Genomic DNA, 55030 nt, shown 5'->3' on the forward strand with positions numbered 1-55030 from the left:
TTCGGTTGCTCGGCTGCCGAGCAGGTACACCTACGAGCGATCGCACTTGTGCCCGGCCGCACGGACCTCTTGGTGCTGGAGGACCTGCGGACCATGCGGTTGATGACGCTGACAGTCGATGAACATCACCGGATACACCTGTTCCAGTCGCCGATTCTGCCAGGTGGTCATGTCCTCGACGGCGGCGGCGGCGTTGTCCCGAAGGCTTGGTCCCGAAGGGGTGACCACCACGACAGCGCCGCGGAGACCGCGACCGGGACGGCCATGAGCGCGCAGGCGGCGCGGGCCCCGGCCAGGTCAGCGAGCGCGCCGGCGGCCAGCGCTCCGAGTGGTGTGCCGCCCCAGGCGATCATGCGTGCCGTGGTGTTGACGCGGGCCTGCAGGTAGTCGGGGGTGGCTCGTTGCCGGGCGGTGATCCCGTTGAGGACGACGAGCGTGCTGGTCAGGCTCCACGCGAGCAGGGCTCCCGCGGCCCACCGCGCGTCCGGGGCGAAGGCGAGCAGGGCGACGGCCGGCGGGCTGGCGCTGAGGGCGCCGATGCTGACCCACCCGATGGGGAGATGGCGTACGAGGCGGGGGAGCACCACGGCCGCGAGCAGCGCACCCGCCGCGGCGGCGACGAGTAGCAGGCCGACTCCGTCCTCGCGCACGCCGAGGTCACGGATGGCGAGCACGACGAGCAGGCCGGTGACGGCGCCGGCGGTGACGGAGTTGCCGAGCCCGAGCAGGGTCAACGATCGCACGACGGTGTTGTCGCGCACGAACGCGAGCCCTTCGCGGATGTCAGCGAGCAGCTGGGACCGCCTTCTGTCGCGGATCGGCCGGGTGGGACCGAACACGCGTCCGACAACGGCCAGTGCGCCACCGGCGATGACGTATGACGCCGCGTCGAGCGCGAGGGCCCCCGGCGCGTCCAGTGCCGCCACGGCGGCGCCTCCGAGGGCGGGCGCGGCCACCCCGACGAGGGTCGTGGTCGACCACACCGCGCTGTTGGCCGCGAGGAGCCGGTCCTTGCCCACGAGCGTGGGCAGCGCGCCGAACGCGGCCGCGTCGAACCACACGAACGCGGTCGCGAGCAGCGCTGCGACGGTGAGCAGGTGGGTGACGGTGAGGCGCGCGGTGTGCTCGACGAGTGGCACCGAGATGAGCGCCGCCGCCGACGCGGCCTGGCAGCACAGCATCAGTGGCCGCCGCGGCAGCCGGTCGGCCATGGCGCCGGCGATCAGCCCGAAGAGCAGGTAGGGCAGGACCTGCAACGCAGCCACGGCGGAGGTGAGCAGTGCGGACCGGGACAGGTCGTAGACCAGCAAGGGCAGCGCGACCGCCGTGACCGCGGACCCCACGGTTGCGACGGTGCGTGCGATGAGGAACAGGAGGAAGTCCCGGTCCCCCCACACGGCCGGAGAGGTAGCTTCCTTCGGGGTCGTCACGGGTCAGCGCTCCGGGTGGAGCCCTGCGGCGATCGTGCGCACGCCCTCGATCGCCGCCAGGCTGCCCGGGGCCATCGTCGTGTTGCGCACCCCGACGAGGCGGTTCTCACGCACGGCAGCGGTCCCGGGGAACGTGCGCCTCAGGAAGTCCGTCGTCTGGCGGGCATGGTCCGCGTTCTGTACGGCGAAAACGAAGGCGTCCGGGTTCCGCGACAGGATGACCTCGGGGTTCACCTCGGCGGCGTAGAAGTCGGAGAACCGCTCCTCGGTCGCCGCGAAGACGTTGCTGCCTCCCCCAAGGCGCAGCATGTCGGTCTCGATGGACGCGCCGATCGCATAGAGCTTGCCGCCCTCGAAGTAGACCTGGGCGGTACGTACAGGCGTGCGGTCGCCGACCCGGTTTGCCACGCTCTTGAGCTCCGCGCGAGCCTCGCGCTCGAGGGCCGCCGCTTGGCTCTTCCTGCCGAGGACGGCGCCGAGGATGCGCAGGTCGGCGAACGTGTCCTCGACGGTGCCTGAGGAGCGGCGCTTCAGGCAGCCCGCCGTGGCGACGTAGGGGGTGGCACCTGCCTTGACCAGTTCGTCCTTGCCGGCGAAGCCCTGTTCGGCGTTGAACTCGAACTCCGAACCGGAGTAGACGAAGTCCGGTGACGTCGCGATGAGTGCCTCCCGGGTGGGCGGGGTCTTGGCGCTGAGAGACGGGATGGCTCGGAGTTGCTCCGCGAGGTCGGGGACGGGCTCCGACACCGCCTCCTGGGCCTGGGCGACGATGCGCTCGCCGACCCCGAGGCGCAGGAGGATCTCCGTCTGGCCCGGATAGAGGCTCGCGATGCGTTGCGGTGGTGCCGCCACGGTGTATGTGCGGCCGCAGTTCCTGATGGTCATGGGGTATGTGCCGCCCGCAGCCGCGCTCGTCGAGGCGGGCGCCGACGATGTGGCAGGGGCTTGCTGCGTCACGGTGCCGCAGGCGGCGACGAGCGGAAGCAGAGCTGCGGCGGCAGCTCGGCGGACGTTGGGGCTCATGGCGTTTCAGCTCCTTGTGGTGGGAGGTCGAGAGCCAGCAGGGCCCGGCCGGTGCGGGGATGGGTGAGTACGTCGCAGGTGACGTCGTAGACGTCTCGTACGCGGGTTTCGGTGAGCACGTCTCGCGGGGACCCGTGGGCCACCACCTGCCCGTGCTGGAGCAGCGCGATCCGGTCGCAGTAGGTCGCGGCCAGGGTGAGGTCGTGCAGCGCCACCACGGCCGTGGTGCCGAGTTCGCGCACGAGGTGCAGCAGGTGCAGCTGGTGGGCGATGTCGAGGTGGTTGGTCGGCTCGTCGAGCAGCAGGACGTGCGGCTGCTGGGCCAGGGCGCGCGCGAGAAGCACGCGCTGGCGCTCACCGCCGCTGAGGGTCGGCACCGGGCGGTGCGCCAGGTGGCTCGCGTCCACGCGGGCCAGGCTCTGTCGGGCCAGTGCGAGGTCGTCGCGGCGAGCCGTGCCCCCGAGTCGTCGGTGCGGGATCCTGCCCAACAGGACGAGATCCAGGGCGTCGAGTTCCACGTCGACGGAGTGGTCCTGGGTCAGCACCGCCACGTGCCTCGCGACCTCGCGCACTCCCGATCGCCAGACGTCCAACTCGCCCACCCGCACCGTGCCGCGGTGGGGCCGCACCGTGCGGTAGACGGTTCGTAGCAGGGTCGACTTGCCGGATCCGTTGGGTCCGAGAAGCCCGAGTACCTCGCCCGGGGCGACGTGCAGGCTGACCTGGTCGAGGACGGTTCGGTCCCCGAGTCGGACGGTCACGTCGGTGAACTCGAGCCTCATCGTCGCCTCCGGTGGCCACGCAGGAGCCAGAGAAAGAAGGGCGCTCCGAGCGCCGAGGTCACAATGCCGATCGGCAGCTCCTGAGGTGCTGCGGCGGTCCGCGCGATCATGTCGACGACGACGAGGAACACCGCACCGCCCAGCACCGTCGCCGGGACCAACCGCCGGTGGTCGGCGCCAACGACGAGCCGGCAGACGTGGGGGACGACCATCCCCACGAACCCGATGCCGCCGCTCACCGCCACGACCGCCCCCGTGAGCAGCGACGTGGCCACCAGCGCCTCGATGCGGAACCGCGACACGTCGACCCCGAGCGACGTGGCGGACTCGTCCCCGGTCATCACCGCGTTGAGGTGGTCGACCCGAAGCGCCGCGTGCGTAAGCGCCGCGAGGAGCACGACGAGCGGGATGGCGAGCATCGCCCACGTCGCCGACGACACGCTGCCCAGCAGGAAGAACACGAGTCCGGGGAGCTTGCCGTGGTCTGCCGTGACCGTGATCCAGCTCGTCGCCGCGCTGAACAGATAGGAGAGGGCCACCCCCACGAGCACGAGCCGCAGGGGAGCGACCTGGCCCGCGCGTTGGGCGAGGACGAAGACCAGCGCGGCGGCTGCCGCTGCTCCACCGAACGCCGACCCCGACACCAGCAGGCTGGGCACGGTCGCGCCTGCGACGAGCGCCCCGACCGCGCCCATGGACGCGCCCGATGAAGCCCCCAGGACGTACGGGTCGGCGAGAGGGTTGCGGATCACCGCTTGGAGCACCATGCCGGCGAGGGCGAGCGAGGCCCCGACGAGCGCGGCGAGCAGTGTCCGCGGCATACGGAAGGCCCACACGATCTGGTCCTGCGCCGCCGTCCAGTCGGCCACGTGCTCACCCGGCAGCAGGTGCGCCCACAAGATGCGGGCCGTCGTCCCGACCGGCACGCCGACCGGCCCGACGGCGGAGCTGACGAGCAGCACGACCGGCAGCGCCACGCCCAGGCCGGCCACGAGCAGGCGCCCACGGGAGGGACGCTCAGTCGTCGAGTCCGGGCGAGAGGCGTCGGACAGCTCGGAGGATGTCGCGGTCATGAAACGGAATGATAATCATTTCTATCTAGATGGTGCGACCGGGCCCGTCCAACCTCGGAAGCGCCGGCGCACTCGTTCCCGTCACGGCGCAGCATCGGCGGCACCCCTTCCCTGGGTATGAGCAAAGCTGATCTCCCGGCACCCGCGGACGGCGCACGGGGGAAGGGCGGGGTATTCGATCAGGTGCGGGTCGCGTACCGGCAACGCTGGGTGGATTGCTGGCGTCGGGGGACGCAGTCCTCGACGACATCGCTTTGTATGCGGGGATTCCCGAGCCGTTTCCGTCGTTCATCCGAGGGTCGGCGGATCCAACATCCCTGAACCCGCCCAATTTCATCGGCCTGCATACGGGCTCGGTGTGCGGCACGTGTTCTCACCGAGCACGCACGCTACTTATCCCAGGGTCCGCCCCCGCGCATCAGGCGTTACGGCTTGATTCCGATCGGTTGGCCGTTCTGGTGGGCTACGGCGAAAACCCTCTGGTGGAGGCGTTTGGACCAACTGCCATGCCCTGATTGGGCAGCTCGCGTCCGGCACCGAATGGCTGGACGAACTCCATGTAGCCAAGCTCGCCGATGTGCTCCGGCTGCCGCGGGTCGGCGATCCTCGCAGGCTTCTGGTGCGACCACTCTTCATCGCGCGGCGTTGAGCGGTGAGTCTCAGCGCTTGATGTGGCGGGATTCGTTCATGGTTTCTCGAGTGGGCGGGCGACGAGGAGATTGGCGTCGGCGAGCGTGGTACGCATTCCGGCGGCTGCGAGTTCGCGGGCGAGGTCGGTTTCGCTGACGGCCTACACCGGGTCGGTACCCACCACCCGCGCTTCAGGCAAGAGCCGAGCCGTGTTCAACCGGCGGGTCAAGAACAAGCTGCCTCGATCGGCTACCAGTGGGCCTTCTGCGCCCTCACCGCATCCCCAGAAGCCCTGGCCCACTATCGTCGCCGCCGCGACCGAGGCGACCGGCATGCAGCTGCCCAACGCAACCTGTTCAACCGGATGCATGGCATGCTCCACCACTGCCTGGCCACCGGCCAGCTCTATGACGAACACCGCGCCTTCGCCAGCTAAGTCACGAACAAGCTCGCCAGGAGTTCACGGAGCTGCGGATGAATTCGAGGTCCCGCAGGTATCCGCTGCCGTGCTTCCAGGGTTCGGGCTGTTCCTACTGTGCCTTCCACCCAGGTCGGTCTTCGGCCGCCCACGTACGCATCGTCTCGTATGCGGCCTGGACCCTGGCGGGCACCGTGGTGAGTAACTCATCCCATTGGGACGGTGTGCAGCCGTAGGCCCAACGGACAGAGGCGAGCCGCTGTGAGACTGGCGTCGATGCCGGCCAACCCATCAGGGTGAGATTTTCCGGCGCGGCAAGCGGGACGAGGGTGTACGCGAGGTAGGCAAAGTCCCACATGCGCGGCCCCGGTGCGGCGGTGTCCCAGTCGACGAGGGCCACCGCTGTGTGACCCAGGCTGATCAGGTTCCACGGCGCGGCGTCGTTGTGACAGATGACCTCCGGTCGCCCGGTGGCGACGGGTGGCAGCTGCCACTCTGGGACGGTTGGAGTCCACCCGGCAACAGCATCGTGGTAGACCCGCAGAAGGACCGCTGAGCTCACCAGCAGCTCCGGATGGAACAGCGTCGGACGCGGCGGCCAAGGAGTTTCTCCAGGCACCAGCGACAAGACTTCTCGCCCTTGCTCGTCGATTCCGAGGAACCGGGGCGCTCCTCTGAACCCGACGGACTCCAGGTGCTGGAGGAGTTCATGCACCGCAGACGACCACGCGCCGACTGGACGCCGGATCGTAGTGCCAATCCGCACGATCGGGTTGATCCCACCGCGCAGGGACTCCTCGCCCTCCTCGATGCCAGCCACGTTCCGATGGTCGCACGGTCACGTCCTCGACGACGAAACGGCCTCCTACGAGACCAAGCCTGACAGGGCCCCGACCACCAGTTGGTTGTCTTCCTTGACGCATAGCCCCTGTGGGAGGTCTCCGAGAGTGGAGGCAGCGCCTTTCTCGCCGGTCGGCCACCGCGAGCGGTGTACCCGGAACCTGCACAGGACCCGGGTGCGGTCGAGCTGTCCGACCGACGGGAGTGGAGCCCTGGGGCTGGAGGTCTACGGGACGGACCGCCATCGGCGCTGAGCAGAATGGTGTGGCGGTACGTGGCCCAAGGGTGACAAGGTGACGCGTATGTCCGAAGTCGTGCTACCGCTGACGGTTAGAGATCTGACTGCCGAGGACCTGCATCTGGGCTTCTCCGGGTGGTCAGAGACATATCTTGAGGGCACATTCACGGCTCTCGACCGGGCGGAGCGCGGCGAGGTCGACTTCCTCGCAGTCTGTCCGCCGTCTGGCATTCCGGTGGCGACCGGCGGGGTCGACTACGCCAAGCCCTCGGGTATCGCACTCCTGTGGCAGCTTTCCGTTGATTCGCCGCTGCGTGGCTGTGGCATTGGCACGGTCCTCATCCAAGCCTTGGAGCAGCGGATCCGCGGACGCGGCCTCACCTTGGCCGAGCTGGGCTTCGACGAGAAGAAGTCACGGCCACGCACACTCTATGAACGCCTCGGCTACGTCGTCACCGGCCGCGAACCTGGAGCCTGGGACGAGGAAGCGCCGGACGGCACGGTCGCTCGCTACGAAACGATGATCACGGTCATGCACAAGGAACTTGCCTAGTCTTCCTGCCAGGAGCCGGACGAGTCTGCTAACGCGGTTCCTAACAGGACGCTGGACGGCCATGGACGGTGGCCGACGCTACTGGCCCATCGAACCCATCCGTCCTGCGTGAGCTGGACGGCCCTGGACGAGGCTGGTCGATCCCAATCGGCCTACGGATCAGCTGGTCCGGTCCATTTCCCGTCGGTTCGTGCCGCGTGTGCCAGCTCTACGTTGCTGATTCCGGCTCTCCAGGGTCAAGGCGCCGCTGACGCGGCGCACCGCCCGGCTACCGCCCTTGCGGGCGGGCTGGGGCGCCGTCCTCGGGCTCGCCGTGCGGAAGCCGGTGGTGACTCGCTCAAACGAGAACCTCGGGCTCTGCCCCGAACCCCGGTCCTCTCTCGGGGAAGGAGCGCCGGACTCCTCTCCCATCGGACGACCACCACGGGCGGGTTCGGGCAAGCTGTCCGATCGACGGGAGAGGAGCCTCAGATTGGGTTGCTATGCATGGGTTGGAGCTGGAAGCGCTCAAAGCGGGTGAGCTCGTTTTCGATCGGTACCTTGTGGCGACTGGCCGTGCCTTTGCCTACCCAGGTCCATTGCTGCATGAATAGCGCGGCCTCTTCGCGGTCGACTTTCAGGTCGATGACGGCGACGATCTCGTCACCTACGAGGACGGGCAGCGCGAAGTATCCGAGAACGCGTTTTTCCTGGGGTACGTAGGCCTCGAACCGGGTGGTTGTAGTCGAAGAACAGCGCGAGTCGCTTGCGTTGAATGATCAGGGGATCGAACGGAGACAGGATGTGGACTGGCCGATCATCTGGCGAGGAGATGGTGTCAAGGGTATGCGGCGTTGTCCAGTGCTCGACCTTGCCGGTGCCTTCGATCGTTACGGGTACGAGCTCCCTTCTTTGCACTCGTGCCTCGATCAGTGCTCGGATCGCAGGCTTTGACTTGGCCGAGAGGTGACAGGTGGAGTCGAGGCTTACCAAGCCTTGGGAGCGCAGGGCGCGATCGAGCCGGTAGGTGAGGACCTGCCTGTCCGTCGCGGGTCGGGGTGGCTTGTCCCATCCGAAATGGCGATCTATGAGCTCATACGTCTTGACCATTCCAGCGCGTTCGCTAATCGTGACGAGGCCCCAGTGGAATGCCATGTCCAGTGCCCGCTTCGAGGGCTTGCGGCTTGCCCATGCCCAGTCCTTCTCCACGAGCACATCGTCTTTGATGTCGCGAATTGTTAGAGCGCCGGTCTTCCGGATCAACGTGACCACGCGCCGAATGTCCTCGTCCTTGACTGTACGGTTCCACGGCATGCGTGGTTCCTTACGCGCTCGTCTCATGGCCGGCAGGAAGAACTTAAGATCTCTGGCTGGGACGTAGGACAGCGCGTGCGTCGACGCTTCAAAGACCGTCTTGTCGACGGTTTGGGCCTGGTGGAGATGCTCGCGGTCGTACCCGGGGATCCGCGTCCAGAGGATGCGGTGGTGAGCTCGCTCGATGACGTTGATCGTGTCTATCTGGACGTAGCCCAAGTGTTCTATTGCCGCGACCGTTGCCTGCGCACCGTCACCGAATGGCTCCTGGCTATCGAGCCGCTGGGCGTGCAGCCAGATGCGGCGTGCCTTGGCCTTGGGAAGCGTGATCGCATCAGCCTTCGGCCGGGGCGTGCGTCCCTTGGGTGCGCGGGCGGCCCTTGTCCTGCTTCGGCCGGGGCGTGCGTCCCTTGGGTGCGCGGGCGGCCCTTGTCCTGTCGATCGCCGGGGAGCTGCCAACAGACTCGTGCAGTCCGAAGCTGACCAGCAGTGAAGAGGGGCTCTAGCGTCGCGATCCCCGAGGGAATGAGCGATTGAGATGCTTCGCGGACGAGCTGACAAAGGGCACTGGTGGGGCGTCGTTCTGGATGCATCGGATCCTCAGGCGCTGGGCCTGTTCTACGCCGAGATGCTGGGCTGGAAGATCTACAAGAACAAGCCGAACGAGTTCGTACTGGAAGTGCCTGGCGGTTGCGAGGCGTACATGTCGTTCCAGCCCCAGAAGTCGGCCGAGTGGGTCCGGCCAGTCTGGCCAGCCAAGGATGGCCACCAACAGATGATGATCCATCTCGACGTCGGAGGTAGGCGAGCTGGAGACCGCCGTCGCACACGCCGTCGAGCTGGGCGCCACTGTCGCCGACTATCAGCCACAGGAGACCGTCCGCGTCCTCTACGACCCGGCCGGGCACCGTTCTGCCTATACGTCGGCGACTGAGGTAAGAAGCGCACGCCGACTTTCAGGCTGAGCGTGCTGTCACCGTGCAGGCCCAGAGCGGTCACCTGTCGAGAGAGCCTGTAATACCCCGGCGAGCAGGCCTGCGGGGTCGTGAAGCACTCGGCACGCATATCTCACCGACCTTCGGGTTGGTATGACCTTGACGAGGTTGGCCCGGTCGTCTACGTGACATGGCAGGACGCAACGGCCTATGCAGAGTGGGCGGGCAAGCAACTACCCACGAGTCAACAGTGGGAGAAGGCTGCCCGCGGCACGCGTGGCGCGGTCTATCCATGGGGAGATCAACCGACGCCCGCAAAGTGCAACGTGCGGGAGAACGGGATCGGTGAAACGACCCCTGGGGACTGCTACCGAAGCGGCGTCAGCCCATACGGCGTCTACGACATGTGCGGAAACGTCTGGGAATGGTGCTCCACCGAAACCAGTCCAGGCCGCCACGAGTTGAAGGGCGGCGCCTGGACCAGCCCGTTCGACCGAGCCACGCCAACGCTGGTCAACGACGCGGCCGCGACCATGTGCGATGACGACACAGGCTTCCGCTGCGTTGCATCAGCTGACGAGTTGGAGCGGCTACTGAACGACGCACCTCGGCGTCTCTAATTGCATCCTCTGGCCGTGGGAGTGCAGAGGTACAGTGACCGGCGTAGGCCATCGGCGGCGCCGAGCCAAGCGCTGACCGATGCCTCAGCGGCGAAGCCTGATTCCGTTTCGCCAGACGTCTTGGATCGACCTGGTTGCGTCGATATCTGTGGTCGGGTCGCCTTGAACTAATACCAGGTCGGCGCGCAGCCCTGGTACGATTCGGCCACGGTCACGGAGTCGGAAGTGTTTGGCCGGCGCCATGGTCGCTGCTGTGAGTGCCTCCGCGGTGGTGAGTCCGCCGCGGACCAGGAGTTCGAGCTCGTGGTGCATGCTCGCGCCATACGTTGTCCCGGGATTCGCCGCGTCGGAGCCTGCCAGAATCGGTATACCCGCATCTCGCAGGAGACGCACGGCCGCAAGAGCGTATTCCCGGAACTGCCCTTGACCATTAACGCTATCGCAAAGGATGTCTCGCCATCTGGCGTCGATCTTCGGATTCAGTCTTGGATCGTTGGCGAGTTTCGCGCCCTCGCGGCTGTGATACACGGCAAGTGTCATCACGACGAAGACGCCGGCAGACTTGAGGACCTGAGCAAATTCTGGGGTCAACGGCTGGTCTACGTACTGGTGAGCTAGACCGTCCACGCCCGACTCGATCGCTTGTTCCACGAAGCGGCGGGACTGGGCGTGGGCCACGACGAGTAGGCCGTGGGAGTGCGCCTGCGCGGCGACTGCAGTGGAGACCTCAGAGGAGATGAACGGAGTCGACTTTCCGATCACGGAACTGTCTTCGATGATGATCTTTAGGTAGTCTGAACCTTCCCTAACTCTGGCATCAATAAACGATTCGACCTCCCCTGCGCCATGCAGGGTCGGGTAATAGTCGAAGAACTGAGTCGGATGGCTGCCGTCGACTGATGCGACGATCCCGGCAGATCGAAGATCGCAAAGGTCTGGCTCTTTCAACGTCTTCAGTTGTGCAACGAATTCGGGGTAACGACATCCCATGCAAAGCATGGTAGTGACTCCGAATCTTAGAGCCTGTCGCAACGCGGCGGCCGCCTCGTTTAGGGTGCCTTGGTCGGGGGTGTGGACGTGGGCGTCGATAAAACCGGGAAGTAACGTGCCACCGCCGCCTTCGACTACCACGCATCCAGTCGGAGCCGAGAGATTCCGACTGACCATGACGATTTGGTCGCCCTGGATCAAGACGCAATCGGCGTCCACAACCTCAACGCCGTCAAAGACTCGGACATGCTTGATCAGTGTTGGCATCCTGGTGATCGTAGCCGCCAAGGGTGCTCCAAGCATGGGGCTATGCGCCTGCTATTCCGTCGACGACGGCCGGTGCTGGTGGATGCGGAAGGTAGCGACATCGAGACATATTCCGACTGCCACAGCTGTCACTCTGTCACTCGACCGTCTCCGACCTGCGGAGACGTGAGTGACAGGGGTGTGACAGGTAGGTGGAGGCTGTCTCTCCCACACTCTCTCTATGTCACTGCGTCACTCCGGTGGTGTAGGAGGCTGAAACACTTGAGTCCCCTTGCCCCCTGCTGTTTCAGCCCTGTCGCCCTAAGGCCTGCGGGGGGTATGAGGACACGGGACGGCTGGGGTGGTAGCCATCCGGCCGGCGCGATCAAGCGGTGGGTCGCAGGGGTGCGCGAAGCAGCCATGCGAGCAGCCAAGCGGGCAGACGATCAAGGACATTGGTGGGCGACGACGAACAGCTGGCGAGCGTCGGGGAGCGGGCTTCTCGGTGCCGCCACCGACTCGTAATGCGTAGGTCGTGGGTTCGATTCCCACAGGCGGGCCGTCGCGCTCTGCGTTCGATGCTTCGCGTCGAGGGCGCGGAACCATTCGGCGCCCTCGATCGAGAAGTTCGGCACCAGGGGTTTCAAGCAGCCGGGGGAACGACCCGTGCGGTCGACCCTCACCCGTTGAAGCCGGTCCGAACGAAGCCTACGACGTCGAGGACGTCCTGCTCTCCGGCCGCACGATCGTATCGAGCATCGTCTTCATCCGCTCCGTCGGCAGGGCCACGGCGCGTGCCCAGTAGTAGATGATCAGGCTGAATGCGGCGACCGCGGCCAGATCCCACCACAGTGGGAGGATCGGATGCTTGAGCGGTCCGAAATCGCTGAGGTAGACGATCACCCCGAGGCCGACCAGATAGACCGGTAGCCACTGGGCGGTACGCCAGTTCAGCTCGGGAGCAATCGGGTTCAATCGGAGGACCCGATTCGCAGCCAGGATGACGTAGCCGATCAAGATCGCAATTCCGAGCTTCCAGTCGGTGTCCCATCCGGACCACAAGATCAAGAAGTTGGCGACGATGAACGCGATCGGCGAGATCACCGCACCACCACTCAGTCGGTACGGGCGTTCGGCATCGGGCAGCCGCTTACGGAACACGGCGAAGGAAAGTGGCGCGCCGGCATACATCAACACACTGGCGCTGGTGATTAAACCGACCAGTGATCGCCAACTGGGGAACGGCAGGAAACAGACGCAGCCGATCACGAACGCGCTGATCAACCCCAGCCACGGCACCCCACGCCGATCGGTCGACTGATACCACCTCGGGATATATCCGTTACGGGCAAGACCGTATGAGATCCGTGAGCTCGATGCGGCGTACACCAGCGCGGTGCCGCCGGGAGAGATCACCGCGTCGATGTAGAGGATGGCAGCGAGCCAGCCGAGGCCGACCAGCGAGGCCAGCTGTGCGAACGGCCCGGTCAGCGCGGTGTACGCGCTCGTCGACCAGTTGGTACCGATCTGGCTGGCCGGCAGGCCACCGAGGAACACCAACTGAAGACCGATGTAGATGATCGCCCCGATCACGATCGATCCGATCACCGCCAGCGGAATGTCCCGCTTCGGATTCCCGCTTTCACCAGCCAGCTGATCGGCTTGTTCGAAGCCCAGGAAGGCGAACACGATGCCGCTGGTCGACACCGCGCCCAGTATCCCGCGCGCTCCGTACGGATTGAACCCGTCGGCCGCGGTGAAGTTCGCGGCGTGGAAGTTGGCGATGCCGATCACCATGATCGTGAACAACGGAGTGGCGACCTTCCACCAGGTGGCAGCACTGTTGGTGTTGGCAAGCTTGCGGACGCTGAGGAAGTTGATCGACGTGACGATCGCCATCAGGACGACCGCGACCACGATTCCGGACGGAGTGAGCACGCTCTCCCCAGCGCGTCGCGTCATGAAGCCCTTGGCGAACGTGTAGTGCTGGCCATAGCTGATCATGGCCAGGACCTCGATCGGCGCCACGGTCAACGCTTGCAACCAGGAGAACCAACCGAACGATGCTCCGACCGCACCACCGAAGGCGTAGTGCGGGAACCGAGCCGTGCCGCCGGCCACCGGATACATCGCCCCCAGCTCGGCGTGCACCAGCGCAAGAATGATGATGGCCACGGCACCGATGCCCCACGAGATGAGCGCCGCCGGGCCTGCGGCTTTCAGAGCCAATTGCGACCCGAACAGCCAGCCCGACCCGATGATCGAGCCGACCGACATCGCGGTCAGACCCACCAGCTTGATGTCCCGGCGAAGGCCGGCGCCGCCGCCCGATGAGGGTGCCCGCGCTACTTGTCCCGCCATAGCGACCACCTCTATGTGCGACCCGCAACACATTCAACGCCAAGATAGGACCGTACGGACGCCCACCGAATGCGCCCCCCTCTGCCGGATCAGCGCGGGACTTCGGGCAGGGGGTAAACGTAGGTTCCTGACGAGGCAGGGTGCCACCGCGTTAGGGCGTGTTTCCTGGATCTTGGGTTGAGTGTCCTGTGCGCGAGCACAAGGTGCAGGCCGTCATTCCGATCAAAAAGGACCAGAAGGCCAACCAGCTTAAGCGCGGCTCGGCCGGGGGCCGTCCGCCCACCTTCGACGCCGAACGCTACAAGGAACGTAACACCGTCGAGCGCTGTATCAACAAACTCCGGCAGTTCCGCGCAGTGGCCACACATTTCGACAAACGCGAAGTCAGCTACCAGGGAACCATCGACGTCGCATCCATCAAAATCTGGCTCCGCGACGCCGTTCCATGATCCAAGAAACACGGCCTAGCGGCGGAGTCGTCCGCCGCTGGAACTGGCGCCGGCCCACATCGCGTCGCGGGTCATTGCCTGGTTCCCCTGATCAGGGGAGTCGGTTTTGCGCGGCTCAACCGCCGCGTGAGGTGCTGAGCGTCCAGGTGATCGAGCAGCGTGCCGGTCGCGGTCCGGCACCATTCGTCGACCGTTGCACCACAGAAACCGCACGGCCGGGCGAGTACCCGGCGGAGGGTCTTCTGGTCAGCCTCGCTGAGCGGTTCCTCGGTCATCGTTCGCCGATCCTGGCCGCGCGTTCGAGGATGGCGAGGGCCCGGGCGGTCTGTCCGTCACGGACTGCCTGGATCGCCTCGCGGGCGACCTGCGCCAACTGCTCCGTCTGGCCAGTACTTCAGTGGGCCTGAGAATCGGGCTGCTCTGGAGCCAGAGTTGCAGGCGGAGGTCGAGTTCGGCTGGCGTCACTGCGACGCCGGAGGCGCCGGTGAACGCGACACCGCGGTGGGCGAGACGCCAACCTTGGTCGCAGAATCTGCGTCTGAGCTCACGCCGGCATATCCGGCCATGCTTGCGGTGTATCCAAGCGGCGACCCGCTGCCAGGCGTAGTAGTCCACGCTGTTGAAGGTCTTCTTGGACACCGCATGCCGGTAGTAGTTCGCCCACCCGCGCATAGCCTGGTTCAAGCCGGTCAGCAGCTCGTCCAGGCCCATGTGCAGGGTTGATCTGTGCGTCTTGGTTTTCACCTTGTCCTTGACGGAAGCGATCGCCTTCGTCGATGGCTTGGTATAGACGAAGCGTTTCGTGGTAACTGTCCGTGACTGTTTCGGATCTGCTGGCCTGCCAGGCCGGGGGTAGCCGAATCCTGGATCTTGCGCCTCGCACGCCGCTGCGCGCGGTGGGCGACGGCGGCCGTCACGGAATGTGGAGAAAACGACCGTGTCTCTTGCGTCGGACCGTCATGTTCTCCACATTTCGTAACCGAGCCCCGCGCCGATCCCTAATTCGCTGGCGACGCAGGCCCCATGGCGTGCTCGAGGTGAGGAGCGCTGCGCAACAGCGGTATCCACACCAAGGCCAGCACGCAGGCACCAACCCACAGGGCGACCCGGATCCCGAACAGCTCGGCCAGCACCCCGGCCAGCGCCGCCCCGATGGCCAGCGCCCCGGTCAGCAGAAAGCGCATGGTCGCGTTCTGCCGCCCGAGCAGCCGGTCCGGCGTGACCCGCTGGCGGAAGGTCACCAGGATGACGTTGTCGACGCCCACCTTGTACACGACGACGAACCAGGCAGCGGCGGCGAGCCAGAGCCAACCGCCGCGTGGATCTCGGTGCGCGGAGCGCCGCTGCCGGGTTACCTCGCGCCCACCCCCCATACGCCGACACCCGACCTCGCCGAAGAGGTGGAGCTGCTCCGGGCCACCGACCCGGCGACGGTGAATGGCGGCCAGTGCGGGCTCGATGAGCTGGCGACGACCGTCACGGCGTACTGGGAGGTGGCCCTGGCGTCGCACTGGCGCCGGCTGCGCGACCTGCTCGAGGTGACGTGCTGTACCGGGCCCGGCACCTCGCCGCCGGAGGCGCGCAGCGGCTCTTCGCGGATCTCCATCCCGCGGTCAGCTGGGCCGATGACACCCTGACCGTGCGGCATCCGCTGGTCACCGACACCCGGCGGCTGGACGGGCGTGGGTTGGTCCTGGTCCCGTCGGCGTTCGTCTGGCCACAGGTGGCGACGAAGACGGCCGAGCCGTGGCAGCCGGTGCTGCGCTACCCGGCGCGGGGCATTGCCACACTGTGGGAGCACGGCCGCCCGGCCGAACCCGGCTCACTCGCCGCCATCGTCGGCCGGTCCCGGGCGATACTCCTGGCCCACCTCGACGCGCCCGCATCGACGAGCGACCTGGCCCGGCGGACCGGGCTGACCGCCGGCGGCGTCTCCCAGCACCTGACGGCACTGCGCGGAGCCGGCCTGGTGACCTCGCATCGCACCGGCCGGGTGGTGCTCTACGCTCGTACCGCGCTGGGCGACGCGCTCCTCCCCAGCTGAAGCGGCGATGCGGGATGGCCCTGTCAGAATCGCCTTGCATCCGGTACCTAGGTACGGGCTTGCCGTGAGGTCATGACCGATCAGAGCCCTTCCGGCCTGGGCTGGGTACCGGACACGTGCACCCTCCCGACCACTGAGCGGCCGCTGCGCCTGGCGGAGTTCGACGCGCTCTTGACGGCGGCGTACGAGTGGAAGCGCCCGGACGCACGCCACCTTCGGGTAACGCTCGCCGGCGAACCTGCCCTGGTCGACTCGGTACGTGAGCTGGCTGACCGCGAAGCGCGGTGCTGCGCGTTCTTCACGTTCACCGTCACCGCGCCGGAACCCGGTCGTCCGGCCCCCTACTTGCGGGCGTTCGGCGAGGTCGCCTGGAACACCGGAATGAGCACTGCGGCGACCGCGACGTGTGCGAGCGCGAGCACGACCTTGGTCCCGCCCGACGCCTCGATGGTGAACAGCGGGAAGAAGAACGACATGGCCAGGAACATCAGCGCCACGACCGTCCAGATCAGGCGGGCGCGGGGGGTCACGCGCTCCAGCAGGGCCAGCAGCGCCCAGCCCAGCAGGGAGAAGAACAGCGAGAACATGATGATCGCGCTCGCCCCGAGGTCCTGCGGCTCCTGCCCGTCGGCCTTGATGATCATGTCGTTGCCGAGCAACGGCTCGCCCACCACCCAGACCAGGACGGCCGCCACGACGGCCCCCACCACCGCGAGAGCCCGATTGCGTCGGCGCGTTCCGGCACTGATCTCCCGTACATCACTCTGAATCGTCACGTCTACTCCTAAAGCAGATTCATAGTTCACGAACTGTGCTGGGTGCGCTCGCCGTCGCTGCGGTGACGCTCGCGGTCACGGCCTGACCGGCCGGTACCGCACACTCAGCTCGGCCGTGGGGTCGCCGGCGCCGACCCGGTGGAGGTAGTGCGGTCGGCCACCGGGGAGGTCCAGCAGCCGGATGCCCTCGCCGAGCAGCACGGGCGCGATGTGCAGGTCGATCTCGTCGAGCAGGCCGCGTTCGAGAAGCTGCCCACCGATCGTCGGCGACAGCACCTCGACGTTCCCGCCGCCGGCCGCGGCCAGCGCGATCCGTACCGCCTCGGCCACGTCACAGTCCAGGAATGTGACGCCGTCGGCGGGCTTGGCGTCCTCCGGGTGATGGGTGAGCACAAAGATGGGTCCGGTCCAGGCGCCGCCGTAGACGGAGCTCGGATCCGGGAAGTGGTCCCAGCCGCGCCGGCCGCCCAGGACCGCGCCTGTGGTCCCGACGTACTCCTCGATCAGGCCCGGCTGGGGCGAGATGCCGGTCATCATCCAGTCCATCTCGTGGTTCGGTCCGGCCACGTACCCGTCCAGGGACATGGTGAAGTGCCAGAGCACCTTGCCGTTCGCGGTCTGCGGTTCGATGTCGTTCACTGCTGTCTCCTCTGCCCGCTGATTGCCTCGTGCGGTGTTGAGACGGCATCCACCGCGGAACCTCATCGGTCCAGGGTGGGTGGGAGGTTGAACGACGGGAACAGGGCCGGCTCGTGGAACGCGACGATCTCGGTTATTCGGCCGTCGCGGACCTGCAGCACGCCGATGCCGAACGGCTCGTACGCGTGCCCGCCCGGCGGACACCGGTACGTCGCCGCGGCCAACTGGCCGTTGGCGCATGCTGCCGGCAGCATGCGCAGCGTTCCGATGTAGTCGGGTGAGCCGGCGTCCCAGCTCGCCGACAGCGCTGCCAGCACGCCGTCGCGGTCGGCGAACCACTCCGGGTACGGCGGCATCGTCGCCCGCACGTCCCGCGCCAGCAGCTCGGCGACCTCGGCCAGGTCGCCGCGTTCCACCGCGGACATGTAGCGGCGCAGGATCCTGCGGTCCTCGTCGGTGGGCGGGGCTGACGGGGCCCAGTCCGACCGGCTCGGCGGCAGGTGGGTGCGCAGGGTGGCTCTGGCCCGCTGCAGTGCGCTGTTGACCGAGGCGACACTGCCGTCCAGTGCCTCGGCCGTCTGGCGGACCGGCCAGCCCAGCACGTCGCACAGGATCGTCGCGGCGCGCTGCCTCGGCGGCAGGTGTTGGATGGCGGCCAGGAACGCCAGCTCCAGGGTCTCCTTCGCGATCACCGCGGCCTCCGGGTCGTCGGCGCTCGGCGCCGCCGGCTCCCACAGGTGGCCGGGGAACGGCTGCAACCACGGGCCGGCCGGCGAATCGGCCTGGTCGGGCAGCGTCCGGCGGCTCCGGCCGTCTAGGAAGTCCAGGCAGGCGTTGGTGGCGATCCGGTACAACCAGGCGCGCAGGGAGGAACGGCCCTCGAAGCCGTCCCGGCCGCGCCACGCCCGCAGGAACCCCTGGGCACCGGGCGCGGGCATGTGCTCCACTGCCTGACCTTGAACAGGGGAATCTCCATCAGGACGCCTTTCTGTGTGCGGCTGGCGGGTGCCGACCGGAGCGGGGCTCAGTCGGGCACAGGTACGACCGTGGCGCGTAGCGGCCGGTAGCCGTCGGCGTCGAACTGGGCGAGTTCGCCGTCGATGTCGACGGAGCGGGTGTCGTAGAAGTGCACGTTCTCATGGTGAGTCGGCCAGATGTGCGCCTGGCCCTCGTCGTCAACGTCGCGGCCCTCGCGGGCGCAGGGCGACGACGCCGAGGCCGTGGTAATCCGTCGACCAACAGACGATCGCGTTGGTGGCCAGGGTGAGGCACCACATCTGCGCGGACTGCTGCTCGTGGTGCCGGCGGCGCAGCGCTCCCTCGGCGGCGTAGGCGAGAGAGCGGCGTAGGGCGTGCAGGTTCTCGCCCTTGTTGAGCTGCCGGGCGATGCGCCGTCGGTAGGTCTCGTCGGCGAGGTAGCGGGTGGCGTACAGGGTGCGGCGCCACGCCCCGTACTCCTTGATCGCGCTTGTGAGCGCGTTCTGCTGCCGCTTGGACGAGCACAGCGTCCCGACGACCAGGGCGGCGGTGGCGTGCCCGCCCTTCACGGACGCGGCGACGCGCAGCAGGTCGTCCCACATGCTCGTGATCAGGTCGGCCCGCGGCGTGCACCAGGTGGTCGGTGAACCCGGTCCGGGCGTCGACCTCCACCAGCACCGAGACCAGCGGCAAGCGGGGCAGCATCGCGGCGTTCGGTGCGTGGCACGTCGTCGGCGGGGATGTCCTCGGCTGTCAACGGCGGGATGATCAGCGCACCGTCGTCGGTGAGCCGAATCTCCCCGGCTGCGCCCTTCGCCAGCAGCGCCTCCAGATCACCCAAGGCGGTGTGCAGCTCGTTGTCGGCCTTCGCGAGCGCGTCGACGCCATCGGCGGGCTTGCCGACCAGGGAGCAGAACTCGACGCGCTGCGGCGCCCACGCCTGCTCGATGAGCAGGAACGACGCCGGATCGGCGTACCGGCGCGAGCCGGGCACGAACACATCACCCGAGCGCAGCCCGTCACGCCGTCACGCAGCCCGACCAGTTCCCAGTAGTGCCGGTACGCGGTCACGTCCCCGGACTCCGCCGCGGCGCCCAGATAGCCGGCCCACTTCGTCGGCACGAACCCCACCGGCGCGCTCGCAGGCACCTTGCGGGTGCCCGTCGCGTACAGCCCGGTCAGCATGGACACCGCCTGCAGCAGCTGCTCCGCCCATTGACATGACCACCAAGGAAGGAGTACTGAGCGAGGTGATATGGCCTGGTCAGATGGGGTAGGGCGGGCGGGACTCGAACCCGCGACCCAGGGATTATGCGAGGGACGCCCGGTCGTGAGCGAGTGGTCTTACGCCTGCTGGCTCGACCATGCGCCTGTCAGAAGCGTCACGGATGCCTCCGAACTGCACCGTTTCATTGACAGAACCATTGACAAACCTGCTGCTCCACACTGGGCGCCTTCGCTTTGCTCGGTACGCCCTGGCCGAGCACTTTGGGATAACCGACGTCGGGCCGAAGCAATTCGGCGAGGGAAGTCTCGCGCGCCAACGAGCCGTCAACAGAGCGGCTGATGCGAACGACCGCTGTGCCCGGGTCGGCTCGCCCGCTCAGGCCTGGAGCCATACCTGGCCAGTAGCCGATATGCGAGTCCGTCAACTGGATCCGCCGTGGCTCCGTGACCGGTTAACGATGGCATGCCCCGCACCCTATGGCGTCGCTTGATGCGAAGCACGTCGATATAGGCGGCGAGCTGCCGAGGCTGACGTCGTGCTATCTGCGTGCTATGCGCGACGGCTCCACGAGGTTTACTCACGGCACCCACCGACCACCCTCCTGAGGTCGGACGGCTGGTCGAGCGTGATCCCGCCTTAGATTCCCACGCTGAGGTCTGACTGGGGCTGCCGTTGGGCCCTGTGAGGGCTCCGCCGCCCGAGCCTGCCGCTGGCGCTCGCGGCGCTCGGGGTCGTGACGGTGGGGGCGGTGCTCCTACCGTCCCGACGCCTGCGCCGACGCTGGGGTTCGCGCCGCTGCAGGGCGGCTTCTTCGTGACACTCGTCGTCAACGAGCGTCAGGTATCTCGTCCTCGGCGGAGCTCAGGTCGGGACGTCCGCGTGCTGCCCGGGGCCGGGGCGCGACCGGCGCAGGCCGGGCGTCAGTGTCACCGACACCGCGAGCGATGCGAGAGCCATGAGCGTCATGGCCGTGGCGGCGGGCTCGACACCGACGCCGAGGAGGCTCGCGACGGCGCCGCCCACGAGGGCGCCCATCGCCTGGCCGACCATGAGGCCGGTGCTGTTGAGGCCGAACACCTGACCGCGCGCCTCGCCCTCGGTGTGGGTGACGAGCCGCTCCTGCAGCGGCAGGCTCGCCGAGTAGCCGATCGAGGCGACGAAGACGAGCAGCGACGCCACGGGCAGCGAGGGCACGAGGACGAACGCGAGGTAGGGCAGCGCGAGGAGGATCCGCAGCGGGCCAATGAGCCGGTCGCGCACCGGCACGGGTAGGAAGCGTCCGACGACGACGTCGCCGAGGAGCATCCCTGCGGCGCCGACGGCGAACAGCCAGCCGGCACGGTCGCCCGCGAAGGGGACGTAGAGCGCCTCGCACCCGACGATGAGGCCGTTGGGCACCCAGAGCGTGAGGAACACCGGCCGCACGATCCGCGAGCCGAGGAGGCGGCGGTTGACCTCGTGCGAGCGACGCACGACCGACGCGGCGGTAGCCCGCGGCGGGTGGTCGGCGATGCCGAGTCGTACGAGGAGGACCGCGACGGCGAGGGCGGCGGCTGAGCCGAGGAACAGCTGAGTCGTCGTGAAGTGGAGGAGGAGCAGGCCGCCGAGGCCGAATCCGACGACCTGCATGAGGCCGACCGCGATGTTGATCGTCGCGCGGCCGAGGACGAACCCGTCGGGCGGCAGGACGTCGGCGACGAGCGCCATCATGCTGCCGCCGAAGGCCGAGTTGACGAGCGGCGGCAGCGCGAGGAGGACGAACCGCCAGCCCCAGTGGAGCCCGGGCAGCGCCTGGAGCAGGTCGGCGACGAGCGTCGACCCGATGACGACCGTGATGGCCGTGCGAGGCCGGACGAGGTCGGCGCCGGAGCCGAAGAGGGCCTGCCCGACGAGGCGCAGGAGGGGCGCGCCGAACATCGACAGGCCGGTGAGTACGGGTGATCCGGTCGCCTCGTACGTGATGGTGCCGAGGGCGAGGCTCGCGACGGCGTACGAGGCGATGTTGAGGCACTGGGTCAGGAAGAGAACGCGGAACTCGGGGACGGCGAACAGCTCTCGGTAGGTCCTCACGGGCCAAGACCCTGCCCCGCAGACCGGCGCCGGCGCTAATGTTTCGGGTGGAGGCGAAACGTTGGGGACCTGGCAGATCTCGGCCGACCTGCTCGCGCGCAGCCGCTTCGTCGTGTCGCCGCGCATCGAGACCGCCGGCGCGCTCAACCACCTCGTCCGCCCGTCCGACCCCGAGGGGCGGGCCCTCGCGGCCGCGCACAGCCAGGCGTTCCGCGTCATGCTGGACGCGCACCCGGTGCGCCGGGCCGTGCTCGACCACAGCTGGCGGCCGCGGTGGATATCCGACTGGCTGTGCCTGCCCCCGTTGCCCGGCGGGCGCAGCTTCGCCGAGGAACTCGACGACGTGCGTGCCCTCGGCGACGACTTCGTCCGGGAGTACCTCGCCGAGAGTTCACCGGACGGCGACCTGCCCGACGTCCTCCTGCGCGACGGCGTCACCGAGCACGCCGTCGAGCTGCTCCAGTGGGTGTGGACGCACGTCCTCGCGACCGACTGGGCCCGGCGCGAGCGCATCCTGCGGGCCGACGTCGTGTCGCGCACGTCGCGCCTTGCCACCCAGGGCTGGGCCGCCGTGCTGCGCGACCTCGGTCGCGACCGCGAGTGGGTCGGCGACGGCCACCTGCGCATCAACGACTACGACCTGCCCTCGCGAGTGCTGCCCGACGACGCCGACCTGTTCTTCGTCCCGGTCAACCACAAGGCGCACTGGGTTGGGTGGCTGCTGCCGCGCCGGTACGCCGTCTACTACCCCGTCACGGGCGCGTTGGCCCGGGTCGACGCGGGGGAGCCGGACGGCCTCGAACGCCTCGTCGGCCGGGCGCGCGCCACGCTGCTCGTCGCCCTCGAGTCGCCCTCGAGCACCACGGGACTCGCAGCCACGACCGGCCTGGCCCTCGGATCCGTGGGCGACCACCTCAAGGTGCTCCTCGCCGCGGGCGTCGTGCTCCGACGCCGGTCGGGCCGCGAGGTGCTCTACTGGCGCACCGCCCTCGGCGACGCCCTCGTCGCCTCCGGCTCCGGACCCGCCGCGGGTGCCCCGGGCGGGTAGCTTCCCATGTACGTGTGTCGGGTGCGCCCCTACGGTCGGGCTCGGGCAGGAGCACCTGCCTCACCAACCACCACACGGAACACGCGGCTCGGCTCCGGCCACGAGCACCGCGAGCGGGGCGGGGCGGCGTGACGCCGGGCGTGCCATGGCCAACCCGCTGAGGTACGCGCTTTCCTGAACGCTCGCCGTGACAAGATCACACAGGAGGCGGGTCTGCTTGTCTACCGCACCCGCCGGGTGAGCGGGTTGCGTAGGAGTGAGGTGGCGATGCTGGCAGGCGTCAGCGTCGAGTACTGCACCCGTTTGGAGCGCGGCGATTTCTGCTCAAAGGTCTCCGCGGCTGCGATCGCTGCCGCGGCACCCTTCTTGAACAGCTCCTGGTTGTTGAACGGCAAGCCGTGCCCCAAGTCGAACGCCCCAATTGGCGCTTGGAAGCGCGTCAATCCCCTGGAACTATCTACGCCGTGCCGCCCGAGGGACCACACGAGATTGCGCTCTTCTTCGTTAAGCAGCTGACGCCACATCCGTGAGGGCACGCGCTCGCTTACCTGCGCATGCGAAATCATCGACACAAGGCGTACAAGGTGTTACACACGGGCTATATGGATCGGGTGGCCACCATCCCGACTCACTGAACCGTAGGCGAGCGGCGATCTCACCGACATCAAGAAACTGGAGGATCTGCTCATGGGTCTGTTCGACATGCTCAAAGAGAAGGCGACCGAACTCCTCCAAGGAGCCAAGGACCAGGCGGACGAGGCGACCGCGAACATCGACCCGCCAGCCGAGGACCTGTTCGACCAGGCCGTGGAACCTGTCACTGATGCCGGCCGAACCGTCACGGAGACCGCCGAAGGTGCGATAGACGAGGCCCGGGCTCCGGTCGACGACATCAAGGACAAGCTCACCGGTCCTGAAGGCGCGACGCCGGTCTGACAGGCTCCGTCACCGCCGACCGGATCAAAGCCTCGTGGTCGCGCGGCAGCGGGGCCAAACCGACTTCAGCGCCGGGCAGCCCGGCCGCCATGCGGGCGGCGCTGATCACCCCACCCGGTGCATCCAGATCAAGCAGGCTCCAGACCGATAGACCGATAGACCGATAGACCGATAGACCGATAGACGAACGCGGTCACCATCAGCCCGAGGGTGACCATGGTCAGGACCATCGCCAGGTGGCGCCGCCAGGCCGGGCGGCGCTCGGGACCCGTAGCGCCCTGCCGGTGCGCAGGCAGGTGGTCAGCTCGCGGCGCAGTGCGCCACGGCCCTGGACAAACAGGGCCTGGTAGATCGCCTCGTGCGAGATACGCATCGATTCATCATCGGGGAACTCCACCCGCAGGCGTCCAGCGATCTGCTCCGGGCTCCACGCGGTGGCCCACCGCCGATCCTGCCGGCGGCCGTGCCGCCGCCCCTTCCACCGCTTCGCGTCCGGTGCGCGGCCGGGCGTCCGTCGGGTCGGGTGATCGTGCCGTCCAAGCCGGCGAGGTCAGCGTTGGCGGGCAACAGGGCCCAGCAGCGCGGAGGCCAGGACCGACTTCCCACAGCCACTCTCGCCTACCAGGGCCAGCAGTCGCCCGGTCGTAGGTGTAGAACGACGGTCGAACGACAGTCCTTGTGTGCAGGTGAAATCACAGACAGCGATCGGTAAACCGCTGCGCGCGATCTTCACCGTGAAACTGTCGATCGCGGTGAGGATCTTGCGTTCCGGGAGGTGGATGAACAGATTGCCGGCCTGATGCCAGTCGCCGGTGTGGTCGAAGACGAACCGCTCGCCGTCGATGGTCAGCGCGTTGCTGGGGCCGGCGAAGGTTTCGTTGGGCAGCGGCCGATTGGGTCCGGCGGGCGGTCCGTAGGGGGCACCGGCCCGCCGGACGGATTCCCTGCCGCGGGCCAACAAACTCATAACGCCTGCGGGATGCGAACCGTGACACGGGTGGGGATCGGCGGCCAGGCGCCCTGGATGCGGCGTTACCCGGTGCCGCCTGACCAGGCGGTCGGTACCAAACGGCGGATCGGCACCGGGCGAGGCCATTCCAAACCTCAGAAGGGAACCACCGTGTAGCCGGCTGACGTCACCACCGCTTCGACTACAACTCGCCCTACTCCGAAGCCAAGCGGCAGTCACACGAGCTTTGCGCGCGAGACATGGCGGGGTGTCTGGTGGTGGTTTGGGGGGTCGGTGGCGTGGACAGGAACCGTTCGGACGGCCCTCTGGCGGGTGCGTTTGCGCAGGTCAGCGATTTGTGTCCAAAAGCGTTTCCATTTGCGCCCACCGACCGTCGCAGGCTCCATATCGGGTACGGGACCGGGGTATCTCGTAGTGCCGCTAGGAGGGCCACCGGAATCCGCTTGGCCGACGGGTGCACAGGTGGCCCTGTTTCCGAGCGAGGCCAGGGTTCACACTGAGAGGGTGACCAGTTCGGGCTGGGAACCGATCGTTCGCCGGCAATCGAGGGAAGCGGCGGACCGCGTTGTGCTGCCAGAAGGCGGGCGGCGATACGAATGGATCGGGCTTTTGGTCGCCCCGGCCGACGACGATGCTGTGCCAGTTATCTCGTCGACGCAGGCGATCGTGGCATTCGAGGCGGCCTGGGGGCGCCGCTGGGGCGGCGACGACGTACCTGAGGCCGCGCTGATGGTGGCCACGAACGGTGAGTTCTGTTTTGACCCCGGGCCTGGTCTGCGCTTTGCCGCTACCGTCAAGGATCGGCTGGTCTGGGTACTCACTTGGAGTCAGGTCCACGCTCTCGTGCACGGCAGAGGGGGGCGTCCTGCGGCGTACGGGCGCGACCCAGCGAAAGGACGGCTCGTTGACGGCACGGCGATCATCGACGCCACTACGGCAGATGTCCTGGCCGTCCTGGAGGACGGCTCCGAAGTGCCACCCTCGGCCGCCTGCCTGTAGGCGCCCCGGCCACCGCAGGGGTGGACAGACGCTCTTCGGGCGGCCCATGGGAGGGTGCGTTTCCGCAGGTCAGCGATTTGCGTCCGTTTGTGTCCACAGCCCCCCGACACGGCCATCCCGAATAGGGGGTACGGGTATCCCGGGCCTGCCCTGATTTGTGTCATTTGTGTCCAATGTGTCCACGGATCCAGGAGGCGCTCTGCGACAGGGCCGTGATGAGCAAGTCCTCTGGCCGGTCCCCGTCGTAGCGCCCCAGTTCGCCAATCATGGCCGCGATCCTGACACAGCACGTACGCAGCCGGCTACGGTCACGTCAAAGGGAAGGCGCCCCAACCCGCGAAGAGTTGGGGCGCCCATCGTCGTGTGCACTTCAGCTGCGGCTGGCTTCTGGCTGGCCGAGATCGACTGTCCCGCCCTCTCAACCTGCTCGACGTCGATGAGGTGCGAGGAGCTTCCGTTGCCAGGGGTCATCTGGATCTACCCTTCCTGTCGGGCCCGGCTGCATCCGGGCCGTGTGTTGTTGCTGAGCCCCGACCCTTCGTCATTGAGGGTCGGGGCGGCTTTGTGTTGGCCGGGTAAGGAGTCAGAGTCGTCCGGCGATGGTCACGCCGACGAAGAGCACGACCAGGGCGAGCAGAGCCCACACCGCGTTGCGGCTCATCGGATCCGCCGTGCAACGTGCTGCTTGTCCAGGTGGGCGAGCAGCTCACCCGAGCCGGTGTTGACACACCACGCACCGGCAGGCGCTCGACAGTGCGGGCACGGCCGCGACAGCACCCGGGCTGTCGTGTTCAGATCGGCCTGCGTGTAGCCCTGGTCGGCCAGTTGGCCGGCGTACACCCAGTCGACGATGCCGGTGTCGATGGCGTCGGCGTCCATTCCGTCCCTCCCCGTTGAGGACGGGTGCGGCGAGACGCCTCCGCCCGCCGCACCCAAGATGTTGGGCGTGGCGGAGCGGCCAGGACAGTGCGGGGACCAGAGCAGAGAGTCGACCGGCCGCCGCGCCACGGCCAGACGCTAAGAGGAATAGCGTGCGGAAAACCCGATGATTTCTTGAGATTTCTCACGAGGCGTCTGGTGATGTTCGACCTTGCTGCCTAACGTCGATGGGACAGCGCCATCGACAGAAGGCAGGGACCATGAAGATCAGATTCCTTGGCAGCGACAGTCAGGGCGGGGGCTGCCCGACGCTCTACGAACTTGAGTCCGGCGAGATCGTGGTTCAGGGGCAAAAGCTCACCGACCCTGAAGCTCTGGCGGGCGTCCGCGACGTGCTCGACGGCGAGGAGTTCGTAGTCGTGCCTCGCGAACTGCTGGATCACCATTGGGCACCGAAGAGGTGATCGTGGACAACCTTGTCAGCGGCGAGGCATTCCTCGACCTGTTCCGCCGGTTCGAATTCACGGCCTACCGGCTCGAGGTTCGCACCGCCTATGCGGTCCCTGACGAGGATGAGGGATACGCCCGCTTCCTCGCCGGCCAAGACCCTGGTCTGGATTGGTTCGAGCCGTGGCTCAACCTCATGAGAGAGCAAACGGGCCTGGGGAAGCGGATTGAGCGGGTGCGGCTCATCGACGATCCGCCATCGGACTATCTGCGGTTCGAATTGTGGGGCACACCGCACAACCTTGCCGCGGGCGAGGACATCCGTTACCTCGACCGCGGCGGAGCTGACCAGTTAGGGCTGCCAGGCTACGACTACTGGCTCTTCGATTCACGGCTGCTGGCCCGCTTGCAGTTCGGAGAACGGAACAGGTTCCTCGGCGTGACGCTTGACGAGCGTCCCGCGGAGGTTGCCCAGCACGGATACTGGCGAGATGCCGCTTGGCACCATGCCGAGAGCTTCAGCCGCTATATCGAACGGACAGCAACGCACGCGTGAGCACGAAATTCCAGACGGCACGGACGGCCCTCGGCGCGCGTCTTCGAGAGATGCGCGCCGAGGCCGGCCTTTCTGGCCGCGGCGTCGCCGAAGCGCTCGGCTGGCCACCCTCGAAGGTATCGAAGCTCGAACATGGCCGGCAGACCCCGACCAATGAAGACCTTGCAGCATGGGCACGGATCGTGGGTCAGCCGTCGGTCGAGGCAGAGCTCACCGCGAGACTGCGCTCCCTCGAATCGCACTACGCATCGTGGAAGCGGCAACTAGCGGCAGGCACCCGGGCCCGCCAGGAGGCGTGGCATGCCGATGAGCAGCGAACACGGATGCTTCGTAACTTCGAGGCAGCGTGTATTCCCGGCTTGCTGCAGACCGCAGACTATGCGCGGCACATGTTCATCCGAACCACCGCCTTACACAAGACACCTGCTGACGTCGAGGAAGGTGTCCGCGCACGGATGCGTCGGCAGCAGGCACTCTACGAGTCGGGTCGCACGTTCCAGTTCCTGATCTGGGAATCGGCCCTTCGCGTCCTGATCAGTCCACCGGATGTCATGGCCGGGCAACTCGACCGGCTCGCCGGTCTGATCGGAATGGGCACCCTCACACTCGGCATCGTCCCCCTCGGCGCTTCCCTCACCGTCGTGCCCACCCATGGATTCTGGGTCTACGACGAGCGGCTCGTCCGAGTCGAAACGATAGGCGCCGAACTCAAGCTCGTCGACGCAACTGAGATCGCCCTCTACCTCGACGTATGGCGTCAACTCGATGAGGCGGCAGCATACGGCGCGAGAGCACATCGCATTATCGCTGCGGCCAGAACCGCGCTCGACCCCGAGATCGCTGCCACGCCTGCATGACTTTGTCTCGCCGTGGACAAATCCGACGGCGTGCACAGCCGGTGCGGCATGATCAACGGACGCCCGGGGCAAGCCACCCTCGCCACTGCCGGCCGCGCCCGCGATGGTGGTGGGGCGGAGACGACGGAAAGGCACCCCGGGCGTTCCACGCTCGGCTAAGTTAAGCGCTTCGGTCAGTCTGACGTGGGTTTGGTGGCGCGGATGATCGCGGAGTGCATGCCGTCGGCGACCTGGTGTGTGGGTTCGACGGTTACGTCGATGAATCCGGCGTTGCGGAGGCCGTCTGTGTATTCGCTGATGGAGAGTGCGCCGGCGATGCAGCCGACGTAGGCGCCACGCTCGGCTCGGTCGGCTGGGGTGAGGTGGTTGTCGGCTACGACATCGGTGACGCCGATCCTGCCGCCGGGTTTGAGTACGCGGTTGGCCTCGGCGAACACCGCGGGCTTGTCGGTGGACAGGTTGATGACGCAGTTGGAGATGATCACGTCAACGCCTGCGGCGGGTAGCGGGATCTGTTCGATGTTTCCTTTGAGGAACTCGACGTTGGTCGCGCCTGCCTTGGCCTTGTTGGATTCGGCGAGGGCGAGCATTTCGTCGGTCATGTCCAGGCCGTACGCCTTGCCGGTCGGTCCGACTCGGCGGGCGGACAGCAGTACGTCGATGCCGCCGCCGGAGCCGAGGTCGAGCACTGTTTCGCCCTCACCGAGATCGGCGACTGCGAGGGGGTTGCCGCACCCGAGGCTGGCCAGTACCGCTTCGGTGGGCAGCTGCTCGCGGTCCTCGTCGTCGTAGAGCGTGGCGCCGAAGCCTTCCTCGATCTCGACCCCGCCGCAGCAGCTGTTGATCGCCGGTGGCTCGCTGCCGCAGCAGCTGGTGGTTGTCGTACTGGTCTTGTTGGTGACGGCGAGTGCGGAGGCCGCGTACCGCTGCCGTACATGCTCACGCAAGGCGAGCTGATCATCGTCGCTCACGGATCTGGTCCTTTCGCCGGTACCGCCTGTTTCGATGTCGGTCTAGATAGACAGTTTGCACACTGCTTTGACGAGCGTCAAGATAGACGTATGTCGAGGAAAGCGTTGCCGATGGTGGGAACGGTCGGGTGCTGCACCCCGCTGGCCGCTGCCCCGCTGAGTGAGGACGAAGCGGTCGATCTCGCCCGTGGGTTCAAGGCGTTGGGTGAGCCGGTGCGGCTGCGGTTGTTGTCGTTGATCGCGTCATTCGCCGGTGGTGAGGCGTGTGTGTGCGACCTGACCGACGCGTTCGAGGTGACCGGCCCGACGATCTCCCACCACCTGCGGGTGCTGCGCGAGACCGGGCTGGTCGAGTCGGAGCGGCGCGGCACCTGGGTCTATTACAGGGTGGTCCCGGCGAAGCTGGCCGCTTTGTCGGCGCTGCTACAGGTCCCCGTGCCAGCCGACGAGACGCCCCGCGCTAACGCGGTCGCGCGGTGAGTCAACCGGTGGCGCCGCTGGGGCGGCGGGTGTTGGCGGAGTTTGTCGGCACCGGGCTGTTGACTGGGACGGTCGTCGGGTCGGGAGTGATGGCGACCCGGATGTCACCGGATGATGTCGGGTTGCAGCTGCTGGAGAACACGCTGGCCACCGTGTTCGCGCTCGGGGTTTTGATCGTTGTCCTCGGCCCGGTTTCTGGAGGCCATTTCAACCCGATCGTCAGCGTCGCCGACTGGTGGCTCGGCCGCAGGGGCAGGGGCGGCCTGCGGCCCTGGGAGGTCGCCGCCTACGCCGCGGGTCAGGTCGGCGGAGCGGCCGGCGGGACGATCCTGGCCAATCTGATGTACGCGCTTCCTGCCGTCGCCTGGTCGGCCACCTCCCGGTCAGCTCCGCAGCTGTGGCTGGGGGAGATTGTCGCGACCGGCGGCCTGGTGCTGGTCGTGTTCGCACTCGCTCGTACCGGGCGGCAGGCCGTGGCTCCGGTGGCGGTCGCCGCCTGGATCGGCGCGGCGTACTGGTTTACCTCCTCGACCTCGTTCGCCAATCCCGCGGTCACGATCGGCCGCGCGTTCTCTGACACGTTCGCCGGCATCGCGCCAGGCTCAGTGCCCGGCTTCATCGTCGCCCAGGTCCTGGGCGCGATCGCTGGTGCGGCTCTGCTCGCGATGCTTTACCCCCGCGCCGGGCGCGCGGCCTCCGATGCTGTCATCCCTCAGCCTGAAACCGCCGCCGACGAGGTGGCCGCCCCTGCCGGGAGGCCGACATGAGCCCAAGCCAGGAAGACCTTGCCCTGCTCGACGTGGACGCTGTGCTCGACCGTGCCGCCGCCACCCTCGCGGCGAAGTACGCCGGCGTCTTCAACACAGAAACGGTCGAACGGTGCGTGCGCGAGTCCTACGTCGCACTGTTTCGTACCGCAAGCATCCGCACGCACCTCCCGGCGTTGGCCGAGCACTTCGCCGGCGACCGGCTCCGTGCCCTCGCCCAGGCTGGCGGCGCGATCGACAAGGCTGTCCCCGAGGTCCTGTTCCTGTGCGTCGAAAACGCCGGCCGGTCCCAGATGGCCGCCGCGCTGCTCGAGCACCACGCCGGCGGCCGTGTCCACGTCCGCTCCGCCGGCTCCCACCCGACCGCGGACGTCGAAGGCCCCGTCGTCCAGGTCATGCACGAGATCGGCCTCGACCTCGCCGAGGCCTACCCCAAACCGCTCACCGACGACGTGCTGCGCGCCGCCGATGTCATCATCACCATGGGCTGCGGGGACGCCTGCCCGATCCTGCCCGGCAAACGCTACTTCGACTGGCAGATCGACGACCCCGCCCACCAAGCCGTCGAGGTCGTCCGCGGCATCCGCGGCATCCGCGACAGCATCGACACCCGCGTCCAGTCCCTCCTCGCCGAGATCCTCCCCGCACCCACCGGAGCCGCATCATCATGACCACCGAGAAGCCGATCGTGCTGTTCGTCTGCGTCCACAACGCCGGCCGCTCCCAGATGGCCGCCGGGTGGCTGCGTCACCTTGCTGGCGAGGCCATCGATGTCCGCTCCGCGGGCTCCGAACCCGCGGAAACGATCAACCCGGTCGCGGTCCAGGCGATGGCCGAGGTCGGTGTCGACATCACCGACAACACTCCGCATCTTCTTGACGTCGACGACGTACGGGCCGCCGATGCCGTCATCACGATGGGCTGCGGCGACGCGTGCCCCATCTTCCCCGGCAAACGCTACGAAGACTGGCAGCTGGCCGACCCCGCCGGCCAACCGATCGACGTCGTCCGCGGAGTCCGCGATGACATCCGCGAGCGAGTCGAAAACCTCATCAAGGAACTCACCCACACCTCCGCCTGACGCCACGAATCCGGTACCAGGGTGGTCGGTGAGGGGGTTGGCCGGTGAGGGGTCACAGGCCGACCGCGGCGGGTGCTCCGCGGACGTGGGCGGCCAGCGGCCCCAGCACGTACTCGGCGTCGCGGCTGACCCCGCGCAGGGTGTTGGACGAGAACGAACGCTGGAACTCCAACCCCGCATACACCAGTCCCGGATAGGTGAGGGAGACCCCACCCGCGTGGAGGGGCGTGCCCTCCTGGTCGAGAGCACCCAGAGCGCGCAGGTAGCCCAGGCTCGGCCGGTAACCGGTGGCGAACACCACCACGTCCACTTGTTCTCGGCCACCATCGGCCCACACCACATCGTCGCCTGCGAACGCGGTGAACATCGGCCGCCGGTCGAACCGTCCGGACTCCAACGCGTCCCGGTATCTGCCGGTGTCCAGCACCAGGGTGCCGCCGACGATCCGGGCCAGCCACGCAGGCGGCAGATCATCGAAACCCAGGCTCGTCAGCCAGTAGTGCAGATCCTTCCCGCCGTGACGCTGAGGTAGGAAGGTCAGCGGAGCACGTGTGGCCAGCGTGACCGTGGCAACCTCGGCCAGCTCGTAGCCGACCTGGACGGCGGAGTTACCGCCTCCCACGACGACGACCCGCCTCCCCACGTACGGCTTGGGGTTGCGGTAGTCCGCCACATGCAGCACCTCACCCGCGAAGCCTTCACGGCCAGGCAACGTGGGCAGATGAGGGTTGGAGAAGGAACCGGTGGCCGCGACCACACCCGCCGCGGCGATCCGCTCGCCGTCAACGGTCTGGACGAGGAAGCCGGGACCGTATGGTTCCACCGTCTCGACCCTGGTGTTGGTGCGGATCTCGACGTCGAGGCCGGTGGCGTACCGCTCCAGATACGCCACCACCTCATCGCGGCTGGGGTATCGATCCGGATCGCCGCCAAACGCCACGCCCGGATACGCGCTGTACGCGGCGGGTGAGAACAACGTGAGACTGTCGTAGTAGCTCGGCCACGAGCCGACCGGGCGAGGCCCGCTCTCCAACACGAGCGGACGCAGCCCCGCATCACCTACGGCGCGTGCTGCGGCAAGGCCCGACTGGCCACCACCGACGATGACAACTGGGTCTATGGAGGTGTTCATGGCCGCGAACATATCATCACATCGGGATATGACGAAATGATGATTCGAGCTAGGGTAGGGCCAGATGGGAAGGGGAAGGGCATGGCTAAGCCGTTGACAGCACCCGGCGACAAGACGTCTCGGCGCGGGCCCGGCTGCGGTGAGGGGCTGGTCGAGCTCAACCCCACCACGCATGAGTTCCTCAAAGCACTGGCCAGCCCGACGCGACAGCGCATCATGCTGCTGTTCGCCAAAGGGGCGGAACTCTCCGTCAACGAGGTCGCCGAACGCGTCGGCATCGGCCAGTCCACCGCCTCACAGCAACTCGCCCTGCTCCGCCGCGGAGGCATCGTCACCTCCCGCCGCGACGGCAAAACCGTGTTCTACAGCGCCGACCGCGACGGCACCACCGCAGCCCTCACCGACCTACAGACCTACCTCAAAAACTGCTGCTAACCCCTCTCCTCCCTCCAGGGGAACAACCTGTGCCACCAACCAGACAAACTGACCCAACAAGCCAGACCTTGACCAGGCCGATCGGACTGCGGCTGTCGGTGCCTACATCGGCGCGGCGTACTGGTTCACATCCTCGATCTCGTTCGCCAACCCCGCCGTCGCCCTCGGCCGCGCCGTCGCCGACACCTTCGCCGTCATCGTGCCCGCCTCGGCCCCAACGTTCATCGGCGCAGCAACTCGACGGCTGGCCGCGGTCGCGGCGATCGCCTGGTGGTACCCCTACGCTGGCCGCGCCGCCGACACCCTCGTGGGTTCGCATGCCGACCAGGAGACAGCCCCCGATGACAACAGCATCCGGCCCGCGAGCAGCGATAGTCGCGATGACCGACCACCACGCCAGGCAGGTCCTCGACATCTACCGGCTCGGTATCGCCACCGGCCACGCCACGTTCGAAACCGAACCCCCCAGCTGGGAAGAGTTCACTGCCACCCGCCTGCCCGAGCACCGCCTGGTCGCCATCGACCCAGCCGGCCGGGTACTCGGCTGGGTGGCCTGCGCCACGGTGTCGGACCGGTGCGTCTACGCGGGCGTGGTCGAACATTCGGTCTACGTCCACCCCGACGCCCGCGGCCGCGGCATCGGTCGTGCCCTCCTCGACACCCTGATCGACTCCACCGAGCGGGTCGGGATCTGGACCATCCAGTCCGGCGTGTTCCCCGAGAACACACCCAGCCTCACCCTGCACGCCTCCTGCGGCTTCCGCACAGTCGGCACCCGCCAACGCATCGGCCGCCACCACGGCATCTGGCGCGACGTCATCCTCATCGAACGCCGCAGCCCCACCATCACCTAACCAACGAAGCACGACCGTAGGTGACAACCCAGCGTCCTGCTCGTCTGCGTTCACAACGCCGGCCGGTCCCAGATGGCCGCCGGCTGGCTCCGAACCCTCCGATCAGATCAACCAGCCGCGGTCCAGGCCATGCGGGAAGTCGGTAACGACATCACCGCCGAGCAGCCCGAGAAACTCGACCACGCCCTGGGCAGCAAACGCAAGGATCCCCACGTGCCCCTTGACGAGACCGATTGAGGTGCACCCAGGGCACTCAAGGCAACCCGGCCCCGTTACGGGTGGTGGCTGCGGGTGTGCCCACTGATTGTCGGGGTTGGCTGGACCGGGCCGCCGCCGTGTGGCTCTGTGATGACCGCGCGCACCGCCGGGCCGATCACAAAGGTGGACATGGAGAACATCACGGCGAAGATCGCCAGGGCGATGCTCGGTGCCCACCAGGTGGTGAACCTGCGCCGCAGTCGGATCAACAGCGGGAGCATTGCGGCCAGGCCGAGCGCTGCGAACAGCACCGTGCGCCATGGACTCCTCCCCGGCCGGGCCGGAGGGCTGTTCAACTGTCACTGGGAGCCTTCCTGTCGCCACGGACCGCGCTGGCCAGCGGCTGGTCGGTACTGCCATACCAGGCGGGGTTCGTCGACGCCGCGCTGGTTTGCGATAGGTGTCGTAGCGGATCGGGCCGTCGCGATGCAGGCCAGCGGCGGCGCCGATCGGGTCAACGTTTTCTGCGGACCAGGCGAAGAACTCCAGTCCAGGGCCAGTGGCCATGCCGGGGTTCGCACGCATGATGATCCGACCATTTGGCGTGAGCCATCCGGCCACCCAGCGCAGCTGGTATTCGATGACGTCGCGGGTGCCGAAATTGAGGCTGCCCAAGGCGAGAATCACATCAATCGACCCAGGCCGGATCGGGGCGTCGCGCAGATCACAAACCACGTCCGCGGCCGGGTTGATCAGGTTTCGACAAGGGCGTACCCACTATGGCGGAATTCCGCTAACGGAGAGCACCACCGCTGCGGGTGGAAGAACCGCGCCACGTCTGCCCACAGCCGCGCCGCAGGGACGTCACCACCCGTCGCGAAGGGCGCACGGCGTTCAGACACGGTGGTGGCCATCCGTGCCGATCAGTGCCGACCGGTGCGTGTCAGAAGGCTCGCCGGCAGCGTCGACCAGCAACGTCAACGCGTCAATGACCTCCGCACGCCGGTCGGTGGGGATGTTGCGCAGCAGTTTGGCGAAGCGTCCCGCCCGAGCTGTTGCCAGCTCCCCAGCCGCGCGGCTGCCAGTCTCGGTCAGCTCAAGCCAGATCAGCCGGCCATCACCGGCGCGCTTGCCCCGTCTCACCCACCCCCGGCTGATCAGCTGGTTGACCAGCCGGCTGACGCTGCTTTTCTCCAACCTGAGTCGCCCGGCCAACTCCGTCTGCGTCATCGGCCCATCCCGGTCCAGCTCGGCCACCGCATGCGCCTCCGACACCGGCACCGACTCCCCGCAAGGTGTGCGGTCGGGCTGGTGCAAACCGAACGCCCGCACGAACGTTGCGATCCGGCTCTGCAACGCCAACACCTCGGCGTCGTCTCCCTCAGTCATAGGTTCGACCATACAACCAACTAGTTCGACGATACAACTACCTGCCGCGCAGAGGCGCCGCACTGCCTGAGCGGCGCCTCGCACCTCGCCAAGCGCGCGGACAGGGACTGACCGACAAACCAGAATCGCGACCTTGACGAGACCGATTGGGCTGCACCCCGGCGTTATGAACGCGAGTGGCCTCGATGAACCTCCACGGGGCTGCTCGCGTTCAGAGCTTGTCACCGTGCCCGCGCGGTCGCGAAGTTCCTTATTGGTGGTTCGATCCGCCGATGGCCGGTCCGGATGGCCATAGGCGGTGAGGTCGTCTGGGCTGAGCGACTCGCGGTAGACAAGGGTTGAGGACATTGTGGATCGTGTCGTGATCGGCGTTAGTGAGGCTCGCGAACCAGTCCAACCCGGCGGGGTAGCCACAGGTAGGTGCAACTGCGGGTTAACCCCGCGGTCGGTGAGGAAGTCAGAGCTCTAGCGTCGGTCCAGTACGGCCAGGGCGTGCGCCCGGCTGTTAACTCCTCAGTGATGTTGAACGGCGCCAAGGTGACCGGCCGACTGCCTCCCGGAGGAGTTGTCGATCGCGACGAAGGAAACCGGCATGCTGTCGTGGCCGGCTTCAACCTTGAGGTCTTCAACCCACCATTCACAGTCTCGCGGTCTGGTCGCCGCCAGTCGGTCCTGCGGATCTCGCCCAGCGAGGCAACGAAGGTCAGGCCTGTCCGCGAGCACCTCGACTACGACTCCTGGGACGCCGCGAGTTCCATGGCGAGGAACGCTAGTGGCTTCGCCCTAGCGGTATGGCCCCAGAAATCAGGTCGACGCTAGAGCGCCGCGGAGGAAGCGCTCGAAGCGATCGGCGACATCTTGGACGGTGACATCGGGGGGTCCGAAGTAGTTGGCGCTTTGAGTCCAGGAGTGGAGATCGGGCTCGACCCGGGCTGCGGCTACGAGGTCCCACCAGCCGCGATCAGTCAACGGTGCGCCGATCTGCGCCTCATACGCTTCCAACACCAGATCGCCGGCGTCCAGCCCGAGCACCAGCGCGACGTTGAGTCGACAGAAGCACACCTCGGCCGCTGGCTGACCAGCCGCCGCGAGGGTCCAGTCCACGACCCCACTGAGTCGGTCGCCGACGAACAGCGTGTTGTGCGGGGCGACACCCCAACCGTGCCCGCGGACGCAGGGCGGACCCGTGGCAGGCCGCGGTCGCAATCCAGCGGGCCCGGTTCATGCTCATGCTGTGCGCCCGGCAGATCGGCAAGTCCGAGCTGATCGCGGCGCTTGGCAAGCGGCTGGATGACATGCCGGTAGGAGGTGCCAAGGATCACCCTGGAGATCGTGGCCTGGCTCACCCCGAACTCGCCCGCCAGCGACGGCTGTGACTGTATGCAAGACGGGCAGTCGTGGCCAAGACGGCGCCGAGGCAGCGCACCGAGCCACGACCGAGCGGGAAGACCGACCCCTCGCGCTGTCAACGACAACAGCGGTAACTGCGCCGGATCGGTTATCGCCATGAACGCGGGCCCGGAATGCCTCCTACGTAGCAGGTTGCTGGATGGTCAACTGTCGTTGGTGGAAGTCGAAGTGCTGAGTGCCGAAGTGGTAGACCTCGAGCAGGCTCATCTTGTCCGTGAAGAACGGGTCCCAGTCGACGGGGAAGTGCATGCCCCGCGCCAGGGCTTCGTCAGTCTCGTCGTCGAGGTTGCGGTGTAATGCCGCCACCGTTCGGTCGAACTTCCTGGTCAGTCGCGGGCCGTGGAACACCAGTGCGCCACCGCACGAGCCGAGGTAGTTCACGACGTGGAACGGTTTCGTGGTGGCGCTGAGCATGCGGGCAAACCGCCGACTGAAACCGTCCGGCAGTCGTCCGAGTGTTCGCACCAGCGGTAGCAGTCTTCGGACGATCATGTAACCGAACAGCATGTGGAACAGCAACTGCTGGTTCGTCCACCGGGTTCCCTCGGAGGCGCGGTCGAGGGCGGCGGGCGATGCCTGCAACACCAGTGCGTGGAAGGTCGCGCGCGCCTGCTCCATCTCCGCATGTATTGCCTGCCGGTCCATCTGCGGCTCACTCACCCATCAGGTCCAAGCCCCGCCAGCCGCAGGGCTGGCCCCAGTCTGCGCCGACGGACTGGAGTGTCAAGCGTCCTCGGTCAGGCGCCCGCAACCGGCGCCAGGATGCTGGCGAGGCCGGTCAGGGCGTCGCTCACTACTCGGTAGTAGGTGAAGTTGCCGACCCGGCGTTCGGGGACGACCAGGCCCGCCGCGGCGAGTTTGCGCAGATGGTGAGTGATCGTCGGCTGGGTCAGCCCGAGCGGTTCGGTGAGGTCACAGGTGCATGCCTGCATACCCGGGCTGGCCAGCATCAGGGACAGCAGCCGTAGCCGGGTCGGGTCCGCGATCGCCTTGAGTCGTACGGCGAGTTCCTCGGCCTGCTCGGCGGTCAGCGGCGCAGCAGTGAGAGGAGGGCAGCAGGCGGCCGCGGGCGGCACGGGCTGGATCACGGGCAGCGGCTTCGGCATGCCACCCATAGTGCCACGAGATAGGCAGCCATCTATCAGCTCTCCGGTGGCGGTGGCGAGCACAGGGGTCGCCGAAGAAAATTGAGATAGACACTTGTCGATGCGCTTCACATAGACGAGTATCTATCTCGTGGCGCCGGGGCAGTCCGGCGCAGGCGAAGGAGAAGGCTCATGCACCCCATCGTGATCGAAGCCGTGGCGCAGGCTCAGCGGGACGACCTGTTCCGCGCCGCGGAGGCACGGCGCCGGCCGGCACGCCTCGCCCGCCCCAACGGTTCCCGGCGTGCCAGGTTAGCCGGTGTATCGGGTGGTCTCCTGCGGGCCGTGGTGGCCCGGCGGTCCTCTGCAGCCGGAAAGTCTCCCGTCCCCTGCTGCGTCTGACCGACGAGCACTCACATCGATTACACCGATCCAACCAGGAGCATCCATGTCTCGGCTGCAGCTGGCCCTCAACGTCAACGACATCGACGCGGCCGTGGAGTTCTACTCCACGTTGTTCGACACCGAGCCGGCCAAGCGCCGCCCCGGCTACGCCAACTTCGCGGTCGCCAACCCGCCACTGAAGCTGGTGCTGTTTGAGAACCCCGAAGCCACTGGCACCCTGAACCACCTCGGCGTCGAGCGGGAGTCGATGGAGGAGGTCGAGGAGCAGGCCAACCGGCTCGAGGCTGCCGGCCTGACCCTGGACACCGAAGGCGACGTCGTTTGTTGCTACGCCCGGCAGGACAAGCACTGGGTCACCGGCCCGGACGGGCAGCGCTGGGAGAACTACGTCGTTCTCGCCGACGCCGGGGCCGATCTGGAGGGTAAGAGGACGGGCGACCTCGCTACCGACGGCCAGGGCGCCGAGGAGAGCGAGTTCGTCGAGGCAGGTGACGGCGGCTGCTGCGGCGGTGAGGGCAACACCTCGACCGCCGAAGGAGGCCAGCTGACTGTCGGGCCGGTCAACCGCGCTGGAGCGTGCTGCGCCAGCCAGCAACTCAGTTCCGCTTCCCATCGATCGTCCAGCTGCAACGGGCCCGCCTCCTAGGCTAGGAGGCGGGCCCGTCTGACGTCCGTTCAGGAACGCGCGAAGACCGGGGCGTCAGCAGGGTCGCTTGCGAGTCTGCGCGGCGTCCGCGCCTGCCGCGAGCTGGGCAACCTGGCCGGCCAGGGTGTGCAGCACCTCAGGGCGCAGCCGGTAGTAGGTGAACCGGCCGCACGGTTCGGTCTCGACCACGCGCGCGTCCCGAAGCAGCCGCAGAGCGTTGCTCACGGTGGTCTGGCCGGCACCGGTCTCTTCGACCAGGTGACACGTGCACAGCTGCTCCCACGCGAGCAACTCCACGATGCGGCGGCGAAGCGGGTCGGCGAGCACCTTGAACAGGACGCCGATCGAGGCATCAGTATTTGGTGATGTCATCATCGCTCGACGCCGGATACGCGGCAGGGGTAGGTCGCTCTGTCAATGATTCTGTCAATGAAACAGGGCCGCAGCAGGCCGGTCATGGCAGCTCAGGCAGGTGAACGTGCAGGTCAACACGCGTGAAGCTGATCATGGTTGGCGCAGCGCCGCTCTTGTAATCGGGCGGTTAGGGTTCGATCCCCAGGCGGCCCACCGCTTCTCACCTGCAGAAATCCTTGCGACAGCGGCAGAAGTGCTCGACCATCTGTCAGCGAGCGCCATGGTGGCGAAGCGTGGCCCGGCACGACGTACGCGTGGCTTCGTCCGATGTGACAACTCGTTCAGGCCTCGGACCGGACCACTGACGCCAAAGACCCGCCTACCTCGCCGAGTAGAACTCGCGACCGGCCGCGAGGTCGAGATTTGTACGCGACTGTTCGCGAAGGTCGATCAGCAGCGCGCCCGCTCGATGAAGGTGACTCTTGGCTACCCCAACGAGGCCTGGCAGCGGGTCACGAAGCCGATGAGCGGGCGCTGGAGGGATACTGCGCCTACCGACCGTTAGCATCCGATCTGCGCCATGCGGGGAATTCACCAGCCGAGATCGGCCAGCCGTGGACGTACCCGGTCGAGGACGTGGCGACACAGCCGGTCGGCTCGCCACCTCGTGCCGATGCGTGGCGCGGCCTGGAGCCAGTCGCCGATGTCCCACAGTGCGCGGCAGGCCGCAAAGGCTGGCAGGGCACGCCGCTCGTCGGTGGAGAGTGGGCGGAGGCCCTCGTAGCTGTCGATGTACGCCGTCCAGCGCTGCCAATCGTCGGGCGTCGCCTGGGGTTGTGGGTAGCGCGAAACCAGGTCGTAGGCTCGCCAGCCGTAGCCGCAGTGGTCGAAGTCGAAGAACACGAACTCACCCGCGGACGTGACGTAGATGTTGTCGTCGTGGATGTCGGCGTGGATGGGGCCGTAGCCGGCTGGATCGGGGTCCAGCTCGGCGAGAAGGATCTTCAGCTTTCCCGCGACGGCCTCGATCTCCGCGTAGTGCGGGTCGTCGGGTGCGCGGTGTGCGTCGATCGCGGCCAGCGGCATGTCGAGGAGAATCGCGGCGTCAAGGTGGTAGCGGCCACGCGTCGGCTCGAAGGCGTCCATGGCGTCGTGGAGGCGCGCCACCTGCGCTCCCAGTGCCCGGAGCTCGTCGAGGGTCATCGGCCGCTCGCTTCCCGGCCGGCCGGGTGCGAAGTCGAACAGCGCATAGAACCGGTTGCCCTCGGGGGCGTCGAGCCTGCCCGCGAGTTCACCGGTCGTCCGCCGGGAGGGCTGCGCCACCCCGATGCCGGCCGCCGCGAGATGCTCCAGGAGCTCGAGCTCGAAGAGCAGATCGGAGTCCGACCGCAGCCAGTACTTGTCGTGGGTGTAGACCCGAAGGACTCGTCGCGCACCCGTGCCGTCGGTGACGAGATAGGTGTCGTTGAAGCCGCGCTGCAGCAGCCGCGCCGTGACCGGCACCACCAGGTCGTAGTCCCTCGCGACCACCGTTGCCAGGTCGTCGGGATGGAGCAGCGAGCAGACCACGCGCATGAGCCGCGACGATACAGGATTCACTCGCCAAGCGGCTCCAGCCAGGGATGCAACGCCTAGATGGTGGTCGTCCTCGTACCCGCCCAAGCGGCAGGTCGTCGTGCGCGTGCTGCGTCAATCAGGTCGCCAGAAGCCTTCAGCAGCACAGCTCCCAGGGCGGCCGTTAGGCCGGCTGAGATCCAGGTTCAGAAGCTCCCTGAGCTACTCGAAGGCCGGCTCCCACAATGAGTGGCGCATCCGCCAGATAAACGCGGAGCCGATCGACACACGCTCAATGCCTGTCCAGGTCGTGATAACTGAATCTCGTGGTGTGGCCGCCCTTCTTAGCATGCGGCCATGGAGACGGGTGACCAGTTCGCAGATCCGTCCGTCGTCGCGGCGTACGCACACGCCCACCGATCCCGGCGCCCGTCCTTGACCGCTTGGTCGCGGTGGACCCGTCGCCAGCCGTGATCGCGGAGGGCTCTCTCAACGGGGTTGTCAACGAACCACAGTCATGAGCTGCCCAAAGTGCCATTCCTGACAGGGCCATGGCTAGCGTCGTCGCAGGTCAGCAACGTGTGGATGATGGCCGTCGCCTTTTGGATCTGATGATGAGGGGTCCGAGTCAGCGCGTCAGTCGCAGCGACCGCAGAATGCCTACCCTTTCCGGTCTGGCGCCGTCGCGGTAGGCCAGGTCATGTCGACGGCGAAGAATCCCGGTTGGGTCGACCTGGTCGGGTCATCTTGCTGGCGAGGATGTTGGCCGCGCGTTTGTCGGACTCGGGGACCCAGGCTGCGTAGACCCGCAGGGTGGTTGTACCGCCTCCGGCGTGTCCGAGCCGGCCGGCAACTGTTCGCAGGTCGACGCCCCCGGCTAGGAGTTCGGTTGCGGAGTAGTGCCGCGGGGCGTGGAGGTGGCTGTCGATTCCTTCGGCTGCGCAGGTTGCGGCGTAGCGGTGGCTGACGGCATCGGGATTGCACGGTCGGCTGTGGTCGGGCTGGTAGGAGAAGACGTACGCGTCATTATCTGGTTCGAGGCCGAGGGCATGGACGCGTTCCTCGTAGCGCTCGTGATGCGCGCGTAGGAGCTCACAGGTGTCTTCGCCGAGGGAGATCCGGCGAATCTGATGGGTTTTGGGGTCCTTCTCGATCCCGTCGACGTAGTTTCGGCGGATCTCCAGAACTCCCACGTCGAGGTGGACGTCACGCCATCGCAGTGCGACGAGTTCACCTCGTCGGATACCTGTCACCATGACGAGCCAGACGAGGGTGCCCCATGCTTCGTCCTTGTCCCAGGCCGCGGCCACGATTGTGGCGGCCTCCGCCGCCGACGGGGGTGATGGTTTTGGTCGGGGGAGGCGCGGCTTCTTTGCGACGGAGGCGGGGTTGGTTGGGATCCAGTCCCAGCGGACCGCGGTGCTTAATGCGCCGCTGATGATGAAGTGCAGCTGCCGGACAGTGGATGCCGCTAACGGCGTGCACACATGGGGCTTGCAGTCGATCACCCGGCAGCGCACAGCGGCGCAGTCGTGATCTCGTTTGCGACGGTGACGTACCTCGCCGCATTCGTGTGGCCCGTCCACGGCATGCTCGACATACGGTTTCCCGGCGCACCGCCGTCGGCAACGACGTAGCTGCGCATAGAACTGCTCGAGTGTCTGGGCGCTGAGCTTCGCGATAGGGACGTCGCCAATCGCGGGCTTGATCATCCGATCGGCGTACTCCCGGTACTTGTTCAGCGTTACCGGATCGGCTTCGTGCACCTCGAACCAGGCATCGAGTGTGTAGGCCAGCGTCGCCTTCCCGTCGCCTTCGTTGATGCGGTGCGCTGCCGATCAACCTGCGCCAGCAGCCGGGTCCGGATCTTCTCGACCTCGCGCTCGTCACGGGTCGACTCGGTGAGGTAGGTGTCTTGCCAGTCAGCGGATCCGGTCCGGCGTAGACCAACACCTGGTAGGAGTTACCCCGCTTGCGGACGAAACCTCGCGTACGCCGCTGGGAGCCAGCTTTCGCCACCATGCCGACAGTCTAGTCATTGACATTGCCATTGACAGGCTCTGCAACATGCCCGGACTCCGGTGGGGATCTGCCCAGGTCAGACGGGGTAGGGCGGGCGGGACTCGAACCCGCGACCCAGGGATTATGAGTCCCATGCTCTAACCGGCTGAGCTACCGCCCCCAGCAGACCGCTGCACGTTGTCGCGCGATGAGCCTAGCCGTCGCTGCCCTCGCCGCGCTCAACCGGGCCCACCACTGACCCGAGTCTGCCAACTACAGCCTGACACCTTCTGTACGCCGACCTGCTGTGCCACCGTGTGATCAACAACTCGCCGTTCGGGACGTCGCCGTGACGCCCGGGCGACCCGGTCTCGCAGGGGGAGGTGGCAGCGTGTCCACTGGCTCGGCAGCGGCCAGGGGTTCCGCGACGTTCGCGGGATCCGCGGTGCGGATTATGTACGTCCGTCACGGCGAGGACGTCGCGACCGCTTTGCGCCACCTGTCGCACCGGGCGGTGGAGCACCCACTGACGGACAACGGTCGCGAGCAGGCTCAGCGGCTCGCAAAGACCCTTGCCACGCAGGGCTGGCAGTTCGACGAGGAGATCATCACGTCCCCAGCACGTTCTGCCTGGGAGACCGCCCAGATCCTCGCCTCCACGCTCGGCCTGCGCGTCCTGACCGACGAACGCCTGCGCGAGATCGACGTCGGCAGCCTTGACGGGCGTGGTGACGCCGAGGCGTGGGAGGCGTACATCGAGATCATGCGCCGCTGGTCGGCCGGCGAGTGGTCGCGGAGGTTCCCCGAGGGGGAGAACCTCCGCAACCTCGCGAGCCGGCTGCGCGGGGTCCTGCTCGGCGTGGCAGCGACCGCGGCAAGCAGGGGGTCGGCAATACCGAACATTTCGACGACGCGTACCCCGCCGACGGTGCTCCTCGTGGGCCATGGCGGAGGGTTCCGGGCCGCTCTGCCGTACCTGGTCGCCAACGTCGCCGATGCCTACCCACACGACGACCTGGCCGGCTGCTCGGTGTCGCTCATCCAGGCGACGCCGGCCTCCCGCCCCTCTGTCCTGCGGCTACTCGGCTGGGGCCTTACGACGTCCGCCGTGCTCGAGCGCTGACGGGACAGCAACAGCGACAGGCGGGCAGTTGATCAGTTGCCGCTGCGGATCATGGCGCGGATGCCGACGGTCAGCCCGACGGCGGCGGTGGCAAGTGCCGCGACCCAGCCCAACGCCACCGTTGAGGAGACGAGTTCACCTTCGAACAACGCGCGTTCAGCGTCAACGACGTACGCGAGCGGATTGAACCCCGCCGCCACCCGCATCCAGCCCGGCCCGGTCTCGAGCGGGAGCAGCATGCCGGAGAGGATCATGAGCGGGAAGATCAGCGTCTGCTGGACCACCCAGAACATCCACTCCTGTTTGCGTACGGCGATCGCGAGCGCGTAGCTGAAGGAGCCGAGCCCGATGCCGAAGACCGCCAGCATCGCGAGACCGGCGAGGGCGCCCGCGGGGTAGAGCCGGAAGCCGAACGGCATCATCACCGCGATGATGATGACCGCCTGCCCGGCCAGCGGCACCATCTCCTTGAGCGAACGACCGATCAGGAGCGAGGGCCGGGACAGCGGCGTGACCAACATGCGTTCGTGCGCACCGGTCTGGAACTCGAAGAGCAGGTTCGAGCCGGTCGCCGACGTACCGAAGAGGGCGGTCATCACCAGGATCGCCGGCACGAACCACTGCCACACATTGCCCCCGATCGTGCCGCCGGCCTGCCCACCGAGTGAGCCGACGAGCAGCGGACCGAAGAGCGCGAGAAACACCAGCGGCTGGATCATGCCGAAGACCAGAGAGAACGGATCTCGCAGCACCGGTCGGAGTTCGCGCATCATCACGATGCCGGTGTCGCGGAGAAGATTTCGCTGTGCCGGCCGCGGGAGCGTCTTACGCGTCCGAGCCGGCGACGGGGCGGGTGCGGGTGCGGGTGCGGGTGCGCTGGCAGTACTCATGCGGCGTCCTTTCGGGGAGCGGAGTCGGGGGCGGCGGTCGACTGGTCGGATCCGGCCTCGCGCAGGCTGCGCCCGGTGAGCGTGAGGAACACGTCGTCGAGCGTGGGCCGGTGGACCTGCGCCGTTGTGATGCGTACGCCGGACTGCTCGGCCGCGCGCATCAGTTCCGGTAACGCACCCGGCCCGTCGCTCACCCGCGCCTCGACCCGCGCGGCCGCCCCGTCCGTAACGAGGTCGCGGGCGCCTGGTAGCTGGGACGCGAGCTGAGCAAGCCGGTGCGCGGCATCCTCAGTGGTCGTCACGACGATCCGGTCACCGGCGAGGTTCGCCTTGAGCGTCTCCGCGGTGTCGTCCGCGATCACCTCGCCGTGGTCGACGATGACGACCCGCTCGGCCATCGAGTCGGCCTCGTCCAGATAGTGGGTGGTGAGCACGATCGTCATGTCGTACGCCGTGCGCATCGCGAGGATGTGCTCCCAGAGGTTCGCGCGGTTCTGCGGGTCGAGACCAGTGGACGGCTCGTCGAGGAAGAGCAGCGACGGAGCGTGCACCAGTCCCATCGCGACGTCGAGACGCCGGCGCTGCCCACCGGACAGGTCCGAGACCTTACGCGCGGTGAGTTCCTTGAGATCGAGGGCTTCGAGGAGTTCATCGCACCGCTGGCGGGCCGCGCGCCGATCCAGGCCGTAGATCACGCCCTGGCTGTACAACTCGTCGCGGACCCGCTGCGTGTGACCCGCGCCGTTGCCCTGACCGACGTACCCGATCTGCCGGCGTACCTCCGCGGGCTCGGCGACGACATCGTGACCGGCGACCGTGGCGGTACCCGAGGTCGGCGGGATCAGGGTGGTGAGCATGCGCATCGTGGTCGTCTTGCCGGCGCCGTTGGGGCCGAGTACGGCGACCAGTTCGCCGGGTTCGATCTCCAGGCTGATGCCCCTGACCGCGTGCACGGTCTGGGTACGGCTCACCACGAAGTCCTTGGTGAGCGAGCGGGTACGAATCACGGGTTCTCCCAGGTAGATCAGGGCTGTGCTGCGAACGTGGCCGACATTCGCAGGCGTAGCGGTCAGCTTCTGTCCGCTACCTGTGGAACCCTTGGGCTCATGCTCGAGACCTCGGCACGACTGCTCGCGCTCCTGTCGCTGCTCCAGACCCGGCGCGACTGGCCCGGTGACGCGCTCGCGGAGCGCCTCAAGGTCAGCGCCCGCACGGTGCGCCGCGACGTCGACCGCCTCCGCGAACTCGGCTATCCGGTCAGCGCGACCAGGGGGCCCGAAGGCGGCTACCGCCTCGACGCCGGCTCGGAGCTTCCGCCGCTGCTCTTCGATGACGAGCAGGCGGTGGCGGTGGCCGTGGCCCTGCAGACCGCGACGTCGAGCGTGGTCGGGATCGAGGACGCCGCGCTACGGGCCCTCGCGACCGTACGCCAGGTGATGCCCGCCCGGCTGCGGCATCGGGTCGACGCGCTGCAGGTCACCACGGTCAGCCGGGGCAGCGGCAGCGTTCGGGAGCGTCCGCGCGTCGACACCGAGCACCTCCTCGCGATCGGGACCGCCGTGCGCGCGCGTGAGGTGCTGAGGTTCGACTACGACGGGGGTTCGGGGGAGGTGGTGCGCTCCGCCGCCGGGGAGTTCCGCCCGCCGCGACGAGTGGAGCCGCACCACCTCGTGACGTGGGGCGGGCGGTGGTATCTGATCGCGTGGGACGTCGATCGGGCTGACTGGCGTACGTTCCGGGTCGACCGGATGACACCGCGTACGCCGACGGGGCCGAGGTTCACTTCGCGCGAGCTGCCGGCACCCGACGTCGCGACCTACATCGCGCGGCAGTTCGAACGCAACGAATGGTCGTGCCAGGGCGAGCTGATCCTGCACGCGCCGGCCGCGGTCGTCGCCCGGTGGGTACGCGAGCAGGGAGTTGTCGAGGAGTTGGGGCCGGACCGGTGCCGCGTGATTGCCGGCTCATGGTCGTGGGTCGGGCTCGCGGCCTGGATGGGGTTGTTCGACGTCGACCTGGAGATCGTCGGGCCGGACGAGCTGCGCGAGGCCGCCGCCCGGCTCGGCCAGCGCTACACCGCGGCGGCGGAGGCAGACGGTCAGTTTCCTTCGGCAGAGGTCGGGGAGGAGCGCAGGAGCTGAACCGGGCAGGAGCGGGGCAGTACCTCGTTACGCAGGAACGCCATGGGGAAGTTGATCAACGGTCCGCAAAACGGGCACTTCCCGCAGTGGGTGTCCGAATTCGAGACCGTTGATCAACTTCACTCCGACAACTACAGCAGCCAGTCGGAACGCCGCTACGGACGGGGCAGGTTGCGCAGGTTGGCCCGCGCGAAGCCGAGCATCTTGCCGACCCCGCCACTCAGGACGATCTTGCCAGCGGCCAGGGCAAAGCCCTTCATCTGTGCGGCGGTGAGCCGCGGTGGAAGGGAGATCGCGTTCGGGTCGGTGACGAGGTCCACCAGGACCGGCCCGGGCCGGGACAACGCGTCCGTGAGGGACGAGCGAATCAGTCCCGGTTTCTCGACCCGGATCGCCGGAATACCCATGGCTTCGGCGATCGCGGCATAGTCGACCGGCAGGTGGTCGGTCTGGTAGTCGGGCAACCCGTCCACCAGCATCTCCAGCTTGACCATGCCGAGCGAGGAGTTGTTGAACGTCACGATCTTCACCGGCAGGTCGTGGAGTCGCACGGTGAGCAGCTCGCCCAGCAACATGCCCAGGCCGCCGTCACCTGACATCGAGATGACCTGCCGGCCGGGGTAGGCGAACTGCGCGCCGATCGCGTGCGGCAGCGCGTTCGCCATCGTGCCGTGGAGGAACGAACCAATCACCCGCCGGCGGCCGTTCGGCGTGATGTACCGCGCCGCCCACACGTTGTTCATGCCGGTGTCCACGGTGAAGATCGCGTCGTCGGCGGCAACGTCGTCGAGGATGCTGGCGGCATACTCCGGATGGATCGGCACATGGTGTTCGACGTCTCGGGTGTACGCGTCAACGACTTTCTCGAGGCTGCGGGTGTGTTCGCGAAGCATTCGATCGAGGTAGGTACGGTCAGACTTCTGGTTGACCAGCGGGAGCACCACCCGCAAGGTTTCCTTGACATCGCCGTGCACGGCCAGGTCGAGGGCGGTACGCCGTCCGAGGTGGGTGGGGTCGTGGTCCACCTGGACGGTGCGCTCCTGGGGCAGGAACGTGTCGTAGGGAAAGTCGGTGCCGAGCAGCACGATCAGCTCGGCCGCGGACATCGCGTCATAGCAGGCGCCGTACCCGAGCAAGCCGCTCATGCCCACGTCGTAAGGATTGTCGTACTGGATCCATTCCTTTCCGCGCAGGCTGTGCCCGATGGGCGCCAGGACCTTGCCCGCAAGGCTCATCACCTCGGCGTGCGCGCCGCGTACGCCGGCACCGGCGAACACCATCACCGTCGACGCCGCGTTCAGGGCGTCGGCCAGCGCCTCGATCTGCGCCGTCGGCGGCGTGACAACTCCCTTCTCCACAAGGAAGTTGCTCTTGCCGGTCGGCTGCTCCGCGTCCCGGTGCGCGACGTCGCCTGGCATCACGATCACTGACACCCCGCCTTTTCCCAATGCCTGTTGGATCGCGATCCGCAGCATCCGTGGCATCTGGGAGGGCTGGCTGATCATGTCGCAGTAGTGGCTGCAGTCGACGAACACGCGTTCTGGATGGGTTTCCTGGAAGAACCCGCTGCCGATCTGCTCGGAGGAGATGTGTGAGGCGAGGGCGAGGACGGGCGCTCCGGTGCGGTGCGCGTCGTAGAGCCCCTGAATCAGGTGGGTGTTGCCTGGGCCGCAGCTTCCGGCGCACACTGCGAGGCGATCGGTGAGCTGCGCCTCGGCTGCCGCGGCGAAGGCGCCGGCCTCTTCGTTGCGCACGTGCACCCAGTCGATGCCCGCCGTGCGGCGTACCGCGTCGACGATCGGATTGAGGCTGTCGCCGACCACGCCGTAGATCCGCGCGACCCCAGCCTGCCGCAGGACCCGCACAAACTGCTCAGCCACCGACGTACCGACCATGGCCGGTCCCCTTCGCGCTCACGTCACCTGACCTGGTGCGTCAGCCATCGACACTCGTCCCACAGTACGACCCGAGCGTGGGCGGTCTGTCAGCTGAAGGCGGCCAGTCCGGCCTGCCAGGCGGCATCAAGATCAGCGGTCGAGGGGAACCGGTTGTCGATCTCCAACGAGACCATGCCGTGCGCGAACGCCCACATGGCGCGGGCGCGTGCCTCGTCGTACTCGACGGCCTCGAGGAGGGGGAGCGCGGACCGGTTTTCGAGGTCGTCGGGCAGGAGATCCCGGCGCAGCGGCCGGTAGTTCATGAGCCGGTACAGATGCGGGTGGTCGACGGCATAGCGCCGGTACGCGCGGGCGACCGCGGCCAGCCTCACCGTGGGACTGGCGGCGTTCGCGGAGGCGGCCTCCATCGCCTCGGCCAGCTCGGTGAAGGCGTCCGCGACGAGCTGGGCCTCCAGGGCGGTCTTGTCCGGGAGGTGCTTGTACAGCGACGGAGCCTTGATGCCGAGGGCCTCGCCGATCCGGCGCATGGTGAGCGCGTCGGGTCCCTCGGCCTCCAGAAGGTGCCGGGCGGCATCGGCGATCTGGCGGCGGCGGGCGGGTAGCTGAACCTGCGGCGTCTCAGCCACGGACGAAGCCTTCCTTGGTGCGCAGGCCGTAGCCGGCGATGCGATCGACCGCGATGTGCAGCATCCAGGCCAGCAGGAACGTGAAAAGCGCGGGCCAGTCGACGATACCCACGCTGTAGACGAGCGCGATGGCCAGCGGGACCCAGGTGCGGTGGAGTGCGTTGTAGTACGGCACCGCTCTGGGCGCGAGCTGCCCACGACGCAACTTTTCCTTGACACCCACGGCTGCCAGGAAGGTGAGGTCGGGCGCGATCAGGCCGCCGATGAGCGCCAGCCAGACTCCGGTGCCGTACTTAACGGCCTCGAAGAGGGCGAAGGCGAGGAGGAACGCCGCCCAGCTGGCCCAGGCCACCCGGCGGGCGATGGCAGCAGGGCGCCGGCTGGTCGATGGGGCGTTGGGGGTGCTGGTCATGGGTGTCCCTCCTGGCTAATGGCGTTAGCCACACCGTAGGCTAACGGTGTTAGCCAGGTCAAGCGCCAGCGCGGGCCCTAGGCCGCCGCCGCGGACAGGGGCGATCATGATGGCTATGACGACGGCTGAGGAGTATGCGGAGTTCGGTGCGCGCGAGGCGCGCGGTGTGTCGCCGGCGTACGAGCGCCTGGCGCTCGCGGTGTCGCGCGATGAGGAGGTGCTCGCGCTGCTCGACGGACTCCCGGCCAGCAAGCGACAGCCGAACCTGCTGTTCGGCGTCGTACGGTTCCTCGGGGGTCCGGTGGAGGATCCGGCCGGCTTCCACGAGTTCACGGTGGCCAACTGGCCGGTGATCGCGGCCGAGATGCGCGCTCGCGCCACGCAGACGAACGAGGCCGGGCGGTGTGCGGTGCTCCTGCCGGTGCTCGCCGCGCTGCCGCAGCCGTTGGCCCTGCTCGAGGTCGGCGCGTCGGCTGGGTTGTGCCTGTATCCCGACCGGTACGCCTACCGCTACGGCGACCACCTGGTGGGTTCTGGTGAACCGGTCCTGGAATGCGCGGCGACCGGGATGGCGCCGCCGGGCAGCTTTCCCTCGGTGGTGTGGCGCGCCGGACTGGATCTGAATCCGCTCGACGTGACGGATCCCGCGGATGTCGCCTGGCTGGACGCTCTCATCTGGCCGGAGCACGCGCACCGCCGCGCCCGGCTGCGGGCCGCGGCCGCGATCGGCGCGGTCGAGCCGCCGTTACTCGTGCGCGGTGACGTGGTGGACGACCTGCCGGCGCTGGCCGCGAAGGCGCCAGAGGGCGCGACGCTGGTGGTGTTCCATACCTCCGTGATGTACCAGGTGCCGGCGCCGCGGCGGCAGGCGTTCGTCGAGGTGGTGCGCGACCTGCCTGGGCACTGGATCGCGAACGAAGCTCCGGGCGTGCTGAGCTACGACCGTCTGCCGGCGCCGCCGGACGGTGCGTTGTACAACGTGCTCGCGCTGGACGGGACACCGCTCGCCTGGACCCGATCGCACGGGCAGGCGATGAGTTGGTTCGCGTAGCTGCCACTGCCAGGAAGGGCATCCCTGTGGGCCGCGACCTTGTCGCCTTACCCAAGGCGCATCTGCACCTCCATCTGGATGGTGCGATCCGACCGTCGACGCTGCTGGAGCTGGCGGACGTGGCTGGGCTGACGATCCGCCCGCTCCCCGCGACGTACAACTCATCCGACGTGGACGTGCGGCCGCTTGGCGCGGTCCGTCTCCGTACGCCGGAGGACCTCCCGGGTGACTGGTGCCACCTCGCCGACGCCGAAGAGCAGGAACCGCAGAACTTCCAGGATCGGATGCCCTTCAGACCACTCGAAGTAGATGTGCGGACGGACCCCGGTCTGATCTTGAATGTGCAGCAATAGCGCCACGAGTGCGTTGGGAACGGTCGAGCTCTCCATCGTGAGTACGCGGTACCTGTTGTGCATGACCGTGCCGTGCACGTCGAGCTGCGACTCGAACTCGGATGGATCCCGCACGGTGACCTCGACGAAAAGGATTCCGCTCGCGTCCGGTAGGTCGTTGTCCTGGCGGATCTGTTCGATCTTGTTGCTGTACTCCCGCAGGTCCCGTGGGCCGGGTTCGTTCGCGACGAGCCGGATGGTGCGGCGTGCGCAGTCGCGGACGAACATCTGCGCCTTCTCGTCGAGCTGGACCTGGGTGACGCGGAGCTCGAACGCCCGTGACACCCGAGAGGCGAAGGAGACCAGCAGAATCGCTGCGACGAACGCTGCCCCGATCTTCACGCCTTCCGGACGCTGGGCGATGTTCGCGGCCGTCGTGTAGATGAGCACGGCCGACACGAACGCGAAGGCGACCGTCCTGTGCCGCTCGCCGGCTCGCCGGGCTGCCAGGGTGACAGCGATCGCCGCCGAGGTGATGAGCACCAAAACCCCCGTCGCGTACGCCCCAGCCTGCGCGTCCACGCTGGCACCGAATATCCCGGTGAGGAGGAACGCCGTTGCGGTGAGGACCAGCACCAGTGGACGTACCGCCCTCGCCCAGTCAGGCGCCATGCCGTAACGCGGGAGGTACCGCGGGATGAGGTTCAGCAGGCCTGCCATCGCCGACGCTCCCGCGAACCACAGGATCGCGATGGTGCTGATGTCGTACACGCTGCCGAACACGTTCCCGAGATACAGATGCGCGAGGTACGCCAGCGCCCGCCCGTTCGCTGGACCACCGGGCTGGAAGTCTTTCAGTGGGATCAGCAACGTGGTTACCACGCTGCTCAGAATGAGGAACACGCTCATGATTCCGGCCGCGGCGGTGAGCAGCTTCCTCGTCCCAGCGATACGGCCCGTCGGGTGTTCCTCGGTCTCGCCCGGTGCGCCCTTCACGTGCGGCATGACCGCGACCCCGGTCTCGAATCCCGACAAGCCCAGGGCCAGCTTGGGGAAGACGAGCAACGCCGCTGCGATCATGAGGGCCGGATTCCCATGCTGCACGGTGAGAAGGTTCGCCCACGCCGTCACCAGACTTGGCGCCGTGACCACCTTCCAGAGTGCGACGAGGACGACGACGAGGTTCAAGGACAGGTACGTCGCCACGAGTACGACCGCGACACCGATCGCCTCGGTGAATCCCCTGAGGAAGACGGCGCCCAGCAGACTGAGCAGCGCCAGCGTGATCGCGACCTCGTGGCCGTGGAAACCCGTTGGCGTATAGGGGTTCTGCACGATATGCGCGGTCGCGTCAGCGGCCGACAGCGTCATCGTGATCATGAAGTCCGTGGCGGCGAATCCCAGTAACGCCAGAACGAACAGCTTGCCCTTCCAGTACGACAGCAGCCGCTCCAGCATGGCGATGGAGCCCTCGCCGTGCGGGCTTTCCTTCGCCACCCGGCGGTAGACCGGTAGCGCACCGAAAACAGTCAGCGCGACCAGGATCACGGTCGCGATGGGCGACAACAGCCCGGCGGCGAGGACGGCGATACCGGGTTGATAACCCAATGTCGAGAAATAGTCGACCCCGGTGAGGCACATCACCTTCCACCAGGAGTGACCGACTACGCCGGCTGGTTGCGCGTGCGGCCCGAGATGTTGCGTAGGCGGACCACTCAGTCCCTCCAGCAACCAGGTCCGGAAGGATCGACGCTCGGCCAAGCCCTCCGGCACCGGTGTCGACATGACATTCCGCCTCCGGTCACGATCTCGATCGTCTCCGCGAGGTCAGGGTGACGAAACCGTTGAGCCGAGTCTCCAAGGTGCCTTCCCCTGAAAGCCTAGCCGCGCCTCACCACCCCGGCCCGTACGCGGTCGGCGCCGAAACCCGCTTCGTTCACCAGTTGTACTTCGGGTGGTCTGCCAGCGCTCTCCTGCCTGAATGCCTTGCCTTGCCTGGCGTTCGGGCGGTCGCCATGTGTCCGCTCTAGCGTGCCGGGTGGTTCCCAGGACCCTGGAGAGGACACGATGAAGAGCGAACGAACGCGGCATTGGGGTGGGCGTTGGCGGCAGTACGCCGTGGTTACGGGGCTGGTGTGCGCGGGGGTGGTGGGATCGCTTGCCCATCCGGCGACGATGACGGCGGCCGCGGCGGCCGGCGGTCCGGCGTTCTCGCTGGGTGAGGGGCAGGCCGTTCGTGGGCAGCTGAGTGTCTATGTGGGCGGCGGATCTGACCTGCAAGTCAACCTTGACGAGCGGCCTGTCGCGACTCAGCCGGAGCCGAGCCTGCCGGCCACGGTGTTGTTCGAGGCTGACGGTGTCCAGAGCGGTTCCCAGCGACTCCTGAACTCGGTCTGGGTGAACGGCACGATGGTGTCGCTGATCAGCGAGGACGCGTTCGGGTACGCGACCGTGGCCGTTCCGGTGCCGGCGGGTGCCCTCGGCGAGGGCGCGAACGTGGTGACAATCCGCTCAGGGAGTTCGGTGTCGCCGACCGACCTGACGAAGAACCACGACGACTTCACCATTCGCAACGTGCGCCTGCGTCTTCTCGGTGGGAACGACCTCCAGGATCCGTCCGTACCCAGCAGCAAGGTGTTGCCGATCGGGGACGGCTATCCAGGCGGCAACGCCACCGAGGAGCAGGTCACCCGGAACTTCAGCATGAGCGTCCCCGCCGACGAGGTGCGGGGCGTGTCGTACGCCGTGGACACCCACCAACTCACCGACGGCCCGCACACGTTGGCGGCGACCGCGGCCGACGGACAGTCGGCGCGCGTCGGCTTCCGGGTCGACAACACCCCACCGGTGATCAGCTCCACCTCGCCGGCGGCTGGAGAGCGGATCGGGAACGGCGACCTGGTGGTCGGCGTCGACGCGACCGATGCCGTCTCCGGAGTGGCCGGCGCGACCGCGGTCCTCGATGGCCGGGCGATTCCGGTGCCCAACAGGTTCCCGGTCGAGAACATCCCGGCAGGCGACCACACCCTCGCTGTGACGGTGAAGGACAAGGCGGGCAACAGCGATTCTCGAACGGTGCGGTTCACCACCACGGAGGTGCCGATTCCACGGGGTGCCTATGACCGCGGTCAGGTGTACGACGGGGACTCCTCCGGTGAGGACGCGCCGGTGCTGGTCGCCGCCGGCGACATCGCCTGCGCCGCGACCAGCAGGGTGACCCGGACCGCCTGCCACCAGGCGGGCACGGCCACGCTCGTCCAAGCGCAGGAGCCCGACGCGGTGGCGATGCTCGCCGACGGGCAGTACGACGTCGGGACGCTGGAGGCGTACCGATCCTCGTACGACAAGTCGTGGGGAGCGTTCAAGGACATCACCTACCCCGCGGTGGGCAACCACGAGTACGCACAGGCGTACTACCCGGGCGCCCGCGCGGACGGCTACTTCGACTACTTCAACGGCGTCGGCGCGGCGAGTGGCCCGGCCGGTG

General features: G+C 67.5%; 60 protein-coding genes, 1 tRNA gene and 5 pseudogenes (1 of these 66 cut by a window edge). 26 read left to right on the forward strand and 40 right to left on the reverse strand.

Features of this window, described 5'->3' with window-relative positions:
* Positions 1 to 167 precede the first annotated feature (167 nt).
* From B141_RS0110495 to B141_RS39980, 5 genes are all read right to left on the reverse strand, one after another.
* Positions 168 to 1430 (reverse strand): MFS transporter, encoded by a 1263-nt coding sequence (locus B141_RS0110495; protein ID WP_157180932.1) that lies wholly within the window; start codon positions 1428 to 1430, stop codon positions 168 to 170.
* 3 nt (positions 1431 to 1433) lie between these two features.
* Positions 1434 to 2453, reverse strand: a complete 1020-nt coding sequence (locus tag B141_RS0110500; protein ID WP_020575122.1) for an ABC transporter substrate-binding protein — start codon at positions 2451 to 2453, stop codon at positions 1434 to 1436.
* The gene (locus tag B141_RS0110505) at positions 2450 to 3235 is read right to left on the reverse strand and encodes an ABC transporter ATP-binding protein (protein ID WP_020575123.1); all 786 of its coding nucleotides are present in this window, start codon (positions 3233 to 3235) and stop codon (positions 2450 to 2452) included. The genes B141_RS0110500 and B141_RS0110505 overlap by 4 nt, the downstream gene beginning before the upstream one ends.
* Positions 3232 to 4308, reverse strand: coding sequence for a FecCD family ABC transporter permease (locus tag B141_RS0110510; RefSeq protein WP_020575124.1), 1077 nt, complete (start codon positions 4306 to 4308; stop codon positions 3232 to 3234). The genes B141_RS0110505 and B141_RS0110510 overlap by 4 nt, the downstream gene beginning before the upstream one ends.
* Before the next feature lie 1160 nt (positions 4309 to 5468).
* On the reverse strand, positions 5469 to 6176 hold the full coding sequence (locus tag B141_RS39980) for an aminoglycoside phosphotransferase family protein (RefSeq protein ID WP_020575126.1): 708 nt from the start codon (positions 6174 to 6176) through the stop codon (positions 5469 to 5471).
* Between the two features lie 322 nt (positions 6177 to 6498).
* Between B141_RS39980 and B141_RS0110525 the strand changes: the two genes are divergently transcribed.
* Entirely contained in the window at positions 6499 to 6987 is a 489-nt protein-coding gene (locus B141_RS0110525) for a GNAT family N-acetyltransferase (protein WP_020575127.1), read from the forward strand.
* Positions 6988 to 7454: 467 nt separating this feature from the next.
* Here B141_RS0110525 and B141_RS52750 read toward each other — a convergent pair whose 3' ends face one another.
* Together B141_RS52750 and B141_RS39985 are read right to left on the reverse strand one after the other, a co-directional pair.
* Complete coding sequence (locus B141_RS52750) at positions 7455 to 7649, reverse strand: hypothetical protein (protein WP_420313585.1); 195 nt, start codon at positions 7647 to 7649, stop codon at positions 7455 to 7457.
* Complete coding sequence (locus B141_RS39985; RefSeq protein WP_202805724.1) at positions 7630 to 8499, reverse strand: DNA glycosylase AlkZ-like family protein; 870 nt, start codon at positions 8497 to 8499, stop codon at positions 7630 to 7632. Before B141_RS39985 ends, B141_RS52750 begins: the two co-directional genes overlap by 20 nt.
* 409 nt (positions 8500 to 8908) lie before the next feature.
* Between B141_RS39985 and B141_RS50245 the strand changes: the two are divergent.
* Together B141_RS50245 and B141_RS39990 are read left to right on the forward strand one after the other, a co-directional pair.
* Positions 8909 to 9245, forward strand: a pseudogene (locus B141_RS50245) (VOC family protein).
* 80 nt (positions 9246 to 9325) lie between these two features.
* Positions 9326 to 9835 (forward strand): formylglycine-generating enzyme family protein, encoded by a 510-nt coding sequence (locus B141_RS39990; RefSeq protein ID WP_202805725.1) that lies wholly within the window; start codon positions 9326 to 9328, stop codon positions 9833 to 9835.
* Between the two features lie 84 nt (positions 9836 to 9919).
* Here B141_RS39990 and B141_RS0110540 read toward each other — a convergent pair whose 3' ends face one another.
* Together B141_RS0110540 and B141_RS0110545 are read right to left on the reverse strand one after the other, a co-directional pair.
* Complete coding sequence (locus B141_RS0110540) at positions 9920 to 11092, reverse strand: amidohydrolase family protein (RefSeq protein ID WP_026257088.1); 1173 nt, start codon at positions 11090 to 11092, stop codon at positions 9920 to 9922.
* A 687-nt stretch (positions 11093 to 11779) separates the two neighbouring features.
* Entirely contained in the window at positions 11780 to 13432 is a 1653-nt protein-coding gene (locus tag B141_RS0110545; RefSeq protein ID WP_020575130.1) for an APC family permease, read from the reverse strand.
* A 188-nt stretch (positions 13433 to 13620) separates the two neighbouring features.
* Here B141_RS0110545 and B141_RS0110550 point away from each other — a divergent pair, with 188 nt between their 5' ends.
* A complete protein-coding gene (locus tag B141_RS0110550; RefSeq protein ID WP_020575131.1) occupies positions 13621 to 13881 on the forward strand; it encodes a transposase in 261 nt (86 codons plus the stop codon).
* 71 nt (positions 13882 to 13952) lie between these two features.
* Here the strand turns inward: B141_RS0110550 and B141_RS0110555 are convergent, their stop codons facing one another.
* From B141_RS0110555 to B141_RS50250, 3 genes and pseudogenes are all read right to left on the reverse strand, one after another.
* Positions 13953 to 14156, reverse strand: coding sequence for a zinc finger domain-containing protein (locus tag B141_RS0110555; RefSeq protein ID WP_020575132.1), 204 nt, complete (start codon positions 14154 to 14156; stop codon positions 13953 to 13955).
* 271 nt (positions 14157 to 14427) lie between these two features.
* Positions 14428 to 14646: pseudogene (locus tag B141_RS52755) on the reverse strand (group II intron maturase-specific domain-containing protein); the annotation flags it as partial.
* A gap of 233 nt (positions 14647 to 14879) precedes the next feature.
* Complete coding sequence (locus B141_RS50250; RefSeq protein WP_040420937.1) at positions 14880 to 15155, reverse strand: MFS transporter; 276 nt, start codon at positions 15153 to 15155, stop codon at positions 14880 to 14882.
* Between the two features lie 54 nt (positions 15156 to 15209).
* Between B141_RS50250 and B141_RS50615 the strand changes: the two genes are divergently transcribed.
* Entirely contained in the window at positions 15210 to 15518 is a 309-nt protein-coding gene (locus B141_RS50615) for a hypothetical protein (protein ID WP_202805727.1), read from the forward strand.
* Positions 15425 to 15925, forward strand: coding sequence for a DUF5937 family protein (locus B141_RS50620; protein WP_020575135.1), 501 nt, complete (start codon positions 15425 to 15427; stop codon positions 15923 to 15925). Before B141_RS50615 ends, B141_RS50620 begins: the two co-directional genes overlap by 94 nt.
* A gap of 341 nt (positions 15926 to 16266) precedes the next feature.
* On the opposite strand, the gene B141_RS0110570 is transcribed toward B141_RS50620, so the two are convergent.
* The 6 genes from B141_RS0110570 to B141_RS0110600 form a co-directional block, all read right to left on the reverse strand.
* Positions 16267 to 16701 carry a DUF6069 family protein gene (locus B141_RS0110570; RefSeq protein ID WP_020575136.1) on the reverse strand — a complete coding sequence of 145 codons (435 nt, stop codon included), beginning with the start codon at positions 16699 to 16701 and terminating at the stop codon, positions 16267 to 16269.
* Positions 16702 to 16776: 75 nt separating this feature from the next.
* Positions 16777 to 17340 carry a dihydrofolate reductase family protein gene (locus tag B141_RS0110575; protein ID WP_020575137.1) on the reverse strand — a complete coding sequence of 188 codons (564 nt, stop codon included), beginning with the start codon at positions 17338 to 17340 and terminating at the stop codon, positions 16777 to 16779.
* 62 nt (positions 17341 to 17402) lie between these two features.
* Entirely contained in the window at positions 17403 to 18278 is an 876-nt protein-coding gene (locus B141_RS0110580) for an RNA polymerase subunit sigma-70 (protein WP_020575138.1), read from the reverse strand.
* Between the two features lie 237 nt (positions 18279 to 18515).
* Positions 18516 to 18920, reverse strand: a complete 405-nt coding sequence (locus B141_RS50625; RefSeq protein WP_026257090.1) for a Tn3 family transposase — start codon at positions 18918 to 18920, stop codon at positions 18516 to 18518.
* An 8-nt stretch (positions 18921 to 18928) separates the two neighbouring features.
* Complete coding sequence (locus B141_RS50630; RefSeq protein WP_202805730.1) at positions 18929 to 19312, reverse strand: hypothetical protein; 384 nt, start codon at positions 19310 to 19312, stop codon at positions 18929 to 18931.
* Positions 19313 to 20407: 1095 nt separating this feature from the next.
* Positions 20408 to 21616 carry an MFS transporter gene (locus B141_RS0110600; RefSeq protein WP_020575140.1) on the reverse strand — a complete coding sequence of 403 codons (1209 nt, stop codon included), beginning with the start codon at positions 21614 to 21616 and terminating at the stop codon, positions 20408 to 20410.
* A gap of 61 nt (positions 21617 to 21677) precedes the next feature.
* Here B141_RS0110600 and B141_RS0110605 point away from each other — a divergent pair, with 61 nt between their 5' ends.
* Positions 21678 to 22664 carry an ArsR/SmtB family transcription factor gene (locus B141_RS0110605; RefSeq protein ID WP_020575141.1) on the forward strand — a complete coding sequence of 329 codons (987 nt, stop codon included), beginning with the start codon at positions 21678 to 21680 and terminating at the stop codon, positions 22662 to 22664.
* Between the two features lie 221 nt (positions 22665 to 22885).
* Here the strand turns inward: B141_RS0110605 and B141_RS52540 are convergent, their stop codons facing one another.
* Positions 22886 to 23230 (reverse strand): hypothetical protein, encoded by a 345-nt coding sequence (locus B141_RS52540; protein ID WP_337587602.1) that lies wholly within the window; start codon positions 23228 to 23230, stop codon positions 22886 to 22888.
* Positions 23231 to 23351: 121 nt separating this feature from the next.
* Here B141_RS52540 and B141_RS0110615 point away from each other — a divergent pair, with 121 nt between their 5' ends.
* Complete coding sequence (locus B141_RS0110615; protein WP_020575143.1) at positions 23352 to 23600, forward strand: hypothetical protein; 249 nt, start codon at positions 23352 to 23354, stop codon at positions 23598 to 23600.
* Between the two features lie 256 nt (positions 23601 to 23856).
* Here the strand turns inward: B141_RS0110615 and B141_RS47255 are convergent.
* Positions 23857 to 24096, reverse strand: a pseudogene (locus tag B141_RS47255) (IS30 family transposase); the annotation flags it as partial.
* A gap of 54 nt (positions 24097 to 24150) precedes the next feature.
* Positions 24151 to 24567, reverse strand: a complete 417-nt coding sequence (locus tag B141_RS50635) for a hypothetical protein (RefSeq protein ID WP_020575145.1) — start codon at positions 24565 to 24567, stop codon at positions 24151 to 24153.
* Positions 24568 to 25137: 570 nt separating this feature from the next.
* Here B141_RS50635 and B141_RS0110630 point away from each other — a divergent pair.
* Positions 25138 to 25569 carry a hypothetical protein gene (locus tag B141_RS0110630; protein ID WP_020575146.1) on the forward strand — a complete coding sequence of 144 codons (432 nt, stop codon included), beginning with the start codon at positions 25138 to 25140 and terminating at the stop codon, positions 25567 to 25569.
* 657 nt (positions 25570 to 26226) lie between these two features.
* Here the strand turns inward: B141_RS0110630 and B141_RS0110640 are convergent.
* A complete protein-coding gene (locus B141_RS0110640; RefSeq protein WP_020575148.1) occupies positions 26227 to 26448 on the reverse strand; it encodes a zinc finger domain-containing protein in 222 nt (73 codons plus the stop codon).
* A gap of 260 nt (positions 26449 to 26708) precedes the next feature.
* Here B141_RS0110640 and B141_RS47265 point away from each other — a divergent pair, with 260 nt between their 5' ends.
* The 3 genes from B141_RS47265 to B141_RS0110655 are packed head-to-tail and all read left to right on the forward strand — an operon-like array spanning position 26709 to position 28308.
* Positions 26709 to 26912: a hypothetical protein gene (locus tag B141_RS47265; RefSeq protein ID WP_084678220.1), complete on the forward strand. Its 204-nt coding sequence runs from the start codon at positions 26709 to 26711 to the stop codon at positions 26910 to 26912.
* Positions 26894 to 27451 carry a DUF6879 family protein gene (locus tag B141_RS0110650; protein WP_020575150.1) on the forward strand — a complete coding sequence of 186 codons (558 nt, stop codon included), beginning with the start codon at positions 26894 to 26896 and terminating at the stop codon, positions 27449 to 27451. Before B141_RS47265 ends, B141_RS0110650 begins: the two co-directional genes overlap by 19 nt.
* Positions 27448 to 28308: a helix-turn-helix domain-containing protein gene (locus B141_RS0110655; protein ID WP_020575151.1), complete on the forward strand. Its 861-nt coding sequence runs from the start codon at positions 27448 to 27450 to the stop codon at positions 28306 to 28308. Before B141_RS0110650 ends, B141_RS0110655 begins: the two co-directional genes overlap by 4 nt.
* A 173-nt stretch (positions 28309 to 28481) precedes the next feature.
* Here the strand turns inward: B141_RS0110655 and arsM are convergent, their stop codons facing one another.
* Positions 28482 to 29279 carry an arsenite methyltransferase gene (gene arsM / locus B141_RS0110660; RefSeq protein WP_020575152.1) on the reverse strand — a complete coding sequence of 266 codons (798 nt, stop codon included), beginning with the start codon at positions 29277 to 29279 and terminating at the stop codon, positions 28482 to 28484.
* A 90-nt stretch (positions 29280 to 29369) separates the two neighbouring features.
* On the opposite strand from arsM, the gene B141_RS0110665 reads away from it, so the two are divergent.
* Genes B141_RS0110665 through B141_RS0110680 form a run of 4 tightly spaced genes read left to right on the forward strand, consistent with a single transcriptional unit; the run spans position 29370 to position 31607 of the window.
* Positions 29370 to 29759 carry an ArsR/SmtB family transcription factor gene (locus tag B141_RS0110665; RefSeq protein ID WP_040420938.1) on the forward strand — a complete coding sequence of 130 codons (390 nt, stop codon included), beginning with the start codon at positions 29370 to 29372 and terminating at the stop codon, positions 29757 to 29759.
* A complete protein-coding gene (locus B141_RS0110670; protein ID WP_020575154.1) occupies positions 29756 to 30526 on the forward strand; it encodes an aquaporin in 771 nt (256 codons plus the stop codon). Before B141_RS0110665 ends, B141_RS0110670 begins: the two co-directional genes overlap by 4 nt.
* Positions 30523 to 31197, forward strand: a complete 675-nt coding sequence (locus B141_RS0110675) for an arsenate reductase ArsC (protein WP_020575155.1) — start codon at positions 30523 to 30525, stop codon at positions 31195 to 31197. Before B141_RS0110670 ends, B141_RS0110675 begins: the two co-directional genes overlap by 4 nt.
* The gene (locus B141_RS0110680) at positions 31194 to 31607 is read left to right on the forward strand and encodes an arsenate reductase ArsC (protein WP_020575156.1); all 414 of its coding nucleotides are present in this window, start codon (positions 31194 to 31196) and stop codon (positions 31605 to 31607) included. Before B141_RS0110675 ends, B141_RS0110680 begins: the two co-directional genes overlap by 4 nt.
* A gap of 52 nt (positions 31608 to 31659) precedes the next feature.
* On the opposite strand, the gene B141_RS0110685 is transcribed toward B141_RS0110680, so the two are convergent.
* Positions 31660 to 32739, reverse strand: a complete 1080-nt coding sequence (locus tag B141_RS0110685; protein WP_040420965.1) for a flavin-containing monooxygenase — start codon at positions 32737 to 32739, stop codon at positions 31660 to 31662.
* 81 nt (positions 32740 to 32820) lie between these two features.
* On the opposite strand from B141_RS0110685, the gene B141_RS0110690 reads away from it, so the two are divergent.
* Positions 32821 to 33174, forward strand: coding sequence for an ArsR/SmtB family transcription factor (locus tag B141_RS0110690; RefSeq protein WP_020575158.1), 354 nt, complete (start codon positions 32821 to 32823; stop codon positions 33172 to 33174).
* Between the two features lie 102 nt (positions 33175 to 33276).
* On the opposite strand, the gene B141_RS52225 is transcribed toward B141_RS0110690, so the two are convergent.
* Positions 33277 to 33399 carry a hypothetical protein gene (locus tag B141_RS52225; RefSeq protein WP_020575159.1) on the reverse strand — a complete coding sequence of 41 codons (123 nt, stop codon included), beginning with the start codon at positions 33397 to 33399 and terminating at the stop codon, positions 33277 to 33279.
* A 116-nt stretch (positions 33400 to 33515) separates the two neighbouring features.
* Between B141_RS52225 and B141_RS0110700 the strand changes: the two genes are divergently transcribed.
* The gene (locus tag B141_RS0110700) at positions 33516 to 34028 is read left to right on the forward strand and encodes a GNAT family N-acetyltransferase (RefSeq protein ID WP_040420939.1); all 513 of its coding nucleotides are present in this window, start codon (positions 33516 to 33518) and stop codon (positions 34026 to 34028) included.
* 72 nt (positions 34029 to 34100) lie between these two features.
* A pseudogene (locus tag B141_RS48610) lies at positions 34101 to 34205 on the forward strand (heat-shock protein HtpX); the annotation flags it as partial.
* A gap of 95 nt (positions 34206 to 34300) precedes the next feature.
* Here B141_RS48610 and B141_RS0110710 read toward each other — a convergent pair.
* The 3 genes from B141_RS0110710 to B141_RS0110720 form a co-directional block, all read right to left on the reverse strand.
* On the reverse strand, positions 34301 to 34537 hold the full coding sequence (locus tag B141_RS0110710) for a hypothetical protein (protein ID WP_020575162.1): 237 nt from the start codon (positions 34535 to 34537) through the stop codon (positions 34301 to 34303).
* A gap of 583 nt (positions 34538 to 35120) precedes the next feature.
* Entirely contained in the window at positions 35121 to 35615 is a 495-nt protein-coding gene (locus B141_RS40005; protein WP_020575163.1) for a MarR family winged helix-turn-helix transcriptional regulator, read from the reverse strand.
* An 804-nt stretch (positions 35616 to 36419) separates the two neighbouring features.
* Positions 36420 to 36719, reverse strand: a complete 300-nt coding sequence (locus tag B141_RS0110720) for a hypothetical protein (protein ID WP_020575164.1) — start codon at positions 36717 to 36719, stop codon at positions 36420 to 36422.
* A gap of 119 nt (positions 36720 to 36838) precedes the next feature.
* On the opposite strand from B141_RS0110720, the gene B141_RS49165 reads away from it, so the two are divergent.
* On the forward strand, positions 36839 to 36991 hold the full coding sequence (locus B141_RS49165; RefSeq protein ID WP_157180933.1) for a hypothetical protein: 153 nt from the start codon (positions 36839 to 36841) through the stop codon (positions 36989 to 36991).
* A 154-nt stretch (positions 36992 to 37145) separates the two neighbouring features.
* On the opposite strand, the gene B141_RS0110730 is transcribed toward B141_RS49165, so the two are convergent.
* Complete coding sequence (locus B141_RS0110730; RefSeq protein ID WP_237742674.1) at positions 37146 to 37685, reverse strand: DinB family protein; 540 nt, start codon at positions 37683 to 37685, stop codon at positions 37146 to 37148.
* Positions 37686 to 37762: 77 nt separating this feature from the next.
* Positions 37763 to 38131 (reverse strand): ArsR/SmtB family transcription factor, encoded by a 369-nt coding sequence (locus B141_RS0110735; protein WP_157180934.1) that lies wholly within the window; start codon positions 38129 to 38131, stop codon positions 37763 to 37765.
* Positions 38132 to 38558: 427 nt separating this feature from the next.
* On the opposite strand from B141_RS0110735, the gene B141_RS46750 reads away from it, so the two are divergent.
* On the forward strand, positions 38559 to 39161 hold the full coding sequence (locus B141_RS46750; protein WP_020575168.1) for an ArsI/CadI family heavy metal resistance metalloenzyme: 603 nt from the start codon (positions 38559 to 38561) through the stop codon (positions 39159 to 39161).
* Positions 39162 to 39215: 54 nt separating this feature from the next.
* On the opposite strand, the gene B141_RS0110745 is transcribed toward B141_RS46750, so the two are convergent.
* The 4 genes from B141_RS0110745 to B141_RS0110760 all read right to left on the reverse strand — a co-directional run bounded on the left by B141_RS0110745 (position 39216) and on the right by B141_RS0110760 (position 43251).
* Positions 39216 to 39536: an ArsR/SmtB family transcription factor gene (locus tag B141_RS0110745; RefSeq protein ID WP_026257098.1), complete on the reverse strand. Its 321-nt coding sequence runs from the start codon at positions 39534 to 39536 to the stop codon at positions 39216 to 39218.
* A 570-nt stretch (positions 39537 to 40106) separates the two neighbouring features.
* Positions 40107 to 41090, reverse strand: coding sequence for a phosphotransferase enzyme family protein (locus B141_RS0110750; RefSeq protein WP_020575170.1), 984 nt, complete (start codon positions 41088 to 41090; stop codon positions 40107 to 40109).
* A 677-nt stretch (positions 41091 to 41767) separates the two neighbouring features.
* Entirely contained in the window at positions 41768 to 42835 is a 1068-nt protein-coding gene (locus B141_RS47270) for a site-specific integrase (RefSeq protein WP_202805731.1), read from the reverse strand.
* A gap of 342 nt (positions 42836 to 43177) precedes the next feature.
* Positions 43178 to 43251 (reverse strand) — tRNA-Ile (locus B141_RS0110760).
* A 210-nt stretch (positions 43252 to 43461) separates the two neighbouring features.
* On the opposite strand from B141_RS0110760, the gene B141_RS0110765 reads away from it, so the two are divergent.
* The gene (locus B141_RS0110765; protein ID WP_157180935.1) at positions 43462 to 44193 is read left to right on the forward strand and encodes a histidine phosphatase family protein; all 732 of its coding nucleotides are present in this window, start codon (positions 43462 to 43464) and stop codon (positions 44191 to 44193) included.
* 32 nt (positions 44194 to 44225) lie between these two features.
* Here the strand turns inward: B141_RS0110765 and B141_RS0110770 are convergent, their stop codons facing one another.
* Together B141_RS0110770 and B141_RS0110775 are read right to left on the reverse strand one after the other, a co-directional pair.
* Positions 44226 to 45083, reverse strand: coding sequence for an ABC transporter permease (locus tag B141_RS0110770; protein WP_020575175.1), 858 nt, complete (start codon positions 45081 to 45083; stop codon positions 44226 to 44228).
* Positions 45080 to 46090, reverse strand: coding sequence for an ATP-binding cassette domain-containing protein (locus tag B141_RS0110775; RefSeq protein ID WP_020575176.1), 1011 nt, complete (start codon positions 46088 to 46090; stop codon positions 45080 to 45082). Before B141_RS0110775 ends, B141_RS0110770 begins: the two co-directional genes overlap by 4 nt.
* A gap of 99 nt (positions 46091 to 46189) precedes the next feature.
* Between B141_RS0110775 and B141_RS0110780 the strand changes: the two genes are divergently transcribed.
* Positions 46190 to 47224, forward strand: a complete 1035-nt coding sequence (locus B141_RS0110780) for a helix-turn-helix transcriptional regulator (RefSeq protein ID WP_020575177.1) — start codon at positions 46190 to 46192, stop codon at positions 47222 to 47224.
* A gap of 155 nt (positions 47225 to 47379) precedes the next feature.
* Here B141_RS0110780 and B141_RS0110785 read toward each other — a convergent pair whose 3' ends face one another.
* The 3 genes from B141_RS0110785 to B141_RS0110795 all read right to left on the reverse strand — a co-directional run bounded on the left by B141_RS0110785 (position 47380) and on the right by B141_RS0110795 (position 50160).
* Positions 47380 to 49119, reverse strand: coding sequence for a pyruvate dehydrogenase (locus B141_RS0110785; protein WP_020575178.1), 1740 nt, complete (start codon positions 49117 to 49119; stop codon positions 47380 to 47382).
* Between the two features lie 89 nt (positions 49120 to 49208).
* Positions 49209 to 49748 carry a TetR/AcrR family transcriptional regulator gene (locus B141_RS0110790; RefSeq protein ID WP_020575179.1) on the reverse strand — a complete coding sequence of 180 codons (540 nt, stop codon included), beginning with the start codon at positions 49746 to 49748 and terminating at the stop codon, positions 49209 to 49211.
* Complete coding sequence (locus B141_RS0110795) at positions 49741 to 50160, reverse strand: DUF4260 family protein (protein ID WP_020575180.1); 420 nt, start codon at positions 50158 to 50160, stop codon at positions 49741 to 49743. The genes B141_RS0110790 and B141_RS0110795 overlap by 8 nt, the downstream gene beginning before the upstream one ends.
* Positions 50161 to 50275: 115 nt before the next feature.
* Between B141_RS0110795 and B141_RS0110800 the strand changes: the two genes are divergently transcribed.
* Both B141_RS0110800 and B141_RS49170 read left to right on the forward strand, forming a co-directional pair.
* On the forward strand, positions 50276 to 51211 hold the full coding sequence (locus tag B141_RS0110800; RefSeq protein WP_020575181.1) for a DUF2332 domain-containing protein: 936 nt from the start codon (positions 50276 to 50278) through the stop codon (positions 51209 to 51211).
* 26 nt (positions 51212 to 51237) lie between these two features.
* A pseudogene (locus tag B141_RS49170) lies at positions 51238 to 51357 on the forward strand (adenosine deaminase); the annotation flags it as partial.
* A 15-nt stretch (positions 51358 to 51372) separates the two neighbouring features.
* Here the strand turns inward: B141_RS49170 and B141_RS0110805 are convergent.
* Positions 51373 to 53328 (reverse strand): APC family permease, encoded by a 1956-nt coding sequence (locus B141_RS0110805; protein WP_026257099.1) that lies wholly within the window; start codon positions 53326 to 53328, stop codon positions 51373 to 51375.
* 282 nt (positions 53329 to 53610) lie between these two features.
* On the opposite strand from B141_RS0110805, the gene B141_RS47275 reads away from it, so the two are divergent.
* On the forward strand, positions 53611 to 55030 hold the 5' portion of the coding sequence (locus tag B141_RS47275; RefSeq protein ID WP_084678221.1) for a metallophosphoesterase family protein. Its footprint extends 560 nt past the window's final position; 1420 of the gene's 1980 nt are visible here — the first part of the coding sequence; the start codon lies at positions 53611 to 53613; its stop codon lies beyond the right edge, outside the window.

It is taken from the genome of Actinopolymorpha alba DSM 45243 (genome assembly GCF_000373925.1).
Taxonomy (GTDB): Bacteria; Actinomycetota; Actinomycetes; order Propionibacteriales; family Actinopolymorphaceae; genus Actinopolymorpha; species Actinopolymorpha alba.

Coding starts and splice junctions, on each gene's coding strand:
- B141_RS0110685 (WP_040420965.1), bottom strand. CDS start 32,739: ATGAACACCTCCATAGACCCAGTTGTCATCGTCGGTGGTGGCCAGTCG.
- B141_RS0110690 (WP_020575158.1), top strand. CDS start 32,821: ATGGCTAAGCCGTTGACAGCACCCGGCGACAAGACGTCTCGGCGCGGG.
- B141_RS0110665 (WP_040420938.1), top strand. CDS start 29,370: ATGTCGAGGAAAGCGTTGCCGATGGTGGGAACGGTCGGGTGCTGCACC.
- B141_RS0110510 (WP_020575124.1), bottom strand. CDS start 4,308: ATGACCGCGACATCCTCCGAGCTGTCCGACGCCTCTCGCCCGGACTCG.
- B141_RS52540 (WP_337587602.1), bottom strand. CDS start 23,230: ATGATTTCGCATGCGCAGGTAAGCGAGCGCGTGCCCTCACGGATGTGG.
- B141_RS0110805 (WP_026257099.1), bottom strand. CDS start 53,328: ATGTCGACACCGGTGCCGGAGGGCTTGGCCGAGCGTCGATCCTTCCGG.
- B141_RS0110745 (WP_026257098.1), bottom strand. CDS start 39,536: ATGATGACATCACCAAATACTGATGCCTCGATCGGCGTCCTGTTCAAG.
- B141_RS0110580 (WP_020575138.1), bottom strand. CDS start 18,278: ATGCCCGCGCCCGGTGCCCAGGGGTTCCTGCGGGCGTGGCGCGGCCGG.
- B141_RS0110555 (WP_020575132.1), bottom strand. CDS start 14,156: ATGACCGAGGAACCGCTCAGCGAGGCTGACCAGAAGACCCTCCGCCGG.
- B141_RS0110700 (WP_040420939.1), top strand. CDS start 33,516: ATGACAACAGCATCCGGCCCGCGAGCAGCGATAGTCGCGATGACCGAC.
- B141_RS0110675 (WP_020575155.1), top strand. CDS start 30,523: ATGAGCCCAAGCCAGGAAGACCTTGCCCTGCTCGACGTGGACGCTGTG.
- B141_RS52225 (WP_020575159.1), bottom strand. CDS start 33,399: ATGAACGTTGGGGCCGAGGCGGGCACGATGACGGCGAAGGTGTCGGCG.
- B141_RS0110770 (WP_020575175.1), bottom strand. CDS start 45,083: ATGAGTACTGCCAGCGCACCCGCACCCGCACCCGCACCCGCCCCGTCG.
- B141_RS49165 (WP_157180933.1), top strand. CDS start 36,839: ATGCTCATGCTGTGCGCCCGGCAGATCGGCAAGTCCGAGCTGATCGCG.
- B141_RS50635 (WP_020575145.1), bottom strand. CDS start 24,567: ATGAGTTTGTTGGCCCGCGGCAGGGAATCCGTCCGGCGGGCCGGTGCC.
- B141_RS0110640 (WP_020575148.1), bottom strand. CDS start 26,448: ATGGACGCCGACGCCATCGACACCGGCATCGTCGACTGGGTGTACGCC.
- B141_RS46750 (WP_020575168.1), top strand. CDS start 38,559: ATGTCTCGGCTGCAGCTGGCCCTCAACGTCAACGACATCGACGCGGCC.
- B141_RS47265 (WP_084678220.1), top strand. CDS start 26,709: ATGAAGATCAGATTCCTTGGCAGCGACAGTCAGGGCGGGGGCTGCCCG.
- B141_RS0110540 (WP_026257088.1), bottom strand. CDS start 11,092: ATGCCAACACTGATCAAGCATGTCCGAGTCTTTGACGGCGTTGAGGTT.
- B141_RS0110505 (WP_020575123.1), bottom strand. CDS start 3,235: ATGAGGCTCGAGTTCACCGACGTGACCGTCCGACTCGGGGACCGAACC.
- B141_RS50625 (WP_026257090.1), bottom strand. CDS start 18,920: ATGTGGGACGACCTGCTGCGCGTCGCCGCGTCCGTGAAGGGCGGGCAC.
- B141_RS40005 (WP_020575163.1), bottom strand. CDS start 35,615: ATGACTGAGGGAGACGACGCCGAGGTGTTGGCGTTGCAGAGCCGGATC.
- B141_RS0110795 (WP_020575180.1), bottom strand. CDS start 50,160: ATGACCAGCACCCCCAACGCCCCATCGACCAGCCGGCGCCCTGCTGCC.
- B141_RS0110525 (WP_020575127.1), top strand. CDS start 6,499: ATGTCCGAAGTCGTGCTACCGCTGACGGTTAGAGATCTGACTGCCGAG.
- B141_RS0110680 (WP_020575156.1), top strand. CDS start 31,194: ATGACCACCGAGAAGCCGATCGTGCTGTTCGTCTGCGTCCACAACGCC.
- B141_RS0110780 (WP_020575177.1), top strand. CDS start 46,190: ATGCTCGAGACCTCGGCACGACTGCTCGCGCTCCTGTCGCTGCTCCAG.
- B141_RS0110500 (WP_020575122.1), bottom strand. CDS start 2,453: ATGAGCCCCAACGTCCGCCGAGCTGCCGCCGCAGCTCTGCTTCCGCTC.
- B141_RS0110545 (WP_020575130.1), bottom strand. CDS start 13,432: ATGGCGGGACAAGTAGCGCGGGCACCCTCATCGGGCGGCGGCGCCGGC.
- B141_RS0110735 (WP_157180934.1), bottom strand. CDS start 38,131: ATGCCGAAGCCGCTGCCCGTGATCCAGCCCGTGCCGCCCGCGGCCGCC.
- B141_RS0110800 (WP_020575181.1), top strand. CDS start 50,276: ATGACGACGGCTGAGGAGTATGCGGAGTTCGGTGCGCGCGAGGCGCGC.
- B141_RS0110785 (WP_020575178.1), bottom strand. CDS start 49,119: ATGGTCGGTACGTCGGTGGCTGAGCAGTTTGTGCGGGTCCTGCGGCAG.
- B141_RS0110750 (WP_020575170.1), bottom strand. CDS start 41,090: ATGCGCGTGGTCTGCTCGCTGCTCCATCCCGACGACCTGGCAACGGTG.
- B141_RS0110615 (WP_020575143.1), top strand. CDS start 23,352: ATGGGTCTGTTCGACATGCTCAAAGAGAAGGCGACCGAACTCCTCCAA.